The 57,671-nt window shown below is 73.8% G+C and carries 51 protein-coding genes (1 of these 51 running past the window's edge); 17 read left to right on the plus strand and 34 right to left on the minus strand.

The window, feature by feature from the left end; all coding sequences use genetic code 11:
• The 4 genes from ABZ570_RS07925 to truB all read right to left on the minus strand — a co-directional run.
• Positions 1–2,365 (minus strand): polyribonucleotide nucleotidyltransferase (locus ABZ570_RS07925; protein ID WP_358058797.1); only part of this gene is annotated, 2,365 nt, incomplete at its 3' end.
• A 223-nt stretch (positions 2,366–2,588) separates the two neighbouring features.
• Entirely contained in the window at positions 2,589–2,858 is a 270-nt protein-coding gene (gene rpsO, locus ABZ570_RS07930; protein ID WP_358058589.1) for a 30S ribosomal protein S15, read from the minus strand.
• 259 nt (positions 2,859–3,117) lie between these two features.
• Positions 3,118–4,044, minus strand: a complete 927-nt coding sequence (locus ABZ570_RS07935) for a bifunctional riboflavin kinase/FAD synthetase (protein WP_358058592.1) — start codon at positions 4,042–4,044, stop codon at positions 3,118–3,120.
• A 53-nt stretch (positions 4,045–4,097) separates the two neighbouring features.
• The gene (gene truB / locus ABZ570_RS07940; RefSeq protein ID WP_358058800.1) at positions 4,098–4,940 is read right to left on the minus strand and encodes a tRNA pseudouridine(55) synthase TruB; all 843 of its coding nucleotides are present in this window, start codon (positions 4,938–4,940) and stop codon (positions 4,098–4,100) included.
• A gap of 152 nt (positions 4,941–5,092) precedes the next feature.
• On the opposite strand from truB, the gene ABZ570_RS07945 reads away from it, so the two are divergent.
• Both ABZ570_RS07945 and ABZ570_RS07950 read left to right on the plus strand, forming a co-directional pair.
• Positions 5,093–6,136, plus strand: coding sequence for a hypothetical protein (locus ABZ570_RS07945; RefSeq protein WP_358058595.1), 1,044 nt, complete (start codon positions 5,093–5,095; stop codon positions 6,134–6,136).
• Between the two features lie 161 nt (positions 6,137–6,297).
• A complete protein-coding gene (locus ABZ570_RS07950) occupies positions 6,298–7,314 on the plus strand; it encodes a hypothetical protein (RefSeq protein ID WP_358058598.1) in 1,017 nt (338 codons plus the stop codon).
• Positions 7,315–7,328: 14 nt separating this feature from the next.
• Here the strand turns inward: ABZ570_RS07950 and ABZ570_RS07955 are convergent, their stop codons facing one another.
• The 12 genes from ABZ570_RS07955 to rimP form a co-directional block, all read right to left on the minus strand.
• The gene (locus ABZ570_RS07955) at positions 7,329–8,657 is read right to left on the minus strand and encodes an MATE family efflux transporter (protein ID WP_358058601.1); all 1,329 of its coding nucleotides are present in this window, start codon (positions 8,655–8,657) and stop codon (positions 7,329–7,331) included.
• Positions 8,658–8,787: 130 nt separating this feature from the next.
• On the minus strand, positions 8,788–9,306 hold the full coding sequence (locus tag ABZ570_RS07960; RefSeq protein WP_358058604.1) for an AAA family ATPase: 519 nt from the start codon (positions 9,304–9,306) through the stop codon (positions 8,788–8,790).
• Positions 9,307–9,754: 448 nt separating this feature from the next.
• The gene (locus tag ABZ570_RS07965) at positions 9,755–9,964 is read right to left on the minus strand and encodes a DUF6186 family protein (protein WP_358058803.1); all 210 of its coding nucleotides are present in this window, start codon (positions 9,962–9,964) and stop codon (positions 9,755–9,757) included.
• Entirely contained in the window at positions 9,964–10,371 is a 408-nt protein-coding gene (locus tag ABZ570_RS07970) for a hypothetical protein (RefSeq protein WP_358058607.1), read from the minus strand. The genes ABZ570_RS07965 and ABZ570_RS07970 overlap by 1 nt, the downstream gene beginning before the upstream one ends.
• 65 nt (positions 10,372–10,436) lie before the next feature.
• Positions 10,437–11,483, minus strand: coding sequence for a bifunctional oligoribonuclease/PAP phosphatase NrnA (locus tag ABZ570_RS07975; RefSeq protein ID WP_358058610.1), 1,047 nt, complete (start codon positions 11,481–11,483; stop codon positions 10,437–10,439).
• Positions 11,480–11,998, minus strand: a complete 519-nt coding sequence (gene rbfA, locus ABZ570_RS07980) for a 30S ribosome-binding factor RbfA (protein WP_358058613.1) — start codon at positions 11,996–11,998, stop codon at positions 11,480–11,482. Before rbfA ends, ABZ570_RS07975 begins: the two co-directional genes overlap by 4 nt.
• A gap of 243 nt (positions 11,999–12,241) precedes the next feature.
• Positions 12,242–12,535, minus strand: a complete 294-nt coding sequence (locus ABZ570_RS07985; protein WP_358058616.1) for a DUF503 domain-containing protein — start codon at positions 12,533–12,535, stop codon at positions 12,242–12,244.
• An 86-nt stretch (positions 12,536–12,621) separates the two neighbouring features.
• A complete protein-coding gene (locus ABZ570_RS07990) occupies positions 12,622–13,746 on the minus strand; it encodes an SAM-dependent methyltransferase (RefSeq protein ID WP_358058619.1) in 1,125 nt (374 codons plus the stop codon).
• 77 nt (positions 13,747–13,823) lie between these two features.
• Positions 13,824–16,817 (minus strand): translation initiation factor IF-2, encoded by a 2,994-nt coding sequence (gene infB / locus ABZ570_RS07995; protein WP_358058622.1) that lies wholly within the window; start codon positions 16,815–16,817, stop codon positions 13,824–13,826.
• Positions 16,818–16,910: 93 nt separating this feature from the next.
• Entirely contained in the window at positions 16,911–17,246 is a 336-nt protein-coding gene (locus ABZ570_RS08000; RefSeq protein ID WP_358058625.1) for a YlxR family protein, read from the minus strand.
• 16 nt (positions 17,247–17,262) lie between these two features.
• A complete protein-coding gene (nusA, locus tag ABZ570_RS08005; protein WP_358058628.1) occupies positions 17,263–18,306 on the minus strand; it encodes a transcription termination factor NusA in 1,044 nt (347 codons plus the stop codon).
• Positions 18,303–18,986 (minus strand): ribosome maturation factor RimP, encoded by a 684-nt coding sequence (gene rimP, locus ABZ570_RS08010; protein ID WP_358058631.1) that lies wholly within the window; start codon positions 18,984–18,986, stop codon positions 18,303–18,305. The genes nusA and rimP overlap by 4 nt, the downstream gene beginning before the upstream one ends.
• 230 nt (positions 18,987–19,216) lie before the next feature.
• Here rimP and ABZ570_RS08015 point away from each other — a divergent pair, with 230 nt between their 5' ends.
• The 6 genes from ABZ570_RS08015 to ABZ570_RS08040 all read left to right on the plus strand — a co-directional run bounded on the left by ABZ570_RS08015 (position 19,217) and on the right by ABZ570_RS08040 (position 24,926).
• Entirely contained in the window at positions 19,217–19,663 is a 447-nt protein-coding gene (locus ABZ570_RS08015; protein WP_358058806.1) for a hypothetical protein, read from the plus strand.
• Positions 19,660–20,109 carry a ferritin-like domain-containing protein gene (locus ABZ570_RS08020; RefSeq protein WP_358058634.1) on the plus strand — a complete coding sequence of 150 codons (450 nt, stop codon included), beginning with the start codon at positions 19,660–19,662 and terminating at the stop codon, positions 20,107–20,109. Before ABZ570_RS08015 ends, ABZ570_RS08020 begins: the two co-directional genes overlap by 4 nt.
• A gap of 70 nt (positions 20,110–20,179) precedes the next feature.
• On the plus strand, positions 20,180–20,761 hold the full coding sequence (locus ABZ570_RS08025) for a PadR family transcriptional regulator (RefSeq protein ID WP_358058637.1): 582 nt from the start codon (positions 20,180–20,182) through the stop codon (positions 20,759–20,761).
• 125 nt (positions 20,762–20,886) lie between these two features.
• Positions 20,887–21,609: an ABC transporter ATP-binding protein gene (locus tag ABZ570_RS08030; protein WP_358058640.1), complete on the plus strand. Its 723-nt coding sequence runs from the start codon at positions 20,887–20,889 to the stop codon at positions 21,607–21,609.
• Positions 21,610–22,326: 717 nt separating this feature from the next.
• Positions 22,327–24,300 (plus strand): FtsX-like permease family protein, encoded by a 1,974-nt coding sequence (locus tag ABZ570_RS08035; RefSeq protein ID WP_358058643.1) that lies wholly within the window; start codon positions 22,327–22,329, stop codon positions 24,298–24,300.
• Between the two features lie 140 nt (positions 24,301–24,440).
• A complete protein-coding gene (locus tag ABZ570_RS08040; RefSeq protein ID WP_358058646.1) occupies positions 24,441–24,926 on the plus strand; it encodes a nitroreductase/quinone reductase family protein in 486 nt (161 codons plus the stop codon).
• A 163-nt stretch (positions 24,927–25,089) separates the two neighbouring features.
• On the opposite strand, the gene ABZ570_RS08045 is transcribed toward ABZ570_RS08040, so the two are convergent.
• Entirely contained in the window at positions 25,090–25,620 is a 531-nt protein-coding gene (locus ABZ570_RS08045) for a YcxB family protein (protein WP_358058649.1), read from the minus strand.
• A gap of 215 nt (positions 25,621–25,835) precedes the next feature.
• On the opposite strand from ABZ570_RS08045, the gene ABZ570_RS08050 reads away from it, so the two are divergent.
• Complete coding sequence (locus ABZ570_RS08050) at positions 25,836–26,573, plus strand: nucleotidyltransferase domain-containing protein (RefSeq protein WP_358058652.1); 738 nt, start codon at positions 25,836–25,838, stop codon at positions 26,571–26,573.
• A gap of 66 nt (positions 26,574–26,639) precedes the next feature.
• Here ABZ570_RS08050 and ABZ570_RS08055 read toward each other — a convergent pair whose 3' ends face one another.
• Both ABZ570_RS08055 and map read right to left on the minus strand, forming a co-directional pair.
• Positions 26,640–27,353 (minus strand): VIT1/CCC1 transporter family protein, encoded by a 714-nt coding sequence (locus ABZ570_RS08055; RefSeq protein WP_358058655.1) that lies wholly within the window; start codon positions 27,351–27,353, stop codon positions 26,640–26,642.
• On the minus strand, positions 27,350–28,207 hold the full coding sequence (gene map, locus ABZ570_RS08060; protein ID WP_358058658.1) for a type I methionyl aminopeptidase: 858 nt from the start codon (positions 28,205–28,207) through the stop codon (positions 27,350–27,352). The genes ABZ570_RS08055 and map overlap by 4 nt, the downstream gene beginning before the upstream one ends.
• A gap of 93 nt (positions 28,208–28,300) precedes the next feature.
• On the opposite strand from map, the gene ABZ570_RS08065 reads away from it, so the two are divergent.
• Positions 28,301–28,615 carry an STAS domain-containing protein gene (locus ABZ570_RS08065; RefSeq protein ID WP_358058661.1) on the plus strand — a complete coding sequence of 105 codons (315 nt, stop codon included), beginning with the start codon at positions 28,301–28,303 and terminating at the stop codon, positions 28,613–28,615.
• Between the two features lie 71 nt (positions 28,616–28,686).
• On the opposite strand, the gene ABZ570_RS08070 is transcribed toward ABZ570_RS08065, so the two are convergent.
• The gene (locus tag ABZ570_RS08070; protein ID WP_358058664.1) at positions 28,687–29,124 is read right to left on the minus strand and encodes a VOC family protein; all 438 of its coding nucleotides are present in this window, start codon (positions 29,122–29,124) and stop codon (positions 28,687–28,689) included.
• A 125-nt stretch (positions 29,125–29,249) separates the two neighbouring features.
• On the opposite strand from ABZ570_RS08070, the gene ABZ570_RS08075 reads away from it, so the two are divergent.
• On the plus strand, positions 29,250–30,212 hold the full coding sequence (locus ABZ570_RS08075; protein WP_358058667.1) for a YafY family protein: 963 nt from the start codon (positions 29,250–29,252) through the stop codon (positions 30,210–30,212).
• A 196-nt stretch (positions 30,213–30,408) separates the two neighbouring features.
• Here ABZ570_RS08075 and ABZ570_RS08080 read toward each other — a convergent pair whose 3' ends face one another.
• The 7 genes from ABZ570_RS08080 to ABZ570_RS08110 form a co-directional block, all read right to left on the minus strand.
• The gene (locus ABZ570_RS08080; protein ID WP_358058670.1) at positions 30,409–34,152 is read right to left on the minus strand and encodes a SpoIIE family protein phosphatase; all 3,744 of its coding nucleotides are present in this window, start codon (positions 34,150–34,152) and stop codon (positions 30,409–30,411) included.
• A gap of 129 nt (positions 34,153–34,281) precedes the next feature.
• Positions 34,282–34,998, minus strand: coding sequence for a gamma-glutamyl-gamma-aminobutyrate hydrolase family protein (locus ABZ570_RS08085; RefSeq protein WP_358058673.1), 717 nt, complete (start codon positions 34,996–34,998; stop codon positions 34,282–34,284).
• Complete coding sequence (locus ABZ570_RS08090; RefSeq protein WP_358058676.1) at positions 34,995–35,762, minus strand: 3-oxoacyl-ACP reductase; 768 nt, start codon at positions 35,760–35,762, stop codon at positions 34,995–34,997. Before ABZ570_RS08090 ends, ABZ570_RS08085 begins: the two co-directional genes overlap by 4 nt.
• Before the next feature lie 6 nt (positions 35,763–35,768).
• The gene (locus tag ABZ570_RS08095; protein ID WP_358058679.1) at positions 35,769–37,124 is read right to left on the minus strand and encodes an aldehyde dehydrogenase family protein; all 1,356 of its coding nucleotides are present in this window, start codon (positions 37,122–37,124) and stop codon (positions 35,769–35,771) included.
• Between the two features lie 123 nt (positions 37,125–37,247).
• Positions 37,248–38,612 carry a glutamine synthetase family protein gene (locus ABZ570_RS08100; protein WP_358058682.1) on the minus strand — a complete coding sequence of 455 codons (1,365 nt, stop codon included), beginning with the start codon at positions 38,610–38,612 and terminating at the stop codon, positions 37,248–37,250.
• 360 nt (positions 38,613–38,972) lie between these two features.
• Positions 38,973–40,151, minus strand: coding sequence for a dipeptide epimerase (locus ABZ570_RS08105; RefSeq protein WP_358058685.1), 1,179 nt, complete (start codon positions 40,149–40,151; stop codon positions 38,973–38,975).
• 200 nt (positions 40,152–40,351) lie between these two features.
• Positions 40,352–40,741: a RidA family protein gene (locus tag ABZ570_RS08110; protein ID WP_358058688.1), complete on the minus strand. Its 390-nt coding sequence runs from the start codon at positions 40,739–40,741 to the stop codon at positions 40,352–40,354.
• A 72-nt stretch (positions 40,742–40,813) separates the two neighbouring features.
• Here ABZ570_RS08110 and ABZ570_RS08115 point away from each other — a divergent pair, with 72 nt between their 5' ends.
• Positions 40,814–41,779 carry a LysR family transcriptional regulator gene (locus ABZ570_RS08115; RefSeq protein ID WP_358058691.1) on the plus strand — a complete coding sequence of 322 codons (966 nt, stop codon included), beginning with the start codon at positions 40,814–40,816 and terminating at the stop codon, positions 41,777–41,779.
• Here ABZ570_RS08115 and ABZ570_RS08120 read toward each other — a convergent pair.
• Together ABZ570_RS08120 and ABZ570_RS08125 are read right to left on the minus strand one after the other, a co-directional pair.
• A complete protein-coding gene (locus tag ABZ570_RS08120; RefSeq protein ID WP_358058694.1) occupies positions 41,757–43,322 on the minus strand; it encodes an amino acid permease in 1,566 nt (521 codons plus the stop codon). The genes ABZ570_RS08115 and ABZ570_RS08120 overlap by 23 nt on opposite strands.
• Positions 43,323–43,731: 409 nt before the next feature.
• Entirely contained in the window at positions 43,732–44,232 is a 501-nt protein-coding gene (locus ABZ570_RS08125) for a DUF456 domain-containing protein (RefSeq protein ID WP_358058697.1), read from the minus strand.
• 196 nt (positions 44,233–44,428) lie between these two features.
• On the opposite strand from ABZ570_RS08125, the gene ABZ570_RS08130 reads away from it, so the two are divergent.
• The gene (locus ABZ570_RS08130) at positions 44,429–45,301 is read left to right on the plus strand and encodes a tetratricopeptide repeat protein (RefSeq protein WP_358058700.1); all 873 of its coding nucleotides are present in this window, start codon (positions 44,429–44,431) and stop codon (positions 45,299–45,301) included.
• A gap of 168 nt (positions 45,302–45,469) precedes the next feature.
• Here the strand turns inward: ABZ570_RS08130 and pcaF are convergent, their stop codons facing one another.
• A complete protein-coding gene (pcaF, locus tag ABZ570_RS08135; protein ID WP_358058703.1) occupies positions 45,470–46,675 on the minus strand; it encodes a 3-oxoadipyl-CoA thiolase in 1,206 nt (401 codons plus the stop codon).
• A gap of 109 nt (positions 46,676–46,784) precedes the next feature.
• Between pcaF and ABZ570_RS08140 the strand changes: the two genes are divergently transcribed.
• The 4 genes from ABZ570_RS08140 (at position 46,785) to ABZ570_RS08155 (ending at position 51,049) form a co-directional block, all read left to right on the plus strand.
• Complete coding sequence (locus tag ABZ570_RS08140; protein ID WP_358058706.1) at positions 46,785–47,750, plus strand: glutathione S-transferase C-terminal domain-containing protein; 966 nt, start codon at positions 46,785–46,787, stop codon at positions 47,748–47,750.
• Entirely contained in the window at positions 47,743–48,363 is a 621-nt protein-coding gene (locus tag ABZ570_RS08145) for a DUF998 domain-containing protein (protein ID WP_358058709.1), read from the plus strand. Before ABZ570_RS08140 ends, ABZ570_RS08145 begins: the two co-directional genes overlap by 8 nt.
• Before the next feature lie 264 nt (positions 48,364–48,627).
• Positions 48,628–49,920, plus strand: coding sequence for a dicarboxylate/amino acid:cation symporter (locus ABZ570_RS08150; RefSeq protein ID WP_358058808.1), 1,293 nt, complete (start codon positions 48,628–48,630; stop codon positions 49,918–49,920).
• 61 nt (positions 49,921–49,981) lie between these two features.
• Entirely contained in the window at positions 49,982–51,049 is a 1,068-nt protein-coding gene (locus tag ABZ570_RS08155; protein WP_358058712.1) for an NADH:flavin oxidoreductase/NADH oxidase, read from the plus strand.
• Positions 51,050–51,154: 105 nt separating this feature from the next.
• On the opposite strand, the gene ABZ570_RS08160 is transcribed toward ABZ570_RS08155, so the two are convergent.
• The 4 genes from ABZ570_RS08160 to ABZ570_RS08175 form a co-directional block, all read right to left on the minus strand.
• Positions 51,155–54,655, minus strand: coding sequence for an ABC transporter ATP-binding protein (locus tag ABZ570_RS08160; protein ID WP_358058715.1), 3,501 nt, complete (start codon positions 54,653–54,655; stop codon positions 51,155–51,157).
• Positions 54,656–54,741: 86 nt separating this feature from the next.
• Positions 54,742–55,335, minus strand: coding sequence for a TetR family transcriptional regulator (locus ABZ570_RS08165; protein ID WP_358058718.1), 594 nt, complete (start codon positions 55,333–55,335; stop codon positions 54,742–54,744).
• Positions 55,336–55,426: 91 nt separating this feature from the next.
• Entirely contained in the window at positions 55,427–57,577 is a 2,151-nt protein-coding gene (locus tag ABZ570_RS08170) for a YhgE/Pip domain-containing protein (RefSeq protein WP_358058721.1), read from the minus strand.
• On the minus strand, positions 57,574–57,671 hold the end of the coding sequence (locus tag ABZ570_RS08175) for an ATP-binding cassette domain-containing protein (protein ID WP_358058724.1). The gene runs 658 nt beyond the window's last position; only the last 98 of its 756 coding nucleotides appear in the window; its start codon lies beyond the right edge, outside the window — the gene reads right to left on this strand; it ends in the stop codon at positions 57,574–57,576. The genes ABZ570_RS08170 and ABZ570_RS08175 overlap by 4 nt, the downstream gene beginning before the upstream one ends.

The raw sequence follows: 57,671 nt of genomic DNA on the forward strand, positions 1-57,671 counted from the left end.
CACGCGATGGTGTGGGGCGTGCTCGTGGTGTCGCTGCGGCAGCGGCTCGTGCCGGCTCGCCCTCGCCCCGCTCCGGGCCGCGGCCGCCGCGCTCGCGGTCGCCCCGGTCGCGCGGGCCACGGTCGCCCCGGTCCCGGCCGGCGGGACGCTCGCCACCGGCGGCCTCCTCGGCGGCCGGCGCCTCGGCGCCCTCCGGGCGGACCTTGTCCAGGTAGATCTTGCCGCGCTGGTCGATGTCGGCGATCTCCACCTCGACCTTGTCCCCGACGTTGAGGAAGTCCTCGACCTTCTCGACCCGCTTGCCGTCGCCCACCTTCGAGATGTGCAGCAGGCCGTCGCGGCCGGGGAGCAGCGAGACGAAGGCGCCGAACGCGGCGGTCTTCACCACGGTGCCGAGGAACCGGTCGCCGACCTTCGGCAGGGTCGGGTTGGCGATCGCGTTGATCCGCTCGACCGCGGCCTGGGCCGACGGGCCGTTGGTCGCGCCGACGTAGATGGTGCCGTCGTCCTCGATGGAGATCTCGGCACCGGTCTCGTCCTGGATGGCGTTGATGGTCTGGCCCTTCGGGCCGATCACCATGCCGATCTTGTCGACCGGGATCTTGACGGTGGTGACCCGCGGCGCGTAGTCGCTCATCGCGGCCGGGGCCTCGATCGCCGACTGCATCACGTCGAGGATGGTCTGCCGGGCCTCGTGCGCCTGCTGCAGCGCGGCGGCCAGCACGTCCGACGGGATGCCGTCGAGCTTGGTGTCGAGCTGGAGCGCGGTGACGAAGTCCCGGGTGCCGGCGACCTTGAAGTCCATGTCGCCGAACGCGTCCTCGGCGCCGAGGATGTCGGTCAGCGTCACGTACCGGGTCTTGCCCTCGACCTCGTCGGAGATGAGGCCCATGGCGATGCCGGCGACCGGAGCCTTCAGCGGCACACCCGCCGAGAGCAGGCCCAGCGTCGAGGCGCAGACCGAGCCCATCGAGGTGGAGCCGTTGGAGCCGAGGGCCTCCGAGACCTGCCGGATCGCGTACGGGAACTCCTCGCGCGACGGCAGCACCGGGATGAGCGCCCGCTCCGCGAGGGCGCCGTGGCCGATCTCGCGCCGCTTCGGCGACCCGACCCGGCCGGTCTCCCCGGTGGAGTACGGCGGGAAGTTGTAGTTGTGCATGTAGCGCTTGGACTTCTCCGGGGAGAGGGTGTCCAGCGACTGCTCCATGCGCAGCATGTTCAGCGTGGTGACGCCCAGGATCTGGGTCTCGCCGCGCTCGAAGAGCGCCGAGCCGTGCACCCGGGGCAGCACGCCGACCTCGGCGGTCAGCGGGCGGATGTCGCGCGGGCCCCGGCCGTCGATGCGGACCTGCTCGCGCAGCACCCGGCTGCGGACCTCGGACTTGGTCAGCGACCGGAAGGCGGCGGAGAGCTCCTTCTCCCGGCCCTCGAAGCGCGGGCCGAGCTCCTCGACGACCTTGGCCTTGACCCGGTCCAGAGCCTCCTCGCGGTCGTGCTTGCCGGCGATCTTCAGGGCCTCGGCGACCTCGGCGCGGGCCAGCTCGGCGACCGCCTCGTACGCGTCGTCGGCGTAGTCCAGGAAGACCGGGAACTCGGCGACCGGCTTGGCGGCCACCTCGGCCAGCTCGCTCTGCGCCCGGCACAGCTCCCGGATGGCCGGCTTGGCGGCCTCCAGGCCGCTGGCGACGACCTCCTCGGTCGGGGCGGTCGCCCCGCCGGCGACCAGCTTCACGGTGTGCTCGGTGGCCTCGGCCTCGACCATCATGATCGCGACGTCGCCGTCCGGCAGGGCCCGGCCGGCCACCACCATGTCGAAGGTGGCCCGCTCCAGCTCCTCGTACGTCGGGAAGGCGACCCACTGGCCGTCGACGTGGGCCATCCGGGTGGCCCCGATCGGGCCGGAGAACGGCAGGCCGGAGAGCTTGGTCGACATCGAGGCGGCGTTGATCGCCACGACGTCATACGGGTGCTGCGGGTCGAGCGCGAGGACGGTCTCGACGACCTGGACCTCGTTGCGCAGGCCCTTGACGAAGGACGGGCGCAGCGGCCGGTCGATCAGCCGGCAGGTGAGGATGGCGTCCTCGCTGGGCCGGCCCTCACGGCGGAAGAACGAGCCGGGGATGCGGCCCGCGGCGTACATCCGCTCCTCGACGTCCACCGTCAGTGGGAAGAAGTCGAACTGCTCCCGCGGCTGCTTGCCGGCGGTGGTGGCGGAGAGGACGACCGTCTCGCCGAGCTGGGCGATGACGGAGCCGGCGGCCTGGCGGGCCAGCCGACCGGTGGAGAAGGTGATCTCACGGGTGCCGAAGGACCCGTTGTCGATCACGGCGGTGCGGGATTCGGTGCCGAGGTTGGTCTCGGTCATGGTGCTGTCGTGCTCCTTCGCGTCGGGGGTCCACGACACGGGAGCTGCTCAGACGGCCGGTCTTCGATCGAAGCGCCCGGGTGGCCGGCACGATGCCGGCGTGCCCGGGGGCCACTACCGGAGACCGGTACGCTGACCGGCTCCCTCTCGGGTGGTCGCGTGACCCGGGTTCTTTCAGTGGTACCGGAACGGGGGAGCGGCCGCAGGCCACTCCCCCGTCACGTCACCGGCGCAGACCGAGCCGCTCGATGAGCGACCGGTAGCGGTTGATGTCCTTCTTCTGGACGTAGTTGAGCAGCCGACGGCGACGGCCGACCAGCAGCAGCAGCCCGCGACGGCTGTGGTGGTCGTGCTTGTGCACCTTCAGGTGCTCGGTGAGCTCGGCGATCCGCTTGGTGAGGACCGCGACCTGCACCTCGGGCGAACCGGTGTCGCCCTCCTGGGTCGCGTACTCGGAGCGGATCTTGGCCTTGGCTTCCTGGTCGAGCGCCATGTTCTCCCTGTTTCGTGGGTCGTTCGATGAGGTCCGGCGGGTCGCTCGGGGCGACCGGGGATCGGACCGGTCCTCGCACCCGCGGCGTCGTGCAGGCACGCGAGGCCCCACGTCGGTCAGCCGACGTCCCTCTCAGACTACCAGCCCGGCCGGGAACCGCCCGGTGAAGGGCGGCGCGCCGGCCGGAGCAGGGGCGGCGGGCGGGCCGGAGCAAGGCGGGCGCCGGTCGCGTCGGCCCGCCTGGGCGGGGGCGGCGGGCTCAGCCGAACGCGCGGCGGGTCCGCTCCACGTCCTCGGCGATCTGGGCCACCAACGGCTCGATCGAGTCGTACGTCCGCTGTTCCCGCAGGTGCGCCACGAAGTCCAGGGCCAGCCGCTCGCCGTACAGGTCGCCGGAGAAGTCGAGCACGTACGCCTCCACCCGGCGCTCCCGGCCGGAGAAGGTCGGGTTGGTGCCGATGGAGACGGCCGCCGCGAGCGGCTCCCGCCCGCGGCGCACCAGGCGGGCGGCGTACACCCCGTCGGCGGGGACCGCCGCGTACCGGTGGGTCAGCAGGTTGGCCGTCGGGTAGCCCAGCTCACGTCCGCGCTGGTCGCCGCGGACCACCACGCCCTCGACCCGGTGCGGACGGCCGAGCGCGGCGGCCGCCGCGGCCACGTCGCCCGCGTCGACGCAGGAACGGATGTACGTGGAGGAGAAGACCGTCCCCGCCTCGGCGACCAGCGGGCCGCCCTCCGCCGCGAAGCCGAAGGTGCGGCCCAACCGCTCCAGCAGGGCCACGTCGCCGGCCGCCCGGTGCCCGAACCGGAAGTTCTCGCCGACCACCACCAGCGCGGCGTGCAGGTGCTCGACCAGGATGTCGTGCACGAACGCCTCGGCCGGCAGCCGGGAGAACTCCGGGGTGAACGGCACCACGCAGAGCACGTCGACGCCGAGCGCCTCGATCAGCTCCGCCTTGCGGGCCGGTTCGGTGAGCACCGCGGGGTGCGAGCCGGGGCGGACCACCTCGGCCGGGTGCGGGTCGAAGGTCACCACCACCGACTTGACCCCCAGCTCACGGGCGCGCGCCACGGCGTGGCCGATGGTGGCCTGATGCCCCTTGTGCACCCCGTCGAAGACGCCGATGGTGACCACCGAGCGCCCCCAGCCCCCGGGTGCCGCCTCGTACCCCCGCCACCGCTGCATGCCGTCCTCCCCTGCTCGCCGCCGCCGTCGTCCCCTGCTCGCCACCGCCGTCGTCAGGCCGGGGCCAGCACGATCTCCGCACGGGCCCGCCCGTCCCGCTCGCTGACGATAGCGATCAACCCGCCGTCGGGTCCGAAGACGGCGTACGGGCCGGCGATGCCGACCACGTCGAGCGGGCCACCGTGGGCGAGGACCTTCGCCTCGTCGCCGGTGGCGTCCCGGCGCGGGAAGAACCGGTCGGCGGCCGCGGCCAGGGGCAGGTTGACCACGTCGGGAGCGCACCGCTCCAGCGTGTCGAGGGTGGCCGCCTCGGCCAGGGTGAAGCCGCCCACGGCGGTGCGGCGCAGCGCGGTCAGGTGGCCGCCGACCCCGAGCGCCAGGCCCGCGTCCCGGGCGATGGCCCGGATGTACGTCCCGGAGGAACAGGTCACGTCCACGTCCACGTCCACCACGTCCGGGGCGTCCCGGCGGATCGCCAGGACGTCCAGTCGGGAGATGGTGACCCGGCGGGCGGGCAGCTCGACGCTCTCCCCCTCGCGGACCCGCTTGTACGCCCGCTGACCATTGATCTTGATGGCGCTGACGGCGCTGGGCACCTGGTCGATCTCGCCGGTCTGGGCGGCGAGCGCGGCGCGGACGCCGTCGTCGGTCACCCCGACGGTCGAGGTGGTGGCGATCACGTCGCCCTCGGCGTCGTCGGTGACGGTGGCCTGGCCCAGCCGGATCGTCGCGGTGTAGCTCTTGCCGGCGCCGATCATGTAGGTGAGCAGACGGGTCGCCCGCCCCACCCCGATCACCAGCACCCCGGTGGCCATCGGGTCCAGCGTCCCGCCGTGCCCGACCCGGCGGGTACGCGCCAGTCGCCGGATCCGCGCCACCACGTCGTGCGAGGTCATGCCGCCGGGTTTGTCGACCACGATCAGACCGTCTGTGCTCACGACCGCCAAGCCTGCCAGAGCCCCGTGTCGCCCGTGACGGGGGTATCGCGCCGCCCGACGAAGTGTGACAATCGGTGACACCTCGCCCACTCGCGTACTCGGGGGCCGTGATGACCGACAACCGGCCGACCTCCCCACCACCGCGTCAACCCGGCCCGCCGTCCGGCTCCGGCGGAGAACCCGGGACGGCCCCGGAGTGGTTGCGCCAGCCACCCGCGGACACCGACGCGAGGCGCGGCGACCGGCTGCGGAGCCGGCTGAGGCGGCACGCCGGCCTGATCGCGACCGTGCTGGTGCTGCTCACCTACATCGGGGTGGTCGGCGGCGCCGTGCTGGTGTCGATGCCGGAGGCGGGCGGGCGACCGGTGCCATACGCGGCGACGAGCCGACCGGCCGGCGAGCACGGCCGCATGTCCGCGTCGCCGCCGCCCGCGTCCCCGCCGTCCGCGTCCCCGCCGCCCGCGTCGCCGTCGCCCGCGGCGATCAGTCCGTTCGACGGCACCCCGGCCGCCACGTTCCCGCAGGGGCAGGCGGGGATCGTCCTGCCGGTCGCGAAACGGACCGGCCCGTTCACCGAGAAGCAGGTGGCGGCCGCGCTGGCGAAGGTCCGGAAGGCCGTGGTGACCGCGCGGCTGGACCGCCGGTTCATGACCAGGAAGGATCCTGAACCGTTGGTCCGGCAGTTCGCCCCGGACGCCCGCGCCAACCAGCGCAAGGCCTTCACATCAGGCACGTCTGCCGCGTACGCCACCCGGCTGGCACCCGGCGCCCGGCTCACCGCCGACCAGCCCCGGGTGAAGGGCCGGATCACCTACCGGGCGACGAAGGACGCCGACGGCATCCGCATCCTGGCGGTGACCACCAACCTCGTCTGGGCGTACGCCTTCCGGACCAGCAGCGCGGTACCGGGCGACGGACTGGTCGTGGTGCACGACATGGTGGTCTGGAGCGTGCCGCATCCCGATGACGTCGACGCCGATTCGAACGGGCTGTGGATCGAGGACGCGCACTCCTACGCCTCCAACATCGACTGCGCGGCCTTCGACAAGGGCCTGCTCCGTCCGGGCGCGCCCGACCACGACGTCCCGGCCGATCCGGAACAGAACGAGGTCTTCGACCCGGACCGGATCCTGGACATCGAGGACACCTGCTGAATCGAGCCCGAACGGGGTGGCGGCCGCGCCGTCCGGTAGGGCAAACTCCCCGCGTCCCCTCGCCTGTCTTCAAGATCTCCGACCGACAAGCTCTGACGCGAACCGCTCCCCCGCCGGGATGGCCTGCCGGGGCGGACGTCGACCGGTCCGAAAGAACGGGAATGACCGACCAACAGCAGAAGCCCGAGCCGTCGCGCCGCCTCGACGAGATGTTCGCGCCCGACGAGGCTGTCAAGGTGCCCGACTGGATGCGCCATCCGGTTCAGGAACACGAACTGACCCGGCGGGAGCGGCTGCACCTCGGCTGGGAGCGGCACAGCGGGAAGCTGCTCGGCGCCGTCGGCTTGTTGCTGGTCGTCGGCCTCCTCGGCTTCCTCGGCACCGCCGGCTGGCGCTTCGTCGACAAGGTGAACCACGGCGAGGTGGTGCTGGGGTCCCGGACCACCAAGGCGCCGCGACAGCTCGACGCCGACGGCAACACCCTGGGCGTCTACCTCGACACGCCCGCCGAGCACTTCGTCGAGGGCGAGCAGGCGATCGTCCTGCCGGCCGCCCGACCGGCCGGCCCGTTCACGCAGAAGCAGGTCACGGACGCGCTGTCCGTCGTCCGGGCAGCACTGGTCGCCGGCCGGCTGGGCAAGGACATGCTGTACGGCGACCCGAAGGCGTTCCTCGCCCGGCTCGCCCCCGACGCGCGGGCCGGGGTCACCGACGACCTGGCCCGGGGCGTCGGCCTCGGCTATGCCAGCCGGATCCGCCGCGACGCCGACCCCGCCTTCGTGCCGCAGGACGGTATCCGCGCCCGTGGCACGATCGAATACGCCGCCACGACCACCGACGACGGCGTCCGCGTGCTGGCCATCACCACCCGGTTCATCTGGGTCTACTCGTTCGACCTGTTCCAGGCGCAGGCGTACCCGCCCGGCGCCGAGCTGGTGACCGTGCGCGACGAGGTCGTCTGGCAGTTCCCCCACCCGGACGACGTCCGGGCGTCGTCCCGGGGACTCTGGATCGGCTCGGCCGCGGTGACGGTCGCGAACGCGCCCTGCGACGCGATGGTGCAGGGCTACCTCGCCCTGGAGTACGACCCCACCGCCCGCTACCGGCGCCCGACGCCGGGGCCGACCGGCGACATCTACGAACCGGGCTGGAAGCCGGGCGACGGCGAGGACTGCTGAGGCGGCGGCGGTGGTCAGCGGACCGCGCCGACCACCGCCCAGCCGCCGGAGCGCACCCGCAGCAGCAGCGCGACCAGCCGGAGCACCACGAACAGCGTCAGCCCGGCCCAGATCCCGCCCAGCCCGAGATCGAGCCCGTAGGCCAGCCAGATGGCGGGCAGGAAGCCGCCCAGCGCCGCCACGATGGTGAGGTTGCGCAGGTAGCGGACGTCGCCCGCGCCGATCAGCACGCCGTCGAGGGCGAAGACCACCCCGCCGATCGGCTGGAGCGCGACGAACCACGGCCAGGCGACCATCGCCTGCTCGCGTACCTGCGGATCGGAGCTGAACCAGGACGGCACCAGGCCGGCGCCGGCGGCGATGAGCACCGCGAAGGCCACGCCGCAGGCCCCGCCGAGCAGGGCGATCCGGCGGGCCAGGGCGCGCGCGCCGGCGGCGTCGCCGGCCCCGAGCGCCGCGCCGATCAGCGCCTGCGCGGCGATCGCGAGGGCGTCCAGCACCAGCGCGGTGAAGAACCACAGCTGTACGGCGATCTGGTGGGCGCCGACCGCCGCGGCGCCGAACCGGGCCGCGACGGCGGTGGCGGAGAGGAAGCTGGCCTGGAAGGCGACCCCCCGGATGAGCAGGTCGCGGCTGAGCACGAGCTGCTGGCGGATCAGCCGCGGCCGGGGGCGCAGGGAGATCCGCTCGCGCACCAGCGCCGCCGCGAAGAGGCCGCCGGAGATGGTCTGCGCGATGACGTTCGCCACCGCCGAGCCGACCAGCCCGAGCCCGGCCGGGTAGACCAGCAGCGGGCAGAGCAGCGCGGAGAGCAGGTTGGGCGCGAGCACGAAGAGCAGCGGGCGTCGAGTGTCCTGGATGCCGCGCAGCCAGCCGTTGCCGGCGGCGGCCAGCAGCAGGCCGGGCGCGCCGAGCGCCGCGATCCGCAGCCAGCCGGCGGCGGCGTCGGCCACCTCGCCCGGGCCGCCGACGAGGGTACGCGCCAGCCATCCGCCGCCGACCTGCATGGCGAGCGCCACCAGCACGCCGACGGTCAGGGCGAGCCAGGATGCCTGGACGCCTTCGGCCACCGCCGCGGCCCGGTCCCCCGAGCCGAACCGCCGGGCGGACCGCCCCGTGGTGCCGTACGCGACGACGGTGCCGAGCCAGGCCGTCAGGGTCAGCACCGTACCGCCGACGGCGAGCGCGGCGAGCGGTACGCGGCCCAGGTGACCGACCACCGCCGTGTCGACCAGGACGTAGAGCGGCTCGGCGGCGAGCACCACCAGGGCGGGCAGGGCGAGCGCGGCGATCCGGCGGGCCGAGACGGTGGGCGAACTGGCAGGGGCGGCGATCTGACTCATCGCCGCCGATCCTGACACGCCTCAGTAAGGAACACAAGCACCCCCACCGCTTACCAATCCGCCGCCCAGCCCACGTTGATCACGAGGGTGGCGGCGCTGTCGATCTCCGCAACCGCCGCCAACCTCATGATCACCGGGACGGGGCGGGGAGGGTGGCCAGCCAGCGGCGGGTGTCGGCGCGGGTGCGGAGGCGGATCACCGGCACCTCGGGGGCGTGGGCGGCGACGGCCGCGTACACCAGGGGCCGGGACCGGCGGGGGTACCGCCACACGTAACGGAGAAACTGCAGGTCGAGCTGCTCGGGGCAGCCGTCCGGCAGGTCGGGCCGGGGCGTGGCCCGGTACGCCCAGCGCCGACGCAGCACCCGGGCGAGGCAGAGCGGCCACGGCGGGTCACAGAGCACCAGCAGGTCGGCGCGGGGCAGCCGGAGATCGAGCGTGCTGCGGTAGTTGCCGTCCATGACCCAGGCCGAACGGGCGGCGAGCCGGGCGACCTCGGCCCGGAAGTCGGCGTCCGTGGCAGCGATCCAGCCCGGCCGCCAGAAGTGGCGATCGAGGTGGATCAGCGGGAGGTCGAGGCGGCGGGCGACCTCGCGGGCGAGCGTGCTCTTACCGGCCCCCGAGCTGCCGACGATCAGGATGCGGCGCACCGGGCGAGGGTAGCGCCGGGCGCGCCGTACGGGGCGGCGGTGACGTCGTGGCCTACCGCGTCACCGCCGGGCGGCACCCGTCACTGACGGGTGTCCATCGAGGTCTGCAGCGCGCGGCGCATCTGCTCGCGCGTCTCCTCGGTGGTCGTGGTCTCGGTCCGCGGCTTGCGCTTGGTCGCCATGAAAGTTCCCTTCCAGGGTGCGGACCACCGGCAGCCGGTGGCCCTACGGGCGTTTCGGTGAGCGCCGGGGCGGCGGTCCGGGATCACCGGAGCGGCGCGCCTGGCGGCGTGAGCCCGGGTCGGTCTGACCCTGGAGGGAGGCGGCACCGGGTGTCGACGCCACCGCCCGTGACCAGCGCCGGAGCACCGGTCCGCACCCAAATTAACGTTCACTTTCCTGCTGCCGCCCGCACTTCCCGGGATGCGGACACCATCGGGGAGCCCGGTCAGCGGGCGAGGAAGTGCCAGCCGAGCCACCACCAGAAGCCGAACAGGCCGATCCGCCCCACCGGCACCGGGCCCACCTCGTAGCGCATGACGAAGGCGCACACGTCGGCGAGCGACGGGATCTTGGAGCCCTCCCGGCGGGCGGCCCACTCGACGGCCGCGAAGAGCAGCAACGCGGTCAGGAAACCGCCGATCGCCAGGGCGCGCATCATCGGCGGACCAGCCCCCAGAACGCGGCCAGCCAGGCGAACCAGGCCGCGGAGCGGACCAGGTGGTCCTCCAGCAGCGGATCGGCCAACCGGGAGAAGGTGGGAAAATCGTCGCCCACGTTCAACACGAAGGTCGCCCCTTCGAAGACCCCGAAGACGGTGACCGGCAGCAACCACCAGACCGCGCCCGACGGCAACCGGCCCGGCGCGGGCCGTCGGGGCGCCCGGTTGCTCAGGCCGATCCAGATCAACGCGCCACCGGTGCCCAGGGTGTAGAGGTTGGCCTGGGCGGAGAAGGACGGGAACTGGCCACCGACCAGGGAGAGACAGATCAGCATCGGGACGGTGACGACCGGACGGTCCCAGGCTCGGGGCGCCTCGGCGGTGAGCTCTCGGGGGTGATCCATCACCCGATTGTCCCGACCGTCACGGAGCGCCGGAAGTCCGGTACGCCCCGGAGTCGTCCCTGAATTCAGGCCGTCAGCACCGCCCCGTCCAGCTCGGCGCGGATCCGGTCCACCACCTCGTCGACGGTGCCCCGCCCGGTGAAACCGGCCGCGAAACGGTGCCCACCGCCGCCCAACGCCACCGCCACCCGGCTCACGTCCACCGCGCCCTTGCTGCGCAGCGAGACCGCCCACTCGGCGGGTGCGACCTGCTTGACCACGCAGCTCACGTCCGCCTCGGCGGTGCAGCGCACCGAGTCGATCAGCGCCTCCAGCACGTACGCCGGCTGGTCGTACCGGGCCAGGTCGTCCTGGGTGGCGTACGTCCAGACCAGCCCGTGCCCGGCGGCGGCCGCCGGTTCCAGTCGGGCCCGGCCCAGCACCTCGCCGAAGAGCCGGACCGCGCCGAACGGCCGGGTGTCGAAGATCCGCCGGGAGATGTCCCCGGGACGGATGCCGGTGGCCAGCAGCCGGGCCGCCATCCGGTGCACCTCGGGCGTGGTGGCCTCGAAGCGGAACGAGCCGGTGTCCGTGCTGAGCGCCACGTAGAGGCAGGTGGCTATCTCCGCGTCCAGCCGCACCCCGAGCCGGTCCAACAGCCCCTCGGCGACCACCGAGGTGGCCGCCGCGTGCGGGTCCACCAGGTGGATGCCCCCGAACCGGGTGTTCGAGGCGTGGTGGTCCAGCACCAGCGCGGTGCCGGCCTTGCCGAGCCGGCCGGCCAGGTCGCCCAGCCGGGACTCGCTCGCCGCGTCGAAGCAGACGACCAGGTCCGGATCCGGGTACGCGTCGTCCTGCGGCACCAGCAGGTCGAGCCCGGGCAGCCAGCGGAACGGCTCGGGCACCTCCGGCGGCCCGGGAAAGGTCGCCTGGAGGTGCCGTACGCCCCGGCGGCGCAGGCCCAGCCCGAAGCCGAGCATGCTGCCCAGCGCGTCGCCGTCCGGGTTGACGTGGCAGATCAGCAGCACCCGCGCGTCGGCGGGGAGCTCGCGTACCGCCGCGACGGCGGCCGCCCAGTCGGTGTCGGTGGGGCCGGCACCGGCCGGCGTACCGCCCTCGGCGGGAGCGGTCACCGGCGGTCGCCGCCGTGCGGCTCGTCGGCGCCGCGCGACTCGTCGGCGCCGTGCGACTCGTCGGCGCCGGTCCCGGCGTCCTCGGCCTCGGTGTCCTCGTCGTCCAGCCGGTACGGCTGCGCCTCGCCCGCGTACTGGGCGTTGGCCGCCAGCCGCTGCACCTCCGCGTCGGCGTTGCGGGCCGCCGCGAGCAGGTCGTCGATGTGCTTGACCTGGTCCTGCACGTCGTCGAGGACGAACGTCAGGGTCGGCGAGTGGCGCAGCCCGAGGGCCTTGCCGACCGTGCTGCGCAGCATGCCCTTCGCGCTCTCCAGCGCGGCGGCCGTGCTGGCCTGGGCCGCCGCGTCGCCGAGCACCGTGTAGAAGACGGTGGCGTCCCGCAGGTCGGCGGTGATCCGGGCGTCGGTGATGGTGATCATCCCGAGCCGGGGGTCCTTGATCTGGCTCCGCACCACCGACGCGACCAGTTCACGGATGCGCTCCGCGTGCCGGCGTACCTTGGCCGGATCCGTCATGTCCCCCACCTCCAGGGCTCTCTGTTCCCAACGACGACTCCAGCTCGGCGCGTCTGACGCCGCGCCGCGAACTGGAGCCGTCGGCCGGATACGACGGCGCGGGCGCCGCCGGGTCCGACCGCCCAACACCTCGAACAGTACCCGCGCTGCCCCGCCCCCCGCGCACGGCCGCCGGTGCAAGGAAGGGCCCCCTGTTAACGCCTCGTGGGGGTGAAGGGGCCCTTCCTAACGCCTGTGGCGGGCTCAGTCCTCAGCGCCGTGGAGACGGCGGCGGACGGAGAGCAGCTCGGTCTCCGGGCGGGCGGCCACGAGGCGCTCGCAGGAGTCGAGCACCTCCCGGACGTGCGCCGGCTCGGCGGCCACCACGGCCACCCCGATCTCGGCGCGGCCGTGCAGATCGAGCGCCCCGACCTCGGCGGCCGACACCTCCAACCGGCGCAACGCGGCGACGATCGGCCGGACGTACGAGCGCTTGGCCTTCAGGGACCGGGAGTCCCCCGGCAGCAACAGGTCGAAGTGCGCGGTTCCCGTGTACACGGCGAGCAACGGTACGCGGACCGGCCGGCCGGGTCACCCCTTTTCGGCCGACGCGTCCGGCGACGGCTGCCGGGCGGGGCGCGGTGTCAGGCCGGCTGTACTCGGTCCGGAGCGGCGCCAGGCGGCGCGGAGGCCGAATGATGGCCGTCAGCCGGGTTGGAGTCGTCGCCAGGCGCGACCGCCACCAGCACGTCCCGGTCGATCGCCTGGTCGACCCGGTGGGCGAGATCACGCCAGCCGGGCCCGTCCATCACCCGCAGGCCCGCTTCGGTCAGCACCGCCTCGGCCGCCGCCCGGGGCGCCACCAGAGTGTTCCAGGACAGCCCCAGCGCCCCGCCGGGGCGCAGCAACTGTCGCCAGACCGGCACCGCCGCGCCGAGCAGGTCCAGCGGGCTACGCGACAGCGCCTGCCCGGTGCGGCTGCCGTGCGCCACCCCGTACGGCGCGTCGGTCACGATCACGTCGGCGCAGCCCGGCCGCAGCACCTCCCGGACGCGGGTGGTGTCGGTGTGCAGCACGGTGACCCGCTGGGTCGCCCCGGCCCGGTGGTCGTCCCGGGACGGGGCGAGCACCGCCTCGAACCGCCGGGCGACGAGCTTGCGGTCCCGGCGTACCGGCACCGTCTCGGCGGTGTGCTTGAGCCGCTTGCGGCGCAGCCAGGTACGCAGGAACGCCGCGTACGCGTCCACGTCCTTGCCGTCGTGCTCGACGCCGATGCCGTCGTAGCCGTACATCAGCGCCTGGTTGAGGGTGGTGCCGCGGCCGCAGAGCGGGTCGAGCACCACCAGTTGCCGGTCCAGCATCCCGCCGGCCGCGGCGGAGGCGAGCACGGTGACGTTGAGCAGCAGCCGGGTGAACTGCTCGTTGGTCTTGCCCGCGTACTTCGGGATGGTGATCAGGTCGGCGTCGTAGCGGGCGAGGGGGTGCAGCGGCACCGGCCGGAGCAGGTCGTCGCCCACCCGCTCGAACAGCGCGTACGCCGCCGACAGGTTGGCCAGGTACGCCAGGTCGCGCCCGCCCAGCCCCGGCTGCGGCGCGGCGAAGGTCAGGTACTCCACCCCGCCGATCCGTTCCACGGCGGCGTCGACCGGCGGCACGTCGAGCACCCCCGAGCCGGCGAAGACCGCCAGTTCGGCGCGGGCCAGCCGGCTGGCCGCGTCGGCGTAGACGCGGTTGGCGGAGGGGGCGAGGAGCAGCGCGTACCTGAGCACGCGGGAGATTGTCGCAGCCTGTGCAGACGGCGACGGCCGGGGCCCGCTGGCCCCGGCCGTCGTCTCGTGCACACCGCTCAGGCGCGCGGCTTCTCCCGCATCTCGAAGGTCTCGATGATGTCGCCGACCTGGACGTTGTTGAAACCGGCCAGCGTCAGACCACACTCGAAGCCCTCGCGGACCTCCGTCGCGTCATCCTTGAACCGCTTGAGGGAGCTGATCGTGAGGTTGTCCGCCACGACCGCACCGTCCCGCAGCAGCCGCGCCTTGGCGTTGCGGCGGATGACACCGGACCGGACGATACAACCGGAGATGTTGCCGATCTTGGACGAGCGGAAGACGTCGCGGATCTCCGCGCTCCCCAGCTCGACCTCCTCGTACTCCGGCTTGAGCAGGCCCTTGAGTGCGGCGTCGATCTCCTCGATGGCCTGGTAGATGACCGTGTAGTACCGGATCTCCACGCCCTCGCGGTCGGCGATCTCGCGGACCTTGTTGGCGGCCCGCACGTTGAAGCCGATGATCGTGACCGCCTCGGACGAGGCGCTCGCGAGCATGACGTCGCTCTCGGTGATCGCACCCACGCCCCGGTGGATGATCCGCAGCTGGACCTCCTCCGGGATGTCGAGGTTGAACAGCGCGTCCTCGAGGGCCTCCACGGAACCGGAGCCGTCGCCCTTGAGCACCAGGTTGAGCGAGGTCTTCTCGCCCTCCTTGAGCTGCTCCATGAGCGTCTCGAGGGTGGCCCGGCCACGGGAGTTGGCGAACGCCGCCGCCCGCCGCCGCGCCTGGCGCTGCTCGGCGATCTGCCGCACGGTCCGGTCGTCCTCGGCGGCCAGGAAGGTGTCACCCGCACCCGGCACCGTGGTCAGACCCAGCACCATGACCGGACGCGACGGACCGGCCTCGTCGACCGGCTTGCCGTTCTCGTCCAGCATGGCCCGGACCCGGCCGTGCGCCCCACCGGCGACGATCGAGTCGCCCGCCCGCAGGGTGCCCTTCTGCACCAGCACGGTCGCCACCGAACCGCGGCCCTTGTCCAGGTGCGCCTCGATCGCGACACCCTGAGCCGGCCCGTCGATCGGAGCGGTCAGCTCCAGCGACGCGTCGGCGGTCAGCAGCACGGCCTCGAGCAGGTCCTCGATGCCGATGCCGGGCTTCGCCGCGACGTTGACGAACATGGTGTCGCCGCCGTACTCCTCGGCGACCAGGCCGTACTCGGTCAGCTGCTGGCGGACCTTGTCCGGGTTGGCCTCCGGCTTGTCGACCTTGTTGACCGCAACCACGATCGGCACGTCCGCCGCCTTGGCGTGGTTGAGCGCCTCGACGGTCTGCGGCATCACGCCGTCGTCGGCCGCCACCACCAGGATCACGATGTCCGTCACCTGGGCACCACGGGCACGCATGGCGGTGAACGCCTCGTGACCCGGGGTGTCGATGAAGGTCACCGCGCGGTCCTCGCCCTCGTGCGGGACGTGGACCTGGTACGCGCCGATGTGCTGGGTGATGCCACCCGCCTCGCCGGCCACCACGTTCGCCTTGCGGATCGCGTCGAGCAGCTTGGTCTTACCGTGGTCGACGTGACCCATGACGGTCACCACCGGCGCACGGCTGACCAGGCGGTCCTCCGACACCTCCGCGTCGAGGTCGATGTTGAACTGCGCGAGCAGCTCGCGGTCCTCGTCCTCCGGGCTGACGATCTGCACGTCGAAGCCGAGGTGCTCACCCAGCAGCAGCAGGGTGTCGTCGGAGCACGACTGGGTCGCGGTCACCATCTCGCCCAGGTTGAACATCTCCTGGACCAGCGAACCCGGGTTGGCGTTGATCTTGTCGGCGAAGTCCGACAGCGAGGCGCCACGGGACAACCGGACGACCTGACCCTGGCCCCGGGGCGCGCCCGAGGACATGGTCGGGGCCGACAGGTTGTCGAACTCCTGTCTGCGCTGCTTCTTCGACTTACGACCACGGGTCGGCCGGCCACCCGGACGCCCGAAGGCACCCGCGGCGCCGCCGCCACGGCCACGACCGCCACCACCCGGACGACCGGCGCCACCGGCCGGGGCACCCGGACGGAAGCCACCACCGGCACCGGCACCGGCACCACCGCCGCCACCGGGACCGCCGCGGTAGCCGCCGCCACCGCCGCCGCCACCACCGGGACCGCCGCGGTAGCCGCCGCCACCGCCGCCGCCACCACCGGGACCGCCGCGGAAACCGCCGCCACCACCGGGGCGACCGGCACCGCCACCACCGGGACGACCCGCGCCGGGGCCGCCGGGGCGACCCGGGCGCTGGCTCGGCATGGAGGCCGGGCTGGGCCGCGGCGGCATCGAGGCCGGGCTGGGCCGCGGCGGCATCGAGGCCGGGCTCGGCCGGGGACCGCCCGCACCGGCGGCCGGGGGCCGCTGCTGCTGACCGCCCTGGATGCCGAACGGGTTGTTGCCGGCACCGCGCGCCGGCGGACGACCGCCGGGCCGCGCGCCCGGACCCGGGGTCGGCGCACCGGGACGACCGGCGGCCGGGGCACCCGGACGGGACGGCATGGCGCCCGGACCCGGACGCGGGCCGGGACGGGGGCCACCCTCGGTCGGGGGCTCCCGGCGAACGTTCTCACGCTGCTGCTGGCGGGCGGCCTGGGCGGCCTTGACCGCGGCCTCCTGCTCAGCCTTCAGCGCGGCGGCACGCGCCTCGGCGGCGGCCACCTCGATGTCGTGCGCGCTCGCCGGCTTGGCCACCGGCTGCGGCGGACCCGGAACCGGACCCTTGGGCTTCGGCCCAGGGGTCGGGGTCGGCCGCCGCGGCGGCATGGGCTTGGCCGACACCCGGGGAGCACCCGGGGTCGGGGACGGGGTCGGGGTGGGCGCCGGGGTGGGCGCGGCCGCCGGCGGGGCGGCCGGCGCCGGCGAACCGGCGGACGCCACGAACGCGCTACGCAGCCGTCGGGCGACGGGCGCCTCGACGGTGCTGGACGCGGACTTCACGAACTCGCCCATCTCCTTGAGCTTGGCGAGAACGGTCTTGCTTTCGACCCCGAGCTCCTTGGCGAGCTCGTGTACGCGGGCCTTTCCTGCCACTGCACTCCTCACTCCGAGGTCGTGCGGGCAGCACCCGCAGCGACCTCACTCGTGCACTTGAAGCCTGGTCATTTCTGCGACTTCATCGTGTGCTCATGTCGGTCGTCCTACCTTGCTAGCGACCCGCGACCGGTCGGGTTGACCGGTCGTCGGGGATGGCGCGTCAACGTGCTCCGCCAGCGCCCCGTGGTCGATGACCCCGGTGATGCGCAGTGCCCGCCCGAAGGCGCGGCGCCGCACCGCTTGCGCGAAGCAGGCCGGATCCGGGTGCATGTTCGCTCCCCGACCCGGCAGTCTGCGGGCCGGATCGGGCCGGAGGCTGAAGTGATCAGCCTCGTCACCAACCGCGACGATCCGCAGCAACTCGCTGGCCGGCGCTCGTTTCCGGCAGCCCACACAGGTGCGCTCCGGCAGCGCGCGTCGTGCCACTGGAGGAAGTCTACCCCTAGCTGCTCGAGATCGCGCCGCCCGGCTCGGGTACGTGATCAGCTCCGCTCCGGCCACCGGCGCCGGCCTGCTCCGCATCGGAACGGATGTCGATCCGCCAACCGGTCAACCGGGCCGCAAGTCGGGCATTCTGCCCCTCCCGGCCGATCGCGAGCGAGAGCTGGAAGTCCGGCACGGTCACCCGGGCGGTCCGGCTGGCCAGGTCGACGACCTCGACCCGCAGCGCCTTGGCCGGCGAGAGCGCGTTGCCGACGAAGGTGGCCGGGTCGTCCGACCAGTCGATGATGTCGATCTTCTCACCGTGCAGCTCGCTCATCACCGCGCGGACCCGCTGACCCATCGGGCCGATGCAGGCGCCCTTGGCGTTGACGCCCGGCACGGTCGAGCGGACCGCGATCTTCGTACGGTGACCTGCCTCACGGGCGATCGCGCTGATCTCCACCGTGCCGTCGGCGATCTCCGGCACCTCCAGCGCGAAGAGCTTCTTCACCAGCGCGGGGTGCGACCGGGACAACGTGATCTGCGGGCCGCGCATTCCCTTGGCCACGTGCACGACGACGCAGCGGATCCGCTCGCCGTGCTGCGGGTCCTCGCCGGGGACCTGCTCGGACTGGGGCAGGACGCCCTCCAGCTTGCCCAGGTCGACGGTGATGATGCCCTTCTCCTTGCGGGCCTCGTGCGCCTGCACCACGCCGGTGACCAGGTCACCGTCGCGGCCCGCGTACTCGCCGAAGTGCACCTCGTCGGTGGCCTCCCGCAGCCGCTGGAGGATCACCTGCTTGGCCGTCATGGCCGCGATCCGGCCGAAGTCGTGCGGGGTGTCGTCCCACTCCCGCACCACCGTGCCGTCCGCGTCGAGCTCCTGGGCGTACACCGAGGCGGCCCCGGTCTTGCGGTCGATCTCCACCCGGGCGTGTGGCTCGGCGCCCTCGGTGTGCCGGTAGGCGGTCAGCAGCGCGGTCTCGATAGCCGCGAGGATCGTGTCGAACGGGATCTCCCGCTCGCGCTCCAGTGCGCGCAGCGCCGCGAGGTCGATGTTCACCTCTCCTCGTCCTCCACATCATCTTCGTCGTCAATGTCGTCGATGTCCTCGCCGGCCTCGTCGTCGGCCAGCTCGTCCAGGCGGCTGAACTCCACCTGGACCCGGCCCGGGCCCAGCTCGGCGTACGGGTGTGCCGCGCGGCCGGCGTCGCTTTCCAGCACCACGCGCTCGTCGTCGGCCTCGACCACCCGGCCGGTGAGCTGGCGGTCCCCGATCGTCCGCTGCTCGGGCACGCCGGCCGCGCCGCGCACGGTCACCTTGACCAGCCGGCCGACGTTGCGCCGCCAGTGCCGGGGCAGGGTGAGCGGCCGGTCCACGCCCGGCGAGCTGACCTCGAGCTGGTACTCGCCGGCGACGATGTCGCCGGCGGCCTCCTCCGCCGCGTCGAGCGCGGCGGAGACCGCCCGCGAGACGTCCGCGACGGCGTCCAGGTTGATCCCGCCGTCGGCGTCCACGATCACGCGTACCACGTGCCGGCGGCCGGCCCGGGAGACGGAGAGATCCTCCAGGTCGTACCCGGCGGCGGTGACCACCGGCTCGATGACCTCACGCAGCCGGGCGCGGCGGGCGTTCAGATCGCCGCGAGGCGCGCCGCCCCGGTCCCCCCCACGGGGGCCGTCGGCCCGGCGGGGTCGCCCGGAGGGCCCCGTCGGCCTGGTGGCACGGCCACGCTGCGTCATCTGGCGCACCCTTCCCTGTCCGACGGGCCGTTCGGCCCGCCATGCCGGCACGCCACCGGGGCGGATGCGCCCGGTGGCTGCGCAGAGCGTAACGCGCGCGCCGGGCGACGGACCCGGCGGCGCACCGACGCCACTGGCCCACAAGCCGGCGGAGATGGTGTTGACTTGTCCGGGTGGGGACAGGCAGAACGACGCAACGCACGGCGGCACCCGGGCATTCCCGGCGAAAGCTGCTGCGCGCTGGGACGCTGGTGGCGCTGGGCGGCGCCGCCGTACCGCTGACCGGCTGTGAGCTTTTCGACGGCGACAAGCCGAAGCCGCCGGACCCCCTGGAGCCGCTCGCGGCGGAGGCCGCCGACCTGGCGGGCCGGTATCGGGCAGCCATCGCCGCCGCCTCGACGCTGGCCGACCGGCTCACCCCGATCGCCGGCGCCCACCAGGCGCACGCCGACGAGCTGCGCCGGGTGATCGGCCGTCCCGCCCCGTCCGGCACGCCCGCCGCCAGCCCGACGGTGGCGGCCACCGACCCGGACGGGCTGCTGGCCGAGCTGCGCCAGGCGGAACAGCAGGCCCGGGAGAATGCCGCGAAGGCATGTGCCGCCGCGCCGGCCGAGCGGGCCGCGGTGCTCGGTTCGGTCGCCGCCGCGCGGGCGACGCACCTGGAGGCGCTGAAGTGACACCGCGTACCGCACCGGCCGGGCCGACCCAGGCCCTGACCGACGCGCTGGCCGCCGAGTACGCCGCCATCTGGGCGTACGGGGTGATCGGCGTGCACCTCACCGAGGCGGCCCGCACCGCCGCCCGCTCCGCCGAGGCGGCCCACCGGACCCGCCGGGACGCCCTCATCCTCCAGCTCAACGACAGCGGCGCCCAGGTCCCCGCCGACCAGGCCGGCTACGCCCTGCCCTACCCGGTGACCGACAGGGCCAGCGCGCTGAAGCTGGCGGTCGAGATCGAGGAGCGGACGGCCGGCCACTGGCGGGCGGCCCTGCCGCACACCACCGGCACCGACCGGAACAAGGCCCTGGCGGCGCTGACCGACTGCGCGGTCCGGGCCACCCGCTGGCGGCGTACCGCGAAGGTGACCCCGATCACCGTCCCGTTCCCCGGCCGGCCGTCCTGAGCCGAGGTTTCAGTCACCCCGCGCATCTCCCCGGTTGCGGGTCGCATACCAGGTATGCATACTCCTCGCCATGTCCATCCGTCACGGCCTGCTCGCCCTGCTCGAACGCGGCCAGATGTACGGCTACCAGTTGCGCGCGGCGTTCGAGGAGTCGACCGGCTCGACCTGGCCGCTGAACATCGGGCAGGTCTACACCACCCTCTCGCGCCTGGAACGCGACGGCCTGGTCCGCTCGCTGCCGGAGAGCGAGAGCGGGCAGCGGCCGTACGAGATCACCCACGCCGGGCGGGCGGACCTGGCGCTCTGGTTCGCCACCCCGATCAGCCCCGCCGACCGGCCCCGGGACGAGCTGTCGATCAAGCTGGCCCTGGCGCTCACCACCCCCGGGGTGGACGTCCGCTCGGTGGTGCAGACCCAGCGCAGCGCGACCATGCGGGCGTTGCAGGAGTTGACCCGGTTGAAGTACGCCAGCGACAAGCCGGAGGACCTGCCCTGGCGGCTGGTGCTGGACGCCATGATCTTCCAGGCCGAGGCGGAGATCCGCTGGCTCGACCACTGCGAGACCAGCCTGGTCCGCTACCGCCCCGCCCCGAGCCGGCCGGCTCCGCACGTCGATGCGGCGGACCGGGCCGACGAGGAGGCCCGGCGGTGAGCCGGGGCCCGGGCCGATGAGGAGACCGGTGGTGAGCCGCGGCCCGGCCCGCCGGGAGAAAGGCCGGTGAGCGCGAGGAGCGAGCCGGTTTCGCGAGCCCCGCGGTCGCGAACGGAGGTGACTCGGTGAGCGAGGTGCTGGAGCTACGGGACGTACGCCGCACCCACGGCGCCGGCGAGGCGGTCGTGCACGCCCTGCGCGGGGTGAGCCTGACCGTCCGGGCCGGCGAACTGGTGGCGGTGATGGGCCCGTCGGGTTCGGGCAAGTCGACGCTGCTGGCCCTCGCCGGCGGGCTGGACCGCCCCAGCGGCGGCGAGGTGCTGGTCGAGGGGGAGGCGCTCGGCGGGCTCGCCGCGCGCGAGCTGGCCCGGCTGCGTCGCCGCCGGATCGGGTACGTCTTCCAGGACCTGAACCTGCTCGGCAGCCTCACCGCGGTGGAGAACGTGGCGCTGCCCCTGGAACTGGACGGCGCCGGTGTCCGGGCCGCCCGGAAGGCCGCCCTGGCCGCGCTCGCCGAGGTGGGCGTCGCCGGGCTGGCCGACCGGTTCCCCGACCAGATGTCCGGCGGCCAGCAGCAGCGGGTGGCGATCGCCCGGGCGTTGGTCGGCGAACGCCGGCTGGTCCTCGCGGACGAGCCCACGGGGGCGCTCGACTCACAGGCCGGCGAGGCGGTGCTGCACCTGCTGCGCCGCCGGGTGGACGCCGGGGCGGCGGGGGTGCTGGTGACCCACGAGGCGCGGCACGCCGGCTGGGCCGATCGGGTGGTGTTCCTGCGGGACGGGGTGCTGGTGGACTCGACGGCACCGCTGGCCGGCGTCGAACAGCTGCTCGCCGGCAGCGGGCGGTGAGCCGGGGCCGGTTGTCCGTCACGGTCGGTTCGTGGCGGACGGCGCTGCGCATCGCCCGCCGCGAGGCCCGCCGGGCGCGCGGGCGTACCGCCCTGGTGCTGGCGATGATCGCACTGCCGGTGCTGGCGCTGAGCTTCGCCGCCGCGACCTGGGACATGGCGCAGCTCACCCCGGCGGAACGGCTGGACCGCCAGCTCGGCGCGGCCGACGCCGAGCTGCGCTGGCCGGACGTGAACGCGGTGGAGCAGGACGCCTGGGGCGAGAACTCCTGGCCGGCCGGGAACGAACCGGTGCCCCGGGCCCGCCCGGTGACCGCCGACGAGATCCGCGCGCTGCTGCCCGCCGGCAGCCGGGTCACCACGCTGCGGCGCTGGGTTCCGTTCGAGGCACGGATCGACCGCCAGGTCGTCGCGTTGGACGCGCGGGCCGTCGACCTGACCGATCCACTCACCCGTCCCCTCGCGGCGCTGCGCGCCGGCCGCCGGCCGGCCACGCCGGACGAGATCGCGGTCAGCCCGGCCGCGCTGCGCCGGCTGGGCGTACGCCTCAGCGAGGCGATCCGCACGACGGACGGCGCGAGCTACACCGTGGTCGGGGTCGTGGAGTTCCCGGACAACCTGCGCGAGGTGGTGGCGCTGCGCCCGGAGGCGCCGCCCGGGCGGGTGCCCCCGTCCGAAGAGAGCTGGTTGGTGGGCCTGCCCGGCCCGGTGGACCGTGGTGGACCGGCTCAACGCGCGCGGCATCGTGATGGCCGCCCGGGCCCCGCTGCCCGGACGCGAGGAGACCGTCGTCGGCCCGGGACTGCCCGACCCGGAGCAGGCGGGCAACGCGCTGCTGATCGGCGGCCTCGGCCTGCTGGAGGTGGTGCTGTTGGTCGGCCCGGCCTTCGCGGTCGCCGTACGCCGGCGCCGGCGGGACCTGGCCCTGGTGGCGGTCGCCGGCGGGGACGCCGCACACCTGCGCCGGATCGTGCTCGCCGACGGCGTGGTGCTCGGCGCGGGCGGGGCCGCCCTTGGGCTGTTGCTCGGGGTCGGTGCCGCGATCGCCGCCCGACCGGTCGTCGAGCAGCACCTGATCTTCGCCCGCCTCGGCGGGTACCGGGTCTACCCCGCGGCCCTGGCCGCGATCGCCGCGGTGGCGGTGCTGGCCGGGTTGCTCGCCGCGCTGGCCCCGGCCTGGACGGCCGCCCGGCAGGACGTGGTGGCCGGCCTCGCCGGCCGACGCAACCCGCCCCGGCACCGCCGCCGCTGGCTGGTGCTCGGGGGGCTGCTCACCGGGGCCGGCGCCGGCCTCGCCGCGCTGGGTGCCACCCGGGCCAGCCCGCCGGTGGTCCTGGCCGGGCTGACCCTAGGCGAACTGGGCCTGGTGTTCGGCACCCCGACGCTGATCGGGCTGCTCGCCCGGGCGGGACGGTTGCTGCCGCTGACGCCCCGGCTGGCGCTGCGCGACGCCAGCCGTAACCGTTCCTCGGCCGCGCCGGCCATCTCGGCGGTGATGGCGGCGGTCGCCGGCAGCGTGGCCATCGGGGTCAACCTGGCCAGCGACGAAGCCCGGCAGCGCGCGCAGTGGCAGCCCGGCCTCCCGCCGGGGCGGGTGCTGCTCATGGACACCGGCGCGCTGGAAGGCACCCCGCTGCCGCCGGCCGACGAGGTCGCACAGCGGGTCCGCGCCGTGCTGCCGGACGCCACGGTCGTCCCGCTCGACGGCACCGGGTGCGCGCGGCCGGCGTCCCCGGAGGACTACTGCGTCACGAACGCCGTGCTGCCGCCGGAGCGGCGCTGCCCGTACGAACCGGGCGAGGCCGTCACCGCCGCCGCTCGCGCCGAGGCCCGGGCCGACCCCCGCTGCGTACGGCCCTTCCGTGATCCGACCAGCTTCTACCTGCCCGCGGTCGTCGACGACGGCACCGCGCTGGCCGCGCTCACCGGCGCGCCGGCCGAGGAGGTCGCCGCCGCGACCCGGGTGCTGCGGGCGGGCGGGGTGGTGGTCACCGACCCCCGGCCGGTGCTGGACGGCCGGGTGACGGTCGCCGCGACCCACGGCGCCGGTGGCTCGGCGACGAGCGTCACACTGCCCGGGTACCTGCTGCGCGGCGGGCTCCCCGTCGACCGGCTCGTCCTCTCCCCGCAGGCCGCGGCCGCGGTCGGCCTCGTCGGCACCCGGCTCGGTTACCTGGCCGATCCGCCGACACCGCCCACCGCCGACCAGCAGCGGCGGCTCGCCGCGGAGCTGTCCCCGTGGGCCCGGCTGTCCGTGCACGTGGAGGACGGGCCGCCGAGCCCGGACCAGCGGCCGCTGCTGCTCCTGCTGGCGGTCGCCTCCGGTGTGATCACCGTGGGCGCGGCCGGGGTGGCCACCGGCCTCGCCGCCGCCGAGGGCCGCCGGGACCTGTCCACCCTCGCCGCGGTCGGCGCCGATCCCCGGGTACGCCGGATGCTGTCACTCTGGCAGGCCGGGGTGATCGCCGGGCTCGGCTCGGCGCTGGGGATCCTGGCCGGCCTCGGCTCGGCGGCCATCATCCTGGCCTCCCTCAACCGGCGGTACGCGCAGGCATGGCCGGCCGAGGAGCCGTTTCCGCTGGTGGTGCCCGGCCTGACCCTCGCCGTACTGGTGGTGGTGCCGCTCGTGGCCATGCTCGGCGCCGGGCTGCTCACCCGCTCCCGGCTCCCGCTGGAACGCCGCCTGGATTGAAGGAAGGGCCCCCTGTTAACGCCTCGCGTTGTACCGGGGGCCCCTGCTAACACGTGGCTCGGGCCTCGGGTCCGAGCGGGGTCCGAGGTGGATTCACGGCCCGGGTGTCGCCGGGGGCGCCCGGCAGGCAGACTGGGCGGGTGACCGCCCTGCGCGCCCTCGCTCGTCGCCTCGGCCACCGGAAGTGGTTCGCCGCCGTCCTGCGCCTGCTCGTCCCGGCCGACCGGCTGGTCGGCCGCCTGACCAAGGGGCGGGTGGTCGCCCTCGGGCTGGTGCCGTCCCTGATCATCACCACCACCGGCCGCCGCTCGGGCAAGCCGCGGAGCAATCCCCTGCTGTACGTCCCGGACGGCGACGCGTACGTGGTGATCGGGTCGAACTGGGGGCAGCGGCAGCAGCCCTCCTGGTCGCTGAACCTCCTCGCCCAGCCCGCTGCCGAGGTCGACGTCGACGGACGCCGGATCCCGGTGCGCGCCGAACTGGTCGGCGGCGACGAGCGGGAACGACTGTTCGAGCGGCTGGTCGCCGAGTGGCCGGCCTACCGGACGTACGTGGCGCGGGCCGGCGACCGCGAGGTGCAGGTCTTCCGCCTGGTCCCGGTCGGCGAGCCACGCCCGCCGGCCTGATCCGCGCCCGGCGGAGTCGACCTCGTCCGGGTACGCCGGCCGGCGCCCATCGTGGCCGGAACCGCGTCGCCCTGGTGGTCGGGCCACGCCGGGCACCGCCGTCCGCCGGGCACCATCAACGGCGACACCGTCCACCCGTCCCCGTCCAGCGTGGACAAGGGGCCTACTCCGTCGACAGTTGGGGCTTCGACGACGACGTCACCAAGGTCTTGCTGTCCGACTCCCTGAGCAGGCCACGGTCGCGCAGGAAATGAACCAGGACGTGGAGGTCGTCCGACGCCAGGCCGGTTATCGGCACCGGAAAGACCTGGAACAGGTTGATTTTGAACAGGAGCTGTCCAGGGATCGGTACCACCCGGTTGAGCGCCGCCCACCGGATCGTCGAGTCCAGCAACTCGTTGTGGGTGTGCACTCCGTCGTCGGTGAACTCCCAGACCGTCGGGATGCCGTAGATCCGCCAGCTTGCCCGCACGCCCAGCCAGGTCAGGAACGCCGGCGCGGCCCAGAAGATGACGGCTCCACCGACGACGTGCAGCGCGGCCCTGGCTCCCGCGCCGAGAACCAGGTAGATCAGGGCGAGTAGCCAGAAGATCACCCCGCCGACCCGGAAGATGAGCAGCTGACCTCGCTGAGCGTGGCGGAGAGCTGCCGCCAGCCGCCGACGGTCGGGCTGGATCTCGGTTCGAATGTGCATGGCCGCAGAGACTACCGGCCGCGGGGCGGGAGGCTTCGGGGCCGGCAGCCCGGCGGGACGGTGCCGGCTGCGGGGGCCGGGTCGCTCAGCGAGCCAGCCGGGCCAGCCTCGGGCGTGGCGGCCCGGCGCGTCGTGGTCCCCTGCCTAGAGTGGTGGACGGCCGACGTCATGTGCCGGACCGCTGACTGACGGCCCGCCCGCGAATGGAGGTCGGCATGGACGCCAGCGGCGCCGACGTGGAGACCGCCCGGTACCTGGACGATCCCCGGTGGCGGGTCGCCGAACGGGTGCGCGACGGCGCGCTGCGGCGGTTCCCGGCCGACGTACTCGCCGTCGCGGTGCACGGCCCCCTCGCCCACGGTGACGACGACGGCGGCGGAGACGGCGAGGTGGGGCTGCTGCTGGCCACGTACCGGCCGGGCAGTGGGCCGTCGCCGGCCACCCGACGGGTGGACGGGGTGCTGGTCGACCTCACCGTGGCCGGCGCCGACGACTACCTGCGGCAGGCCCAGACGATCACCTCGCTGTGGCCGCTCACCGCCGACCGGTACGTCACTACCCGTACGCTGCACGACCCGACCGGCTGGCTGCGTACGCTGCGCGACGAGCACCTGGCCCGGCTGGCCCGGGCCCGGCCGGCCGAGTTCAGCGCCGCCGCCCGGCAGGCGTGGTACCGGGGCAGCGCGGCGCACGCTCGGGCGCTCCGGCTGGCCGAGTGGTACGAGACTGACCAGGCGCTGCTGATGCTCGGCGAGGCGCGGCTGGCCGCGGCCACGGTGCAGGGGCTGCTCACCCGCACCTACTTCCGCGACCCGGGGGACGCGGTACGGCGTACCGGCCTGGCCGGCGCGGACATGACCGAGGTGGGCACGGTGCTGGCCCGCCAGGCCGAGGAACTGGCCGCCCGGGGCCGCCCGGTCGACGGCAGCGTCGAGGACCTCCTCACCACCTGACGCCGCACGGTCGGCGTTGGCGAGGGGCCCCTGCTAGGCCGTGGGCGTCAACAGGGGCCCTTCCTCTCATCCCACGCCGGAGACGCCGATGAGGGTGCCGACGAAGTACGTTGCGGTGGCGGCCAGTCCGCCGAGCAGGAGCTGCCGCAGGCCGCTGGACCACCAGGGGCGGTAGGTGAACCGGGCGACGATCGCGCCGGCCACGAAGAGCCCCACCCCGCCGACGCCGAGCGCCAGCCAGAGGCTGGTGAAGCCGAGCAGGTAGGTCAGCAGCGGCACCAGCGCGCCGACCGAGAAGCAGAGGAACGAGGAGATCGCCGCCGCCCACGGGCTGGGCTGCTCGTCGGGGTCGACGCCCAGCTCCTCGCGGACGTGCATCCGCAGCGCCTCTTCCGGGTTGTGCCGGACCGCGTTGGCCACCTGCATGGCCAGGTCCCGGGGCAGCCCGCGGGCGACCCACGCCTCGGCCAGCTCGCGGGCCTCCGCCTCGGGGTGCCGTTCCAGCTCACGCCGTTCCTTGGCCACCTCGGCGGCCACCTGCTCGTTGGCCGACCGGACGCTGGTGTACTCCCCCAGCCCCATCGAGATGGCCCCGGCGACCAGCCCGGCGGCGCCGGTGAGCACGATGCTGCGCGGCGAGACGCCACCGCCGCCGACGCCGGCGATCAGGGCGATGTTGGTGACCAGGCCGTCCATCGCGCCGAACACGGCCGGCCGCAGCCAGCCGCCGGACACGTCCGCGTGGTGCGCCTCACGCAGCGCTGCCGGGGTGTCGGTCACGGCAGGGTCAGGATCTCGTAGCCGTCGTCGGTGACGAGGACGGTGTGCTCGAACTGGGCCGTCCACTTGCGGTCCTTGGTGACCACCGTCCAGCCGTCGTCCCACATGTCGTACTGGTAGGTGCCGAGGGTGATCATCGGCTCGATGGTGAACGTCATGCCCGGCTCCATCACGTCGGTGGGGCGCGGGCTGTCGTAGTGCGGCACGTAGAGGCCGCTGTGGAAGGCCTCGCCGATCCCGTGGCCGGTGAAGTCGCGGACCACGCCGTAGCCGAACCGCTTGGCGTACGACTCGATGACCCGGCCGATCACGTTGATCTGCCGGCCCGGGGCGACCGCCTTGATGCCGCGCATCATCGCCTCGTGGGTCCGCTCGACCAGCAGGCGGGCCTCCTCGGTCACCTCGCCCACGCAGAACGTGGCGTCGGTGTCCCCGTGCACCCCGCCGATGTACGCGGTGACGTCGACGTTGATGATGTCGCCGTCCTGGAGCACCGTCGAATCCGGGATGCCGTGGCAGATCACCTCGTTGAGGCTGGTGCAGCAGGACTTCGGGAAGCCCTTGTAGCCCAGCGTCGACGGGTAGGCGCCGTGGTCGCAGAGGAACTCGTGGACCACCTTGTCGATCTCGTCGGTGGTCACCCCCGGCTTGCAGTGCTCACCGGCGAGCTGGGTGGCCTGGGCGGCGAGCCGGCCGGCGATCCGCATCTTCTCGATGGTCTCCGGCGTCTGCACGTGTGAGCCGCGATATTCCTTCGGGCGCTTCTTGCCCACGTACTCGGGGCGCGTGATGTGGGCGGGCACCGCCCGCCACGGGGAGAGCGTGCCAGGGGTCAGCGGCGCACGGACGGTCATGTGAACAGCCTATCGCCGCCCGCCGGGGTGGCCTCCGGCACGGCCCGCCCGGCGGTTGTTGCCGCCGGGCAGGGGCTGTGCCATTGTTGCTGCGTGGATCAAGGGGCCGCACCACCCGTCTTCTCCGCGGTCGCGGAGGCCGACGGTGATCAGCTCCGGGTGGTGGTGACCGGCGAGGTCGACATGGCGACCGCCGACACCATGTACCAGACCGCGCTGCGGGAGCCGGCCCGCCACGTCACGCTCGACCTGCGGGCGGTCACCTTCTTCGACTCGGCCGCGATCCACGCGGTGGTCCGGCTGGCCCAGCGGTTCCCCGGGGCGCTGGCCGTGCTGCCGTCCCGCCAGGTACGCCGGGTGCTGGAGATCTCCGGCCTGGGCGACCAGAGCTGGCTGACGGCCGCCTGAGCTGAGCCGCGCCGGACGCACCTTCCTGGTCGCGGCAGCAGCGCGCATGGTCGTGGCAGCAGCGCGGCTTGCTAGTCGAGGCAGAACTCGTTGCCCTCGGGGTCGGCCATCACGATGTGACCGGCGCCGAGCGGGGGTGCGGGCTCGTGCCGCCTGAGGCGGGTGGCGCCGTGCGCGACGAGCCGCTCGGCCTCCGCCTCCAGAGCCGCCATTCGCGCGTCGCCCCGGAGCCCGGGGGCGGCTCGCACATCGAGGTGCACCCGGTTCTTGGCCTGCTTGTGCTCGGGGACCCGCTGGAAGAACAGCCGCGGCCCGGAGCCGGCGGGGTCGACCACCGCCGAGGCGTCGTTGCGGCTCTCGGGCGGTACGCCCATCGCTTCCAGGGCCTGCTCCCACGACTCGAAGCCCTCGGGCGGACCCTGCAGCTGGTAGCCGAGGGCCTCGGCCCAGAACGCGGCCAACCCGGCCGGGTCGGCGCAGTCGAAGGTGATCTGGACGTCGTGGGCCATCTCAGCTCTCCTCCCGCCGGGGCTGCCGGTCTCGGAGCAGGGCGTTCCAGGTCTGGTCGGTCATGGCTCCATGCTCCCGCAAATAGCGGACAGGATCGTTCCTAGATCTGTGGAACGATGGACGCGTGACCGTGGAGGCGACGACCGAGCGGGTGCTGCGGTTGCTGGCGCTGCTGCAGCGCCGGCCGTCCTGGACCGCCGCCGAGCTCGCCGCCGAGCTGGGGGTGACCGACCGCTCGGTGCGCCGCGACGTGGAGCGGCTGCGCGCGCTCGGCTACCCCGTGCACGCGACAGCGGGCGTCGGCGGCGGCTACCAGCTCGGCGCGGGCGCCCGGCTGCCGCCGCTGCTCCTCGACGACGAGGAGGCGATCGCGACGGCGGTGTCCCTGCGGCTGGCGGCGGGGGGCACGATCGCCGGGGCGGGCGAGGCGGCACTGCGGGCGCTCGCGAAGCTCGATCAGGTGATGCCGCCGCGGCTTCGCGCGGAGGTGCGGGCGGTGCACGGCGCCACCGAGACCCTCGTCGGCCCCGGGGTCGAGATCGACGCGGAGCTGCTGGTGACGCTCGCGCGGGCCTGCCGCGACGCCGTGCGGGTGCGGTTCCGGTACGCCGGCCGCGACGGCGGGGAGCGCGAGCGTACAGCCGAGCCGGTGCGGATGGTCACCACCGGCCGCCGCTGGTACCTGATGGCCCGGGACGTCGACCGCGACGACTGGCGCACCTTCCGGCTGGACCGGATGCACGACGTGGTGGCGACGACCTGGCGCTTCCGCGCGAGGGAGCATCCGGACCCGGTCAGCTACGTGCAGCGGTCCGTGACCGAGACGCCGTACCGGTATCTCGCCCGGGTGCGGGTGCACGCCCGGCCCGACCGGGTACGGGAGCTGGTGCCACCCCAGGTGGGGCGCGTCGAGGACGATCGCGACGGGTGGTGCGTGCTCGTCGTCGGCGGGGAGGACCTGGACTGGCTCGCCGTACACGTGGCCCGGCTGGGCTTCGAGGCGCAGGTGCTGGAGCCTCCGGAGCTGCGGGAGGCCCTCGCCCGGCTCGCCCGCCGCGTAGTGGCGATGGCCGGGGCGGCCGGCTGACGGACCCGGTCAGTCCCGGTCGAAGGCTCGGACCGTACGGAGCAGAAACCCGGGCACTCGCAGGAGTCGAACGGCGCCGACGGCAACGACAGCTTCGTGGCGTCCTGGACCTCGAAGTGCACCGGCAGGCCCTCGCCGGCGGCCTTCGCGTCACCTGCGCTCACCGCAAACCACCAATCAGGACTGGCGACAGACGTCAGTAAGCCGAGCCGTCGGACTGTTGCCGAGGAATCAGCCGACGGCACAGCGTCACCTCGGTGCCCTCGTCGGTCCGGGTCACGGTCAGCTCGCCGAGGGCCTTGATCAGCGCCAACCCGCGACCGCGGAAGCTCGAGCCGGTGGACTGCCGCCACCGGCCGCGGTCCCGCACCGTGGCGGTCACCGTACGGTCCTCGATCGTCACCGTGACGTCGATCACCGGCTCGATCGGGTCGACCGGGTGCTCGATGGCGTTCGCCGCGGCCTCGGAGATCGCCACGGTGAGATCGAACAGGTCGTGCTCGCCGACGCGGTGGGCGACCAGGAAGTCCTCCAGCCGCTTGCGCAGCACGCTGAGCCGGGCCGGGTCGGCGGCCAGCCGCAGTGCGAAACGGTTCGCCTCGGCCGCCTCCAGCGCGAGCACCGCCACGTCGTCGTGCCGGGTACGCCCCGCAACCCGCTCGACCACCGCGTCCACCAGGTCGGCCACGTGCCCGCCCCCGGCGGTCGCGTCCAGCCGGAGCTGTCCGAGCCCGGCGTCGATGCCGAGCCGCCGGTCCTCGATCAGTCCGTCGGTGTAGAGCAGCAGCCGGGCACCGGGAGCCAGCCGGCCCTCGACAGTCTGGTACCGGGTCTGCGGGATCGCCCCGATCGGCGGGCCGAGGGCCCGGTCGTGCAGGAACGCCACGTCGTCGCCGCGGATCAGCAGGGGTGACGGGTGGCCCGCGCTGGCGTACCGCAGCCGGCCGGTGCGAGGCGCGAACCAGAGGCAGAACACGGTGGCGAAGGAGCCGCCCTCGGTGGAGCCGACCAGGCGGTTGAGCCGGGTCAGCGCCTGCCCCGGGTCGAAGCCCTCCAGCACGTACGCCCGCAGCGCGTTGCGGAGCTGCCCCATCGCAGCGGCGGCCCGGACCCCCTTGCCGACCACGTCGCCGATGACCAGCACCAGCTCGTCGTCGGGGGCGCCGATCACGTCGTACCAGTCGCCGCCGACCTCGACGTCGGCGCTGCCCGGCAGGTAGCGGCTGGCCACCACCGCGCCGGGCAGCTGCGGCAGCGTACGCGGCAGCAGGCTGTGCTGGAGGGTGGTGGCGATCCGGTGCTCGGCCTCGTAGAGCTGGGCGTTCTCCAGCCGTACGCCGACCAGCCGGGCCAGCTCGGTCAGCGCCGCCTGCTCGGTGCCGCCACCGTCGCGGTGCCAGACCCGCAGCTCGCCGAGCTGCTCGCCGGTGGTCCCGATCAGCGGCAGCACCACCGACGGCTCGGCGGGCGTGGTGCCGCCGCCGTCCGCCTCGTACCGGGCACCGGTGGCCGTGACCACCGCCCGGGCGGCCTCGGCCAGGCCGAGTGCGTGGCGGGCGGCGACCTGCACCACCTCGGCCGTGGAGCGGGCGGTGTTGATCGCCACGGTCGCGTCGGCGAGGGCCCGCAGCTGACGGATGATCTGGCCGCGCAGCTGCCCCAGCTCGACGTTGGCCCGTACCCGGGCGATCAGCTCCTGGCTGGAGAAGGGCTTCGTCAGGTAGTCGTCGGCACCGACCGACAGCCCGGCGACCTCCTCCGCCGCGCCGGCCCGGGCGGAGAGCAGCACGATCGGCACACCCCGGGTCGCCGGGTCCGCCCGCAGGGCGCTGACCAGCCCGAAGCCGTCCAGCCGGGGCATCATCACGTCGGCCAGCACCAGGTCGAACGGCGCCTCGGCGGCCAGCCGCAACGCCTCCACGCCGTCCGACACGGCGACCACCTCGTACGAGGAGGCGAGCAGCCGGGTGACGTGCTCACGCAGGTCGGCGTTGTCGTCGGCGAGCAGGATCCGGCCCGCCCCGGCCGGCCCGTCGGCCAGCTCCGGCAGGCCCTCGGGCGGCTTCCCCCCGGCGGTCCAGAGCGCCGTCTCGGCGACGTGCAGGCGGGCCTGCTCGGGCTCGCCCAGCGGCTCCGGCGCGTGGGCCACCCGGTCGGCGGGCAGGTGCCCGTGGCCGAACGGGATCGTCACGGTGAACGTGGTGCCCCGGTCGACCACGCTGCGCGCCTCGATCGCGCCGCCGTGCATCTCGACCAGCTCGCGGGTCAGGGCCAGGCCGATGCCGGTGCCCTCGTGGGTACGGGAGCGGACGCCCGGTGCCTGGTGGAACCGCTCGAAGACGTGCCGCAGCTCCTCCGGCGCGATCCCGACGCCGGTGTCGGTCACCGCCAGCACGGCGACGCCGTCGCCGGGGCGTACCTCGACCCGGATCTCGCCCTCGAACGTGAACTTGACCGCGTTCGACACCAGGTTCAGGACGATCTTCTCCCACATGTCCCGGTCGACGTGGACCGGCGCGGGCAGCGGTGGGCAGTCGACCACCAGCCGCAACCCCGCCCGTTCGGTGACCGAGCGGAAGGTGCTGGCCAGCCGGGCGGTGTAGTCGGCCAGGTCGGTGGCCTGGTAGCGGGCGGCGAGCCGGCCGGACTCGAGCCGGGAGAAGTCGAGCACCGTGTTGACCAGCTTGAGCAGCCGCAGCGCGTTGCGGTGCGGCACGGCCAGCCGCTCGGCGTACGCCGCCGGCAGGCCCGGGTCGGCGAGCAGGTCCTCCAGCGGGCCGAGGACCAGGGTGAGCGGGGTGCGGAACTCGTGGCTGACGTTGGCGAAGAAGTTGGTCTTGGTGCGGTCCAGCACGGCCAGCTCGACGGCCCGGGCGCGCTGCTGCTCGTACGCCCGCTGCTTGCCGACCGCTCCGGAGATCTGGGCCGCGACGAGGTCGAGGAAGTTGCGGTATTCGTCGGTGAAGGCGAGCCGGCGGGCGATCCCGACCACCAGCACGCCAGCCGGCTCGTCGGTGGCCGCCAGCGGCAGCACCAGGGCCTGCTCGGCGGCGTCCGGCGGGACCGCACCGAGCAGGTCGGCGACCGAAACCCAGCGGGCGCCGGCCGGAGCATCCCCACCGGGAGCCGCCGGCCCACCCGCGTCCCCACCGGGAGCCACCGGCCCACCCGCGACCAGGCCGGGAGCCGGCGGGCTGCCCGCGAGCACGCCCGGGTCCACCCCGGTCCAGCCGGCCAGCGTCGGTACGCCGTCCTCGTCGGGCAGCCACACCGCGCTGAACGGCACATCCGACTGGTGCGCGTCGAGCACCCGGGCGGCGGCCGCACCCACTTCCCGGACGCTCCGCACGCCGGAGAGCTCGTTGCCCAGCTCGGCCAGGGCACCCAGCCGCCGCTCACCGAGCACCCGGCCGGTGGTCTCGTTGACGAAGCAGATGACGGCGTCGACACTGCCGTCGGCCGCCCGGACCGGGTCGTACGAGACGTCGAAGTAGACAGACTCCAGGAAGCCGTGCCGGTTGAGCAGAAACGGGTGGTCCTCGCCCCGGTACGGCTCGCCGGTGCGGCGTACCCCGTCGAGCAGCGGCCCGAGCACGTCCCAGGTCTCCCGCCACCACTCACGGGCGGGCTGCCCGATCACCGCAGGGTGCTTGTCGCCGATGGTCGGCCGATAGGCGTCGTTGTAGAAGGCCCGGTGGTCCTCGCCCCAGAACATCACGATCTGAGCCCGGGACGAGAGCATCGTGCTCACCGCGTGGCAGAGGGTAGGCGGCCAGGTGTCCGGGGGGCCGAGCGGGGTGGCGGACCAGTCGAAGGCGCGCAGCCGCTCGCCCATCTCGCCGCCCGCGGCGAATGCCGCGGCCAGCAGCGGTGGAAGGTCCCCCTCGCCGGTCCCCGAGGACGGGCGCTGGTCCTCCTCGCCCCCCTGGGCCGAGCCCATGCAGCCTCCTGCTCCGGCCATGTCCACGACGGCCGGCGGAACGCCGCCGGCCGTCCCCGCCTACTACCCCGACGGGGGAGCGACGTAACGCACGCCCGACGATGGACGAGGACTACCTTTGCCTCATCCTCACCCAACCGGCCGCTGGGGGCGAGTCGACCGGCCGGCGGCCCGGACGAGGGCGGCGACCGGGCGGGGATCGGGATCGTTCTCCGGATGCCACTGCACCCCGAGCAGGAAACGGCGATCCTGGTCCTCGACCGCCTCCACCACCCCGTCGTCGGCCCAACCGGTCACGGTCAGGCCGCCCGGGTCGGCCACCGCCTGATGGTGGTACGAGTTGACCCGCTCCACCCCGGCCATCACCGTCGCCGCCAGGCTGTCGGCGGCGAACCGGACCGGATGGGCGCCGTACACCCCGGCGGCCGGGCGGTGGCCGTCGTGGCCGACCACATCCGGCAGGTGCTGGTGCAGTGTGCCGCCGTGGGCGACCGCGAGCAGCTGCATGCCCCGGCACACGCCGAGCACCGGCAGGTCGGCGGCGAGCGCGCCGGCCAACAGGGCCAGCTCGCCGGCGTCCCGGTCCGGCCGGCTCTCGGTGCGCGGGTCGGGCGGCTGGCCGTACCGCTCCGGGCCGACGTCCGCGCCGCCGGCCAGCAGCAGCCCGTCGAGGATCCGCAGCACGTCCACGTCCGTGTCGTCCGGGGGCAGCACCACGGCCCGGCCGCCGGCGGCGGTCACCGCCCGGACGTACGCCTGCGGCACCAGCACCGCCGGCACGTCCCGCCACACCGCCCAGCCGGCCGGCTCGACGTACGCGGTGATCCCGATGATCGGCCGGCTCACAGCGGAGTCACGTAGGCGCCGGTGATCCCGCCGTCCACCACGAACTGCGCGGCGGTCATGAACGAGGCGTCGTCGCTGGCCAGGAAGGCCACCGCGGCGGCGATCTCCGTCGGGTCGCCGAACCGGCCCATCGGCACGTGCACGAGCCGGCGGGCCGCCCGCTCCGGATCCTCGGCGAACAGCTCCAGCAGCAGCGGCGTGGCGACCGGGCCAGGGCAGAGCGCGTTGACCCGGATCCCCTCCCGGGCGAACTGCACGCCCAGCTCCCGGGTCATCGCCAGCACCCCGCCCTTGCTCGCGGTGTACGCGATCTGCGACGTCGCCGCGCCCATCAGCGCGACGAACGAGGCGGTGTTGATGATCGACCCCTTGCCCTGGCGGCGCATGTGCGGGATGACGTACTTGCAGCACAGGTAGACGCTGGTGGTGTTGACCCGCAGCACCCGTTCCCAGGCGTCCAGCCCGGTGTCCAGGATGGAGTCGTCGTCGGGCGGGGAGATGCCGGCGTTGTTGAACGCGACGTCGACCCGGCCGTGCCGCTCGGCCACCCCGTCGAAGAGGTCGCGGACCGACGCCTCGTCGGCCACGTCGCAGGCGACGAACTCGCCGCCCACCTCGTCGGCGGCCCGCTTCCCCGCCTCGGCGTCGATGTCGACGCAGACCACCCGGGCGCCCTCGGCGGCGAACCGCCGTACGGTCGCCAGCCCGATCCCGCTGCCCGCCCCGGTCACCACGGTGACCCGGTCCTGAAGCCGTCCCTGCACTGCGCCTCACTCCCCTGTCGCAATGAACACGTTCTTGACGTCGGTGAAGGCGTGCAGCGCGTCCGGGCCCAGTTCCCGGCCGAGCCCGGAGCGCTTCATCCCGCCGAACGGGGTCCAGTAGCGCACCGAGGAGTGCGAGTTGACGCTGAGGTTGCCCGACTCCACCGCCCGGGCCACCCGGACCGCCCGGCCGACGTCCCGGGTCCAGATCGAGCCGGAGAGGCCGTACTCGGTGTCGTTGGCCAGCCGGATCGCGTCCGCCTCGTCGTCGAAGGGGAGCACCGAGACCACCGGGCCGAAGATCTCCTCGCGCCAGTGCCGGTCGGCCGGGGAGTCGGCGAGCAGCACCGTCGGGGCGTACCAGAAGCCGGGGCCGTCGGGGCGGGAGCCGGTGAAGGCCACCTTCGCCCCGTCGACGTACCCGGTGACCCGGTCCCGGTGTCCGGCGGAGATCAGCGGCCCCATCTCGGCGCTCTCGGCGGCCGGGTCCTCGACCCGGAACGCGCGCACGGCCGGTTCGAGCAGTTCCAGGAAGCGGTCGTACACCGGGCGCTGGACCAGGATCCGGGAGCGTGCGCAGCAGTCCTGGCCGGCGTTGTCGAAGACCGCGTACGGCGCGGTGGCGGCGGCCTGCTCGATGTCGGCGTCGGCGAAGACCAGGTTCGCCGACTTCCCGCCCAGCTCCAGCGTCACCCGCTTCACCTGGGCGGCGCAGCCGGCCATGATCCGGGTACCGACCTCGGTGGAGCCGGTGAAGCAGACCTTGCGGACCGCCGGGTGGGTGACGAACCGCTCCCCCACCACGCTTCCCTTGCCGGGCAGCACGGTGAACACCCCCTCCGGCAGACCGGCTTCCAGGGCCAGCTCGGCCAGCCGCAGCGCGGTGAGCGGGGTCAGCTCGGCCGGCTTGAGCACGACCGTGTTGCCGGCGGCCAGTGCGGGAGCGAAGCCCCAGGCCGCGATGGGCATCGGGAAGTTCCACGGCACGATCACCCCGACCACGCCGAGCGGCTCGTGGAAGGTGACGTCGAGCCCGCCGGCCACCGGGATCTGCCGGCCGGTCAGCCGCTCCGGCGCGCCCGCGTAGTAGTCGAGGACGTCCCGGACGTTGCCCGCCTCCCAGCGGGCGTTGCCGATGGTGTGGCCCGCGTTGCGGACCTCCAGCAGGGCCAGCTCCTCAAGATGCGCGTCCACCACCGCGGCGAACCGCCGCAGCAGCCGCGCCCGGTCCCCCGGCGCCACCGCCCGCCACGACTCGTACGCCCGCGCCGCCCGCTCGACCCCCGCATCGGTCTCGGCGAGCGAGGTGCCCCGCACCTCCCCCAGCACCTCCCCCGTCGCCGGGTTCCGCACCTCACTCACCCCCGCCCCCTCCCCCCCCACCCGCTCGCGATCTTGCAGTAGCTGCCGGAACAAAAACCGCAGGTCGGTACGAAACAGGGGCCGAAAGTGCAAGATCGCCGCAGGTGGGGGCGGGGGGCGGGGTTAGAGGCGTTCGAAGCCACGGGTTAGCTCCCAGTCGGTTACGGCGGCGTCGAAGGCCGCGAGTTCGACGCGGGCCTGGTTGGCGTAGTGGGCGACCACCTCGGGGCCGAAGGCGTCCTTGGCCAGCTCGGAGCACTCCCAGAGGGCCAGGGCGTCGCGCAGTGTCCCGGGCACCCGCTCGGCCGACGCGTCGTCGTACGCGTTGCCGGTGCACTCCTCGCCCAGCGCCAGCTCCCGCTCGATGCCGTGCACGGCGCCGGCGACCAGCGCGGCGATCGCCAGGTACGGGTTGACGTCCGCGCCGGGGGCACGGTTCTCCACCCGCAGGCCCGGGCCGTGCCCGACCAGCCGCAGCGCGCAGGTGCGGTTGTCGGTGCCCCAGCGCAGCGCGGTCGGGGCGAACGAACCCGGCTGGTAGCGCTTGTAGGAGTTGACGTTCGGGGCGGAGAAGAGGCTGAACTCGCGCATGGTGGCGAGCAGCCCGGCCAGCACCCGCTGCCCGGTCACGCTCAGGTGCGCCGGCCCGTCACCGGGCAGGGCGGGGCGGCCGTCGGGGTCGCGCAGCGAGAAGTGGATGTGGCAGGAGCTGCCCTCGCGGGCGTTCGGCTTGGCCATGAAGGTGATCGACATGCCCTCCTGGGCGGCGATCTCCTTCGCCCCGTTCTTGTAGATGACGTGGTGGTCGGCGCAGGCCAACGCCTCGTCGTAGCGGAAGGCGATCTCGTGCTGGCCGAGGTTGCACTCGCCCTTGGCGCTCTCCGGGGTCAGCCCGGCCCCGGCCATCTCGGTGCGGATCCGGCGCAGCAGCGGCTCCACCCGCGCGGTGCCGAGCAGCGAGTAGTCCACGTTGTACTGGTTGGCCGGGGTCAGCTCGCGGTAGCCGCGCCGCCACGCCTCCTCGTACGAGTCGCGGTAGAGCACGAACTCCAGCTCGGTCCCGGCGTACGCGGTGAGCCCGTGCCCGGCCAGCCGGTCGAGCTGCCGGCGCAGGATCTGTCGGGGCGAGGCGACCACCGGGCCGGAGCCGTCCAGCCACTCCAGGTCGGCGAGGAGCATCGCGCTGCCCGGCTGCCACGGCACCCGGCGCAGGGTCGCCAGGTCGGGCTTCATCGCGAAGTCGCCGTAGCCGCGGGCCCAGCTCGACATCGCGTACCCGTCGACGGTGTTCATGTCCACGTCGACGGCGAGCAGGTAGTTGCAGCCCTCGCTGCCGTGCGCGACCACCTGGTCGAGGAAGTAGGGCGCGTGGAACCGTTTGCCCTGCAGCCGCCCCTGCATGTCGGTCAGGGCCAGCACCACGGTGTCGATCTCGCCGTCGTCGACCGCGACCCGGAGCTGTTCCAGCGTGAGCGGGGCTGTCCTCATCGGTGCGCCTCCATGGGAAAGGTCTACGCGCAGAACGGATCACCGTCAATGCTGCTTCCGGACGCGATCGACCGGCCCCTGCCGGTTCGGGTGTCACGCCCGTCAGTCGCGGGCCCGAGCCCAGGCGATGAAACGGCGGTGCAGGTCCGGGGCATGATCCGGGTTGAGCTGGGCGAGCTGCGACGTCCGCCTCGTACCGCCCAGCGTCAAGCGACGTACCCGGACCGTGTACCGGAAGGGCGCGGGCGACCACACGGCGGTGGCCGCAAGCGTCGCGGCACTCCAGACCGCCGCCTCGAACACGCCTGACGAGCTGGCCCGTCACTCCTCAGGGAGCTGATCGCAGCGGCCCGGTGACCGTCACGTGACCGGCTCGCCCACGGGGGCGACGCTGGTCACCCCCAGGCCCGCAGTCTCGGGCAGCACGACTGTTGCGCCTTCGTAGCGCATGCCCCCGGTCACGGCGCCACGCTCAAGCCACCAGACCGCGTCCAGGTCGCTGACCACGCTGGTGCCGTACGCCGCGACGAGGCTGGCGGCCGCCCCGACGCCGATCTCGGTCTCCAGCATGGATCCGACCATGGTGGCCATCTGCTGGGCTTCGGCGAGTTCCAGCAGGGTGCGGGCCGGCCGGAGTCCACCGGATTTGGCCAATTTGACGTTCACCATGTCGGCCGCCCGGCGGCGGATCACCTCGACCAGATCGGCGACGCCGAAGACCGCCTCGTCGGCCATGATCGGGGTTTCGACCCGGTCGCTGACCCACGCCAGGCCCTCGATGTCCCGGTGGTGCACGGGCTGTTCGACGAACGCCACGCCGGCACCCGACTCCTCCAGCGCGCGGATGACCCGTACCGCCTCACGGGGGGTCCACCCTTGGTTGGCATCGAGTCGGATCTCGACATCGGGGCCGGCCGCCGCCCGGACCGCTGCGACCCGGGCCACGTCACCGTTGGCGTCGGTCCCCACCTTCACCTTCAGCACCCGGTAGCCCTCCCCGACCCGTTGCACGGCGGCATCAGCCAGACCGTCGGCGTCACCGGCGGAGACCGTCACATCGGTCGGCACGGTAAGCCGGGCACCACCGAGCAGGTGGGCCAGCGGCACCCCAAGCCGGCGGGCCGCCAGGTCGTGCAATGCGACGTCGACCGCGGCCTTCGCTGACTCGTTGCCGACCACCGCTGCGGAGACCGATCGGCAGTTCCCGATCAGATCCTCGGCCGCTCGCCCGACCAGCAGCGGTCGGAAGATCTGGGCCACGCACGCCTCGGCACTGGCCAGCGAGGACCCGGTCACCGTCCACACCTCCGGGGCCTCACCGAAGCCTGACCGACCGTCATCGTCAAGAATCTCCACCACGACGGTGGACACGGTCGTCAGCCGAGCGAGCGCGGTCACGAACGGCGTGTGGAGCGGAGCCACGAGACGGTGGGTGCGGATCTCACGGATTTTCACGGGTAATCCCCTCCTGACGGCCCGCCGGGCCTCGACCGGAACCGGCGGCGAGCGCATGGCAAATCGGATGAAAGAGGTACGCATCGCGCGTAACGGTTCTTCGAGTGCGCCCAGCGGAAGATCGCAGCGTGCGCCACAACGGAATCGAAGGTACGGAATGCCTGCGGCACGCTAGGTTCTGTCTTGCGGATCAAGGTCGGAGCCTGAACGGATCGCGGCAACGGTGACGGTACGTGATAGGCGTAGTCGCGTTTGTCGTACCGCCTGGCGAGCAGATCGGGTTGCTATGCGGTGGCCCGCCGCGCGTACACCTCTATCTCGATCTTCATCCGGGGGTCGGCGAGACCGCACACGAGCATTGTGGCGGCTGGCCGGACGTCGCCGAAACAGCGGCGCAGGACCGGCCAGCAGGGCTCGAAGTCTTCGCGGTCGGGCAGCAGGTAGCGCACCCGCACCACATCGACGAAGGTGCACTCCGCCTCGGCGAGCGCGGCCTCGATGTTGCGTAGGCACTGCTCGGCCTGCTCCACCACGTCGTCGGAAATCGTCATGGTGGTGTAGTCAAACCCGGTCGTCCCGGACACATGCACCCACTCGCCGTCCACTACGGCACGGGCATAGCCGATCTGCTCCTCGAAGGTCGAGCCGCTGAGGATCGCACGTCGCTCTGACATGTGCCGAACGCTAAGTGACCAGCGCGGATACGTCCAATACAGCCTCGGGCATGACGTGATATCTCTAGGCGTATGGCACGCCCCGAACTTCCCCTCCCACAGCTGCATGCGTTCGTCGTGCTCGCCGAGAAACTCCACTTCGGCCACGCGGCCGCCCACCTGGGCATCGCCCAGCCGCCGCTGAGCCAGCAGATCCGCCGCCTGGAAGACAAGGTTGGCCACGCGCTGTTCAGCCGCGAATCAGGACGCGTCACGCTCACCCCGGCCGGCCGCGAACTGCTGCCCGCCGCGCGGCGGGCGCTCACCGACCTTGCGGACGGCTTGGCCGCAGCCCGGGCCGTTGGCAGCGGCGAGGCCGGCCGCCTACGGATCGGTTTTGCCGCCTCCCTCGCCCTGACCGTCCTGCCCGACCTGCTGCGCACCTTCGGGCAGCGGTTCCCGGGCGTGCACCTGGACATCCGTGAAATGACCACCGCGCCGCAGATCACCGCCCTGCACGACAAGACCATCGACATCGGCCTGCTGCGCGAACCCCCCGCCGTCGAGGCAGAACTCGGATTCAGGACGGTACTCAGCGAGCCCTTCGTGGCCGTGCTGCCGGCTACCCACCCGCTGGCCGCCCAACGGATCGTGCAGCTTGCACAGTTGGCGGACTCGCCCTTCGTGCTGCTGCCCCGTGCGGCCGGCCCACAGCTGCACGACCAGATCACCGACCTGTGCATCGCAGCAGGCTTCACGCCGCAGATAGTCCAGCACGCGGTGGAGTGGCAGACCGTGTGCGCGCTCGTGGAGACCGGTTTGGGCGTCTCGCTGGCCCCGGCGAGTATCCGACGCATCCGCCTCAAAGGCGTCGCCTTCCGCAGGGTCAAGCCCAGCACCGCCCGCACGCGAGTCGCCGTCGCCTGGCTCAAGAACGATCAAAACCCCCTGGTCGAACACCTGCTGGCGACCGTCAGCCAAGATCCGCGGACAGACCCTAGTAGTGCAGCCCGGCCCACCCCGCCGCCCGCGCAACCTACTCGGTGGTCGGCTCGGTGACGGGCTCGACGCCCGTCGCCGGCCTGGGGATCACCGGATCCGGCACGTTGTGGCGCGGGCCGGTGAACCACCGCCGGGCGCCGAGGACCCACCAGAGCCAGGCACCGCCGAGCACGACGCCGACCGCGACGATCGTGTAGTTGAACGTGCTGGCGGTGACGGGACTGCTGGTCGGCAACACGAACAGGACACAGATGACCGCGACCCAGCCGACGGCGATCCACCCCACCGGCGCGCTCCAGCGGCCCAGGTTCCACGGGCCGACCTGGAAGTCCGGCGTACGCCGGCGCAGGAAGACCGGGGCCACGTACGCGATGTAGAGGCCGATCACCGCGATGGACGTGGCCGCCAGGTACGCGGTGGTGTTCCAGAGCGACGGCAGGACGAGCAGGCTAGAGCAGGCGACGCAGAGCCAGATCGAGTTGGTCGGGGTGCCGGTGCGCGGGTTGACCCGCTTCCAGATCCCGGAGCCGGGCAGCGCGCCGTCCCGGCTGAACGCGTACGCCATCCGGGAGTTCGCGGTGACCGATGCCATGCCGCAGAAGAACTGGGCGACCACGCAGATGAAGAGCAGGAACGTGCCGAGGTCGTGCCCCACCGCGTCGATGAAGATCTGCGCCGGGGGCAGGCCCAGCGCGGTCGCCCGCTCGGCCTCGTAGTCCTGGATGGACCAGGTGATGGCGAAGAGCAGCACGAAGCCGGCGATGACCGACACCACCACCGACATCACGATGCCGCGGGGCGCGGAGCGGGCCGCGTCGTGCGTCTCCTCCGCCACGTGGGCGCTCGCGTCGTAGCCGGTGTAGGTGTACTGCGCCATCAGCAGACCGATGAGCACCGCGTAGCCGGCCGCGCCGGCGAAGGTGAAGCCGGTCTCGTTGCGCACCTCGAGGAAGACCTCGGAAACGGGCTTGTGCTGGTCCGGCACGATCGCGAGGACGGTCACGATGACCGCGACGCCGGCCAGGTGCCACCAGGCGCTGACGTCGGAGAGCAGCCGCACGAGGTTGACGCCGAAGGTGTTGAGCAGGCCGTGCGCGACGATGATCACCAGGAAGATCAGGAAGGTACGGCCGGCGGTCACCTCCAGGTCGATGGCGAGGCTCAGGAAGGCGGAGGTGGTGATCGCCGCACCGAAGTCGATCGCGGCGGTGACGGCCACCTCGCCGAGGAAGTTGAACCAGCCGACGAACCACGCCCAGACCGCCTTGTTCCGCTTGGCGAGCGCGGCGGCCCACCAGTAGAGGGCCCCGGCGGTGGGATAGACCGAGCAGATCTCGGCCATGGCCAGCGCCACGAAGACCACCATGACGCCGACGAAGAGCCAGCCCAGGGTGATCGCGAGCGGGCCGCCCGCCGTCATCGCGATGCCGTACGACGTGATCGCGCCGGCCAGGATGGAGATGATGGAGAACGAGACCGCGAAGTTGGAGAAGCCGGACAGCTTTCGGCGCAGTTCCTGCTTGTATCCCAGCTGCGCGAGCCGTTCCTCGTCGGAGACCGGGGACGGTGGGGATGCTCCGTCCTGAGTCGTCGAGCTCATCGGTGTCTCCCTTGGACGGGGTGGAGGCTGTGACCTGCGTCACCGCCTGACGGGATGATGAGCCGCCACCGTCAAGCGGGTCAATGGAGATCGACCGAAAATTCCGCCAGGAGCAGACCATTGGCCGCCGCGCCGCGTCACTCGCGCCGGCGCGAAATGCGTTGCCCCACCGTGGCGCCGGCCGCATGCTGGAGCCAGTGACCAGGCCCGATCGCGACGGGCCCAGCGCCGGGCACTCGGCACGCCCGGCCCGCGACGGCGCGGGGTGTCCACCTCTCTCTCACTCGTACGGCGATGCGCCGTACCCTCCCGGACACCCCGCGCCGTCTCTGTCACCGCGCCGGCAGCGCGACGAGCACGGCCGACCCGAACGCCACCACCAGGTCGGGCGAGCGCCCGCGCCGGCGACTCAGACGAACAGCAGGCCGGCGACCCAGAGGACGGCGATAACCACGCCGGCCAGGAACTCGACCAGCATGGACAGCCCCGCCGCCTTCAGCGCCCGCACGGTGGCGGGCCAGGCGAGGCGGTTGTCCCCGAGCCGCAACCGCTCGGCGCCCCACACCCCGGCGACGAAGCCCACCACCAGGCCGACGACCGGGATGACGAAGAAGCCGACCAGCCCCAGCACGGCCCCGGCCAGCAGCGACGAGGCGGGCACTCCGGCCCGCTTCAGGCTTCGCCCCGGCCAGAGGTATTTGACGATCCCGCCCCCGACGGCGACCACGGTGGCACCGGCGAGCACCACCCAGCGACCCGGGCCGGCGTCGCCGAAGAGCGCCCACACCAGCACCCCGCCCCAGCACAGGGGCAGCGCCGGCAGCCCGGGCACCACCACCCCGGCCAGCCCGGCCAGGATCGCCAGGCCGGCGAGCAGCACGACCACCGCCTGGGAGTCCGTCAGACCCACGGCACCTCCTCCCCGCCCGTGCGGATCTGCTGCCTGCGCCGTACGTTCCGCGAGATCGTGTGGTCGTGACCACTCTATGCGCGGCCGCTCCGGTTCGAATGATCCACTTTCGACGGCCGCCCACGGTCCGGGCACTCGGGCCACGTCCCCGGAAACCCCTCGGGCCCCCGCCCCGTGATGACCTACGGTGGCCGCCATGTGCGGGGACGAACCGACCGACGACGAGGAACGCGTCGACTGGCTGTTGGAACAGGGGCGCGTCGACGAGGCGGTGGCCCTGCTGGACGCCATCACCGACCGTGGTCTCCTCGGCGACCTGACCTGGCTGACCGACGTGTTGGCCGAGCACGGCCGGTTCGACGAGGCGGTCGCCGAGTGGCACCGGGCGATCGTGGCGGGTCTCGCGGGGGCCCGCGGGCGGTACGCCGACATGCTGGCCGGGGCGGGCCGCACCGACGAGGCGGCGGCCGCGTGGCGGGCCGCCGTGGCGGCCGGCGATCCTGGCGCCCGCGTCGGCCTGAGCCGGCACCTGGCTCGGGTCGGCCGGCTCACCGAGGCCGAGTCGCTCTTCCGGGAGTTGCTCGCCGGGGGCGTACCGGCCGTGGCACCCGATCTGGTGGTGCTGCTCGCGGACAGTGGCCGCCGGGACGAGGCGGTTGCGCTGGGGCGGGCGCTGCGGCAGGTACCTGATGTGCCGCGCTGGGAGGTGGGCCGGGCGTTCGAGAAACGCGGCCTGGTCGACGCGGCGATCGAGTCGTACCGGACGGGGCTGGCCGAGGGAGCGAGCCACCTGTACGCCCGGCTGGCCCAACTGCTGTACCAGCAGCGGCGCGTCGACGAGGCGCTCGCGGTGCTCCGGACCGCCACGGAGGACCGCGACATGCGCTACCAGGCGTGGCGGAAGCTCGGGTACCTGCTCGGCGTCGAGGGCCGGGCGGCCGAACTGAACACCGAGGCCCGCCGGTGCGCCGGCCAGCTGGACGGCTGGTTCGTGCCCTTTCTCGTCGCCGCGAGCAAGCGAGGCTGGCACGATGGCGGGTTCTGCGGCTGCGCCGAAGCCCCTGCCTGACCCCGCCCGCCGGCCCCGCCGGCGCTGTCCGGCCCGCCGGCGCTGTCCCCCGGCCGGCCCGCCCGCCACGCCGGCGCCGTCCGGCCTGGGCGGGACGGCGGCCGGCGGTGCCGCCGGCCGGTGCGGCAGCACTCGCCGACGGCCGGCGGGCGGGCAGTCACCGTGGCGTCAGGCTGCCGCCTCCAGCAGCAGCGAGATGCCCTGCCCGACGCCGATGCACATGGTCGCCAGGGCCCGCCGGCCGCCCCGGCGGCGCAGCTCCAGCGCGGCGGTGAGCGCCAGCCGGGCGCCGCTGGCGCCGAGCGGGTGGCCGAGAGCGATCGCCCCGCCGTTCGGGTTGACGTGCTCGGCGTCCTCGGGCAGCCCCAGCTCGCGCAGCACCGCCACCGACTGCGCGGCGAACGCCTCGTTCAGCTCGATCACGTCCAGGTCGGCCAGCGCCAGCCCGTGCCGGTCGAGCAGCTTCCGGGTGGCCGGGACCGGGCCCACGCCCATGATCCGCGGCGGCACGCCGGCCGCCGCCGCACCGGTCACCCGGGCGAGCGGGGTGAGGGCGTAGCGGGCGACGGCCGCCTCGGAGGCGACCAGCAGGGCCACCGCGCCGTCGTTGACGCCGGAGGAGTTGCCGGCGGTCACCGTGCCGCCCGTGCGGAACGGGGTGGGCAGCGCGGCGAGCTTCTCCAGCGAGGTCTCCCGGGGGTGCTCGTCGACCTCGACCAGCTTCGTCTCCCGCCGGCCGGCCGGCACGGTCACCGGGACGATCTCCTCGGCCAGCCGGCCGTCGGCCTGCGCCTTGGCGGCGCGCTGCTGGGAGCGGTACGCGAACTCGTCCTGCGCCGCGCGGTCGACGCCGAACTCGGCGGCGACGTTCTCCGCCGTCTCCGGCATCGAGTCGATGCCCCAGCCCCGCTCCATCAGCGGGTTGACCAGCCGCCAGCCGATGGTGGTGTCGTACACCTCCGCGGTGCGGGAGAACGCCGTCGTCGCCTTCGGCATGACGAAGGGGGCGCGGCTCATGCTCTCCACCCCACCGGCCACCACCAGGTCGGCCTCCCCGGCCACGATCGACCGGGCCGCGCTGGCCAGGGCGTCCAGGCCGGAGCCGCAGAGCCGGTTGACCGTGCTGCCGGGCACCTCCTCGGGCAGCCCGCCGAGCAGCGCCGCCATCCGGGCCACGTTGCGGTTGTCCTCCCCGGCCTGGTTGGCGCAGCCCAGGATCACGTCGTCGGTGCGGGCCCAGTCCACGCCGGGGTGCCGGGCGACCAGCTCGCGGATCACGTGCGCGGCCAGGTCGTCGGGGCGTACGCCGGCGAGGGCACCGGCGTACCGGCCGATCGGGGTGCGGACTCCGGCCACGAGATATGCCACGGTCATCGGCGCGCGTCCTCCGGGGGTGGGAAGGGGCTGGCGGTGGGGCGCCCGCCGGGTCACGGGGGGCGTCCGGCGCCAGGATATCCGCGCCCGGAACGGATAGGTTGACGGCATGGCCCGGGCCCAGTTCAGCGCAGAGACCTCCGGCGGCGGCGCGTTCGTCCGCCAGCCCAACCGGTTCACCGACCGGGTCACCCCGCACTCCACCTCGCCGCCGGGCGGCGGACCGGACGACCAGGGGCGCTGGCCGCTGGAGGCCGGTCGGTACCGGTTGATCTGGTGCCGGGCCTGCCCCTGGGCGCACCGGGCCCGGATCGTGCGCAACCTGCTCGGCCTGGAGGACGTGATCTCGCTCGGCACGGTGGACCCGATCCGGGACGAGCGGGGCTGGCGGTTCAGCCTCGACCAGGACGGCTTCGACCCGGTGCTGGGCATCGGCTTCCTCTCCGACGCGTACCTCGCGACCGACCCTGACTACACCGGCCGGGTCACCGTGCCGGCGCTGGTCGACACCCGGACCGGCAAGGTGGTCACCAACGACTATCCGCAGCTCACCCTGGATTTCTCCACCGAGTGGCGGCGGTTCCACAAGGCCGGAGCACCGGACCTCTACCCCGTCGAGCTGCGGCCGGAGATGGACGCGCTGATGGCGGAGATCCACCGGGACGTCAACAACGGGGTCTACAGGTGCGGCTTCGCCGCCTCACAGCAGGCGTACGACGAGGCGTACACGGCGCTGTTCGACCGGCTGGACGCGCTGTCGGAGCGGCTGGCCGGGCGCCGCTACCTGATGGGCGACCGGATCACCGAGGCGGACGTGCGGCTGTTCACCACCCTGGTCCGCTTCGACGTGGCCTATCACGGGCACTTCAAGTGCAACCGGCAGAAGCTCACCGAGCTGCCGGTGCTCTGGGCGTACGCCCGCGACCTGTTCCAGACTCCCGGCTTCGGCGAGACGGTCGACTTCGACCACATCAAGCGGCACTACTACGCCACCCACGAAATGATCAACCCGAGCCGGATCGTGCCGCTCGGTCCGGACCTGCACGGCTGGACCACGCCGCACGGGCGTGGCTGAGGATCCGGGCGTCGTCCGGGCCGCCGCGGCGTCGGCCGCCTCCGGCTGCGTGGTGGCCGGCTCGGTCGCGGTGACGGTCGCCGTGGTCGCCGGGCCCGGTCCGGGCCTGACCGGGTACGTCAGCGAGGCCGGCGTCACCGAGAGCGGGTACGCCGGGGCGTACCGGATCGGGGTCTTCGCCCTCGCGGCGGCGCTGCTGCTGCTCGCGGTGGCCCTGCCCCCGGCGCTGCGCGCGGCGGCGGCACTGCTCGCCGCCGGCGGGGTCGGTACGGTGCTCTCCGGCGCGGTGACCTGCACCGCCGGTTGCCCGCTGCCGCCGTTCGAGGCCGCCACCGTGGCCGACCTGGTGCACGGCGGGGCGAGCGTGGCGGCCACCGCCGCGGTGGTCTTCGCGATGCTGGCCCTGGTCCTCTCCCCGACGGCGGGCCGGCGCCTGCGCCGGATCGCCGGGCTCGGCGCCGCGTTGTCCCTGCCGCTCTCCGCGGCGATCGCGCTGGCCATGCTGACCGTGGGCCGCGGCCCGGTGGTGGGGGTCCTGGAACGCCTCCTGCTGCTGGTCGCCGTGGCCTGGGGCCTGGCCACATCCGCCACCCTCGCCCTGGCCCGCAGGTAAGGAAGGGCACCCTGTTAACGCATTTTGTATAGGAAGGGGCCCCTCCTAACCACGCTTGTAAGGAGCGTCACGCGGGGTACTCCTTCCGGCTGGGAACTTGCTGGGAGTAGCCTCTGCGGCGATGACCAACGTCTGGCACCTCACCGTGCGCCTGTACGTCGACCTTCGACGGCAGGCCAGCGGCATCTGTCCGGCGCAGCCCCACTCCTGACGCTGCCCCGTTCACCCTTTCCAGACCTTGGACACATCCTCATGGCTGCTGCCCTGCGCAAGTTTCCCTTCTCCCTGCAGATCCTGCTCGGCCTCGTGCTCGGCGTGGCGCTCGGTTTCCTCGCCCGCGCCAACGACCTCGCCTGGCTGACCAGCACCCTCGACACCGTCGGTCACCTCTTCGTCCAGCTGCTCAAGCTGGCCGTGCCGCCGCTGGTCTTCACCGCGATCGTGGTCAGCGTGGTCAGCCTGCGCGGCGTGGCCAACGCCGCCCGACTGGCCCTGAAGACGCTGCTCTGGTTCGGCCTCACCGCGCTGATCGCGGTGAGCATCGGCATCGGCCTCGGCCTGCTCACCGACCCGGGCAAGGGCGTCACCCTCGACCTGGCCGGCGCCGCCGCGCCGAAGAAGGCGGGCTCCTGGACCGACTTCCTCACCGGCATCGTCCCGACCAACCCGATCGGCGCGTTCGTCGAGGGCAACGTCCTCCAGATCGTCTTCCTCGCCCTGGTGGTGGGTGCCGCCGCGATGCTGATCGGCGAGGCCGCCGAGCCGTTCGTGGCGCTCAACCGCTCGCTGCTGGCCATCGTGCAGAAGGCGCTCTGGTGGGTCATCCGGCTCGCCCCGATCGGCACGCTCGGCCTGATCGGCAACGCCGTCGCGTCGTACGGCTGGGACCTGCTCGCCCCGCTCGCCAAGTTCACCACCGCCGTCTACGTCGGCTGCGCGATCGTGCTCTTCGTGGTCTACCCGCTGCTGCTGGTGGCCGCCGGCCGGCTCAACCCGCTGCGCTTCTTCGCCGGCGCCTGGCCCGCCATCGAGCTGGCCTTCGTGTCCCGCTCCTCGGTGGGCACCATGCCGGTGACCCAGCGCTCCGTCGAGCGGCTCGGCGTCCCCCGCGAGTACGCCTCCTTCGCCGTGCCGTTCGGCGCCACCACGAAGATGGACGGCTGCGCCGCCATCTACCCGGCGCTGGCGGCGATCTTCGTGGCGCAGGTCTTCGGGGTGCACCTGGGCGTCACCGACTACCTGCTGATCGCCTTCGTCTCGGTGGTCGGTTCGGCCGCCACCGCCGGCCTCACCGGCGCGATCGTCATGCTCACCCTGACCCTGAGCACGCTGGGGCTGCCGCTGGCCGGCGCCGGCCTGCTGCTGGCGATCGACCCGATCCTGGACATGATCCGCACCGCCACCAACGTGGCCGGCCAGGCGCTGGTGCCGACCATCGTGGCCGCCCGGGAGGGCACCCTCGACCGAGGGGCGTACGACTCGGCCGGTAAGCGCGACCTGGTGGACCCGGACGAGGCCGACCGCCCCGCGGAGCGGCTCGCCCCCGTCCCCGCCTGAGCACGCCGCACGAGGGAGGGCCCGTGGGCCCTCCCTCGTCGTCTCCGAGGAGGATCAGCGCATGAGTGTCCTGTTCACCCCGCTCGCCCTGCGCGGCGTCACCCTGCCGAACCGGGTCGCCATGGCGCCGATGTGCCAGTACAGCGCCGGCCCGGACGGCCTGCCCACCGACTGGCACCGCGTCCACCTCGGCTCCCGCGCGGTCGGCGGGGTCGGGCTGATCATCACCGAGGCCACCGCGGTGGTGCCCGAAGGCCGGATCAGCCCCCAGGACACCGGCCTCTGGTCCGGCGCGCACGTCGACGCCTGGCGGCCGATCACCGCGTTCCTCGCCGCGCAGGGGGCAGTGCCGGCCGTGCAGCTGGCGCACGCCGGGTTCAAGGCGTCGACGTACCGGCCGTGGGCCGCGCACAAGGGCGGTGTGCCGGACGCCGAGGGCGGTTGGACGCCGGTCGGGCCCGGGGTCGAGCCGTTCCTGCCCGACTACCGGCGCCCGACCGCGCTCGACCAGGCCGGCATCGCCCGGGTGGTCGAGGCGTTCGCCGTCGCCGCCGGGCGGGCCCTCGATGCCGGCTTCCGCGCCGTGGAGATCCACGCCGCGCACGGCTACCTGCTGCACGAGTTCCTCTCCCCGCTGACCAACCACCGCACCGACGGCTACGGCGGCGACCGGGCGGGCCGGATGCGACTCACCCTGGAGGTGGCCCGGGCGGTCCGGGCCACCGTCGGCGAGGCGGCGCCGGTGCTGACCCGGATCTCCGCCACCGACTGGGTGGACGGCGGTTGGACCGTCGAGGACAGCGTGGTGCTCGCCGGCGAGCTGGCCGCCGCCGGGGTGGACCTGGTCGACGCCTCCTCCGGCGGCGCCTCGGCCGGGGCGAGCATCCCGGTCGGCCCCGGCTACCAGGTGCCGCTGGCCGCGCGGATCCGCCGCGACGCGGGCGTGCCGACCGGTGCGGTCGGGCTGATCGTCGAGCCGGAGCAGGCCGAGCAGATCGTCGCCGGCGGCGAGGCCGACCTGGTCCTGCTCGGTCGCGAACTCCTCCGCGACCCGTACTGGCCGCGTCGCGCCGCCGCCAAGCTCGGCGCCACCCCCCACTGGCCCAACCAGTACACCCGCGCCTTCTGACCCGACCCCCGAACCCCGCCCGGTTGATCATGACGTTAGCGGCGACAAATCGGACGCCGAACGCCGTCAACTTCATGATCGACGAACCGGGCGGGCCCGGAGTGGTCAGCCCGCCAGGTGGCCCCAGTCGGCCTCGAGGTCAGGCCAGGGGCCCTGGGCGGCCACGGCACCGTCGACCAGCACCACCACGTGGTCCGCCCGGACCAGCGCGGCCCGTTTGGAGGTCGACCCGACCACCGTCACCCCGTGCTCCCGTAGGGCCGCCCAGAGCGCCAGCTCGGTGGTGACGTCCAGTGCGGACGACACGTCGTCGGCGACCAGCAGCTCGGTACGCGGCGCCAGGGCCCGGGCCAGCGCCAGCCGCTGGAGCTGCCCGCCGGAGAGCCGGGTGCCCTTGTGCCCGATGAGCAGCCCCAGCCCGCCTCCCGCGGCGGCCAGGTCGTGGTCCAACTGGGCGGTCGCCACCGCGCCGGCGGCGTCCACCTGGTGGCCGAGCGCGATGTTGTCGGCCACCGTGCCGGAGAGCACCCGGGGCAGCTGCCCGACGTACCCGACCTGGTTGGGGCGGAGGAACAGCTCCGGCTCGGTGACCGGCTCGCCGTTCCAGCGCAGCGTGCCGGTGTGGTGGACGATCCCGGCGAGCGCCCGCAGCAGCGACGACTTGCCGGCGCCGACCGGGCCGACCACCAGCACCAACTGCCCGCGCTCCACCACCAGATCGACATCGCGTACGGCGAGGACGCCGTCGGAGTGCAGCGCGCCGAATCCGGCCAGCTCCAGCCGGCGCAGCGGGTGCCGGGGCGGCGGCTCGGGCGCAGGGGCGGTACCCGCGGCGAGGTCCACCCCCGGCACCTCCGCCGAGTAGGTGGCCACCCCGGTCATCGCGGCGGTCCGCCGGGTCCACACCCGCGCCGACGGGTAGTGCGAGACCAGGGCCGCGGTGGTCCAGGCGAACCAGCGGGCCGCGCCGAGCGTGGAGACCGCCACCAGCGTCGCCCCGGCGGAGAGCCCGCCGGCCAGGTAGAGCGCCCACGCCCCGATAGGCAGCAGTCCGCTGGCCATCGACGGGGTGGATCGCGCCCACACCTGCATGGCGATCTCCCGCCGCTGCCGGTCGCTGCGGACGGTGTCCAGCTTCGCGAGGTGGTCCAGCACCGGCCGGGTGGCGCCGGCCAGCTTCACCGTACGGGCGGCGGAGAGCGCGGAGACCAGCCCGGTGGCGAAGGCGGCGCGGGCCTTGACGGTGCCGCGGGCGCTGCGTTCCAGCCGGGGCGCGAACAGCGTGGCGGCCAGCCCGGAGACCACCATGGTGCCGAGGAAGAACAGCGCGGGTACGAGGCTGCCGGTCACCAGGGTCATAGTGATCATGAGGGCCAGCGAGATGAACTGGTCCATCAGGTTGTCGGCCAGCTGCACCACCCGCTCGGTGTCGCCGCCCTGGGCCACCACCTCGGCGGGGGTGTGCTTGCTGACCCGCCGGGCCCCGGTCTGCCCGTGCACCAGGCGCAGGCTGATCCGCAGCATCTGCCGGATCCACCACTGCGGAAACCAGAGGTTGGTCAGGTACGGCAGCGGCAGCACGACCAGCAGCGCGGCGACGATGCCCAGCGCCGGCAGCCAGGGATCTCCCCCGCCGACCACCTCGGCCCAGAGCCAGGGCAGCACCGAGCCGTCCAGCCCGAGCAGGGTCAGCACGATGAACATCCCGATCGAGACCAGGCCGTACCGGGGATCGTTGGTGCCCAGCCGCAGGATCTCCCGCAGGGTCCGCGCGGGCGGCGTGGTGGGCACGGGCGGCGGGTCGGTCCGTGGCACGGCGACCTGGCGCGGGACGGCGACCGGCGGCGCCGGCAACGCCGGCTCGTCGGGCCAGGCCGCGTCGCCCGGCCCGTCCAGCAGCTCCACCCCGCCGCGCCGGCCGCCGGCGCCGGCGTGCGCGGTGGCGTGGCTGGTGGCGAGCAGCTCGGCGAAGCGGGCCGACTCGCGCAGCGGGCCGGCCTCCAGCACCGCGCCGTCGGCCATCACCACGACCTCGTCGCAGCGGCGCACCGAGGAGAGCCGGTGCGCGATGACGATGCCGATCCGGTCGGTGAGCAGCCGTTCGGTGGCCTGGCGTACCCGGGTCTCGGTGACCGGGTCGAGCCGGGCGGTGGCCTCGTCGAGGATCACCACCTGCGGGTCCCGGACCAGGATCCGGGCGAACGCCACGAGCTGCTCCTGCCCGGCGGAGAGCGCCTGCCCGCCCTCGCCCAGCTTCGTGTGCACCCCGTCGGGCAGCTCGGCGATCCAGCCGGCCAGGCCCAGCTCCTCCAGTGCCCGGGTGGCGTCGTCGAGCAGGGCGGGGTCGAAGAGCGCGACGTTCTCGGCCAGGGTGCCGGCGAGGATCTCGGTACGCTGCGGCACCACCGCGATCCACCGGCGCAGCGCCTCGACGTCCAGGTCGACCAGGTCGGTGTCGCCGAGGAAGACGGTCCCGCGCGGCACGTCCACCGCCCGGGTGAGCACCTTCGTCAGCGTCGACTTGCCCGAGCCGGTCCGCCCGACCAGCGCGTACGACCGGCCCCGGGCGAAGGTGAGCCGGATGTCGCGCAGCGCCGGCCCGCGGTCGTCCCCGGCGGCGGGATAACGGAAGGTGAGCCCGCGTACGGTCAGGTCCCCGTCCAACGGGGCGACCCCGCCGGCGGGTTCCTGCCGGGCGGCGGAGAGCAGTTGCACGCGGGCCCAGGCGCCGAGCGCGTACTGCAGGTGCGGCACCCAGCGGGCGATGTGCTCGACGGTCGCGCCGAAGGCGAGGGCGAGCAGCCAGATGGCGGTGAGCCGGGCGCCGTCCACCCGGCCGGTGGCGAGCGCCCACGCCCCGGCGAGGACCACGCCCGCGATGCCGACCCGGATGCCGCCGGCGGCGATGGCGGTGACCTTGGCGGACATCCGGAACACCCGGCCGCCCCGGGCGATCACCTCGGCGGCCCGACGGGCGTATAGCCGCAGCACGTACGGGCGGGCCAGGCTGGTCCGCACGTCGTCCTGGCCGTGCACCGCCTCCTCCATCACGGCGGCCAGGTCGGACCAGGCCTCCTCCTCGGCCATCCGGGCCGGGGCGATCCGGGCGGTGGGACGGCGCAGCACCACGCCGAGCAGGACGGTCAGCACGATCATCCCGACGCCGGCCGGCCACCAGACGAACAACGCGCTGACGGTGGCGAGCAGGCAGACGGCGAGCCCCTGGACGAGCCGTACCCCGGTGTTCCGCATCTCGGCGGCGACCTGGTAGACGTCGTTGTCGATCCGGTCCAGCAGCTCGCCGACCGGGGTGGCCTCCAGGGTGGGCAGGTCCTGCCCGAGCGCCACCCGGCACAGCCGGCGGCGTACGTCGGCGGACCAGTCGGCGGTGAGGCCGGCCATCAGCAGCCCGATGAGCAGGTCGCTGATCACGACCGCGACCAGCGCACCGGCCAGGGCGGTGAACCAGCCGCCCGACCGGTGCACCAGCACCGGGCCGGCCAGCGCCGACGCGGCGGCCTGACCGCCGGCACCGAGCACGATGAGCAGGAGGACGACCGCCATCCGACGCGGTGCGGTGGCCCAGAGATCTCGGAGCAGGCGCATGGACAGTCCTCCGGACTCGGGTCGGTGGGGGCGGTACCCCCAGCCTTCCGGCCCGGCCGTGACGGCTCAAACCATTTACGCCCGGTTCACGCCTGCGCGACCCGGCGGACGATGCCGAGCAGGGCCTCCTGCACCTCCTCGATCGGCCGGTCCGGCTGGAAGACCAGCCAGTCCACGGCCACCACCAGGCCGACGCCGAACAGCGCCGAACTGGCCGTGCGGATGTCCAGGTCGGCGGGGAGGTCACCGCTGGCCACGCCGGCCCGTACGGTCTCCGCGATCACCTCGATGGCCTCCCCGCGCAGCAGCCGCAGGGTCTGCTGCCACTCCCGGTTGGTGCGCCACATCTCGGAGAGCAGGAGCTGGGCGAACGCCCGGTAGCGGCGGATGTACTCCAGCTCGGCGCGGACCAGCGCGGCGAGCGCCTCGCGGGGCGGCAGCCCGGCGACCGCGGCGCGGAAGTCGGCGGTGAGCAGGCCGATGCCGTGCCGCAGCAGCTCCTCGAAGAGCACGGTCTTGGACTCGAAGTTGTAGTAGACGGTCCCCTTCGCCACCCCGGCCCGGGCGGCGATGTCGTCCACCGTGGTGGCGGAGAAGCCCCGCTCGGCGATCAGCTCGACCGCCGCCACGAAGAGGCGCTGGCGGGTGTCCTCCCGCCGGCGCGACCGTCCGTCCGTCACACGCCCTCCCCGTCGACCGGTCCGGTGCGGGCCGCCGGAACGACCCCGAGCCGGGGCCGGGGCGCCACCGCCGTACGGCACACGAGCATCCTCACATGGCCAGTTCGGGGTGCAGCTTGGCCGGGGTGAGCCGGCGGGACCGGCGCGCCGCGCCGACGGTGAGCGCCAGCGCGCCCGCCCCGAAGGCGACCAGCACCAGCGCCCCGGTGACCACCGGACGGGCCGGGCCGCCGTTGATGGTGTGCCGCAGCCCGGCCACCACGTACGTCATCGGCAGCCAGGGGTGGATCGCCTGGAAGAAGCCGGGCGAGGTCTGCACCGGGTAGGTGCCGCCGGAGGAGGTGAGCTGCAGCATCAGCAGGGCCAGCGCGGCGAGCCGGCCGGCCGGGCCGAGCGCCACGCCGAGCAGCTGCATGATCGCGGTGAACGCCAGCGAGGTGAGCGCGAGCAGGCCCAGCGTCGCCAGCCCGTGCTGCGGGTCGAGGCCGAGCACCAGGGTCACCACGGTGAACAGCACCGCGGACTGGGCCAGGCCGATCGCCGCGGCGGGCAGCCAGCCGGCGAGCACGACCCGCCAGCCGGGCGCGCCGGACATCACGTGCCGCCGGTTGACCGGCCGCAGCAGCATGTACGTGATCATCGCGCCGACCCAGAGGGCGAGCGCCAGGAAGTACGGGGCGAAGCCCACCCCGTACGAGCCGGCCGGGTGGTGCGCGGTGCGGATCAGGCCGACGGGGTCGCCGAGGATGCCGGAGCGGCTGTCCGCGTCGTGGTACCCGGGCAGCTTCCGCTCTCCGGCGGCGAGCCCGTCGGCGAGGTCGCCGGCGCCGCTCTCCAGCTTGGTCAGCCCGTCGACGAGCCGGTTGCCGCCGGAGCTGAGCTGGGCCAGCCCGCCGTCGAGCTGGCGGGCGCCGGTGGCGAGGCGGTAGAGCCCGCCGCGCAACTGGTCGGCGCCGTTCGTGGCGTCACCGAGCCCGTCGCGGAGCTTGGCGCTGCCGTCGGCGAGGGTGCTGAGCCCGCTGGCGAGCTGGTCGACCTTGGCCCGGGCGGCGGCGACGTCGTCGGCCAGGTGCGGCGCGGCGGCGGCGATCTCCCGGGCGGTCCGCGCGACCTCGGTCATCTGCTTCTTGAGCGTGGCCAGGTCGGTGCCGTCGAGCGTGGACGCCATGGCCCGGGCCGCGGTGACCGCCCGGTCGGCGGCCTGCCCGGCGGCGGCCAGGTCCGGGTCGTCGGCCAGCTCGGGGTGCGCCTTCACCACCGCGTCCAGGCGGTCGCGGACCTGTTCCGCCCGGGTCACCACCTCGTCCGCCCGGTCCGGCAGCGCGTCGAGGCCGTCGGCGAGCGCCTGCGCGCCCACGGCGACCGCGGTGGCGGCCCGCTCGATGTCGGCCGCGTTCCTGCGTAGCAGCGATTCGTAGCGGTCGGCGGCGGCGTCCACCTGGGCCGCGGCGGCGCGGGTCTCGGTGGCCGCCCGGTTGGCCCCGTCGGCGAGCTGAGCCGCCCCGGTGTAGAGCTGGTCGAGCCCGCCGGCCAGCTTCTCCGCGCCCCGTACGGACTGGTCGAGGCCGCCCGCGAGCTGCCCGGCACCGTCCTCGGCGCTGCCCAGCCCGTCGACGAGCTGCCCGGCGCCCGCCTGTGACGCGCCGAGCCCGTCGTGCAGCTGCCCGGCCCCCTCGGCGGCCCGGCCGGTCTCGGCCTTCGCGTCGGTGAAGCCGATCAGCATCTTGTCGAAGTACGACGCGGCGGTGCTCGCCGCGGCGGCGGCCCGGATCTCGCTGAACGCGGAGCGGGCGAGCAGCCCGGAGAGGTAGCTGGTGGCGTCGTCGTTGACCAGCTTCAGCTCGCCCCGGCGGGCCGGCTGGTCCGGCTCGGGGCTGGCGACCAGGGTGGCGGAGAAGTCGGCCGGGATGGCGAAGACCAGGTGGTAGCGGCCGTCGCGCAGCCCTTCGGTGGCGTCGGCCTGGTCGGTCACCGTCCAGCCGAAGACCTTCCGGTCCAGCAGCTCGTCGGTGAGGTCCCGCCCGGCGTGCACCTCGCTGCCGTCGCCGGCCCGCACCGTCCGGTCGGCGTTGACCAGGGCGACCGGGATCCGGTCGAGGTTCCCGTACGGGTCCCAGAAGGCGTAGAGGTAGAGGGCGCCGTAGAGCAGCGGGATGACGGTGAGGACGGCGAGCGCGGCGCGCGGCAGCCGGCCCCGGGTCATCCGGCGCAGCTCGAAGAGGGCGAGTCGGAGGACGCTCACGCGACCACCTCGCTCCGCTCGGCGGCCGCCCGAGGCTGCACCACGCCTGGCGTGACGGGTGGCGCGGCGGGCGGGGCCGGCTCGGCCCGGGTGG

Source organism: Micromonospora sp. NPDC007271 (genome assembly GCF_040634005.1).
Taxonomy (GTDB): Bacteria; Actinomycetota; Actinomycetes; order Mycobacteriales; family Micromonosporaceae; genus Micromonospora.

Excerpts from the sequence above, each read along its gene's own strand:
- ABZ570_RS08100 (WP_358058682.1), bottom strand. The coding sequence starts at position 38,612 with ATGAGGACAGCCCCGCTCACGCTGGAACAGCTCCGGGTCGCGGTCGAC.
- ABZ570_RS08120 (WP_358058694.1), bottom strand. The coding sequence starts at position 43,322 with ATGAGCTCGACGACTCAGGACGGAGCATCCCCACCGTCCCCGGTCTCC.
- ABZ570_RS07950 (WP_358058598.1), top strand. The coding sequence starts at position 6,298 with ATGACCGACCAACAGCAGAAGCCCGAGCCGTCGCGCCGCCTCGACGAG.
- ABZ570_RS08025 (WP_358058637.1), top strand. The coding sequence starts at position 20,180 with ATGTCCATCCGTCACGGCCTGCTCGCCCTGCTCGAACGCGGCCAGATG.
- ABZ570_RS08160 (WP_358058715.1), bottom strand. The coding sequence starts at position 54,655 with ATGCGCCTGCTCCGAGATCTCTGGGCCACCGCACCGCGTCGGATGGCG.
- ABZ570_RS07935 (WP_358058592.1), bottom strand. The coding sequence starts at position 4,044 with ATGCAGCGGTGGCGGGGGTACGAGGCGGCACCCGGGGGCTGGGGGCGC.
- rpsO (WP_358058589.1), bottom strand. The coding sequence starts at position 2,858 with ATGGCGCTCGACCAGGAAGCCAAGGCCAAGATCCGCTCCGAGTACGCG.
- ABZ570_RS08155 (WP_358058712.1), top strand. The coding sequence starts at position 49,982 with ATGAGTGTCCTGTTCACCCCGCTCGCCCTGCGCGGCGTCACCCTGCCG.
- ABZ570_RS08080 (WP_358058670.1), bottom strand. The coding sequence starts at position 34,152 with ATGGGCTCGGCCCAGGGGGGCGAGGAGGACCAGCGCCCGTCCTCGGGG.
- ABZ570_RS07970 (WP_358058607.1), bottom strand. The coding sequence starts at position 10,371 with ATGGATCACCCCCGAGAGCTCACCGCCGAGGCGCCCCGAGCCTGGGAC.
- ABZ570_RS07965 (WP_358058803.1), bottom strand. The coding sequence starts at position 9,964 with ATGCGCGCCCTGGCGATCGGCGGTTTCCTGACCGCGTTGCTGCTCTTC.
- rimP (WP_358058631.1), bottom strand. The coding sequence starts at position 18,986 with ATGACGCAGCGTGGCCGTGCCACCAGGCCGACGGGGCCCTCCGGGCGA.
- ABZ570_RS08070 (WP_358058664.1), bottom strand. The coding sequence starts at position 29,124 with ATGGCCCACGACGTCCAGATCACCTTCGACTGCGCCGACCCGGCCGGG.
- ABZ570_RS07955 (WP_358058601.1), bottom strand. The coding sequence starts at position 8,657 with ATGAGTCAGATCGCCGCCCCTGCCAGTTCGCCCACCGTCTCGGCCCGC.
- ABZ570_RS08140 (WP_358058706.1), top strand. The coding sequence starts at position 46,785 with ATGGCCCGGGCCCAGTTCAGCGCAGAGACCTCCGGCGGCGGCGCGTTC.
- pcaF (WP_358058703.1), bottom strand. The coding sequence starts at position 46,675 with ATGACCGTGGCATATCTCGTGGCCGGAGTCCGCACCCCGATCGGCCGG.
- map (WP_358058658.1), bottom strand. The coding sequence starts at position 28,207 with ATGACCGTCCGTGCGCCGCTGACCCCTGGCACGCTCTCCCCGTGGCGG.
- ABZ570_RS08110 (WP_358058688.1), bottom strand. The coding sequence starts at position 40,741 with ATGTCAGAGCGACGTGCGATCCTCAGCGGCTCGACCTTCGAGGAGCAG.
- ABZ570_RS08045 (WP_358058649.1), bottom strand. The coding sequence starts at position 25,620 with ATGCACATTCGAACCGAGATCCAGCCCGACCGTCGGCGGCTGGCGGCA.
- truB (WP_358058800.1), bottom strand. The coding sequence starts at position 4,940 with ATGACCTCGCACGACGTGGTGGCGCGGATCCGGCGACTGGCGCGTACC.
- ABZ570_RS08050 (WP_358058652.1), top strand. The coding sequence starts at position 25,836 with ATGGACGCCAGCGGCGCCGACGTGGAGACCGCCCGGTACCTGGACGAT.
- ABZ570_RS08115 (WP_358058691.1), top strand. The coding sequence starts at position 40,814 with ATGGCACGCCCCGAACTTCCCCTCCCACAGCTGCATGCGTTCGTCGTG.
- ABZ570_RS08105 (WP_358058685.1), bottom strand. The coding sequence starts at position 40,151 with ATGCGTACCTCTTTCATCCGATTTGCCATGCGCTCGCCGCCGGTTCCG.
- rbfA (WP_358058613.1), bottom strand. The coding sequence starts at position 11,998 with ATGACGGATCCGGCCAAGGTACGCCGGCACGCGGAGCGCATCCGTGAA.
- ABZ570_RS07945 (WP_358058595.1), top strand. The coding sequence starts at position 5,093 with ATGACCGACAACCGGCCGACCTCCCCACCACCGCGTCAACCCGGCCCG.
- ABZ570_RS08130 (WP_358058700.1), top strand. The coding sequence starts at position 44,429 with ATGTGCGGGGACGAACCGACCGACGACGAGGAACGCGTCGACTGGCTG.